This is a genomic window from Actinoplanes awajinensis subsp. mycoplanecinus (assembly GCF_001509495.1).
Lineage (GTDB): Bacteria > Actinomycetota > Actinomycetes > Mycobacteriales > Micromonosporaceae > Actinoplanes > Actinoplanes palleronii.
This window is the reverse complement of record NZ_LLZH01000315.1, coordinates 1-51,149: the sequence shown is the minus strand read 5'-3', so window position 1 is coordinate 51,149 and position 51,149 is coordinate 1. Positions and strand designations below refer to the sequence as shown.

General features: G+C 70.3%; 55 protein-coding genes. 29 read left to right on the top strand and 26 right to left on the bottom strand.

Annotation, left to right across the window (positions count from 1 at the left end; genetic code table 11):
• On the top strand, positions 1–366 hold a 366-nt coding region (locus ADL15_RS41200), incomplete at its 5' end, for an FG-GAP repeat domain-containing protein (protein WP_198171250.1).
• Positions 367–580: 214 nt separating this feature from the next.
• On the opposite strand, the gene ADL15_RS41195 is transcribed toward ADL15_RS41200, so the two are convergent.
• Entirely contained in the window at positions 581–1,213 is a 633-nt protein-coding gene (locus ADL15_RS41195; protein WP_198171249.1) for an aminoglycoside phosphotransferase/choline kinase family protein, read from the bottom strand.
• A 425-nt stretch (positions 1,214–1,638) separates the two neighbouring features.
• On the opposite strand from ADL15_RS41195, the gene ADL15_RS41190 reads away from it, so the two are divergent.
• From ADL15_RS41190 to ADL15_RS41155, 7 genes are all read left to right on the top strand, one after another.
• Entirely contained in the window at positions 1,639–1,878 is a 240-nt protein-coding gene (locus ADL15_RS41190; protein WP_067703870.1) for a hypothetical protein, read from the top strand.
• Between the two features lie 115 nt (positions 1,879–1,993).
• Positions 1,994–2,683, top strand: coding sequence for a hypothetical protein (locus ADL15_RS41185; RefSeq protein ID WP_157441941.1), 690 nt, complete (start codon positions 1,994–1,996; stop codon positions 2,681–2,683).
• Positions 2,684–2,685: 2 nt separating this feature from the next.
• Positions 2,686–4,389: a hypothetical protein gene (locus ADL15_RS41180; protein WP_067703865.1), complete on the top strand. Its 1,704-nt coding sequence runs from the start codon at positions 2,686–2,688 to the stop codon at positions 4,387–4,389.
• A gap of 131 nt (positions 4,390–4,520) precedes the next feature.
• Positions 4,521–5,213: a type 1 glutamine amidotransferase domain-containing protein gene (locus tag ADL15_RS41175; protein WP_067703862.1), complete on the top strand. Its 693-nt coding sequence runs from the start codon at positions 4,521–4,523 to the stop codon at positions 5,211–5,213.
• A gap of 222 nt (positions 5,214–5,435) precedes the next feature.
• Positions 5,436–6,029 (top strand): TetR/AcrR family transcriptional regulator, encoded by a 594-nt coding sequence (locus ADL15_RS41170; RefSeq protein WP_067703859.1) that lies wholly within the window; start codon positions 5,436–5,438, stop codon positions 6,027–6,029.
• A 301-nt stretch (positions 6,030–6,330) separates the two neighbouring features.
• Complete coding sequence (locus tag ADL15_RS41165) at positions 6,331–6,960, top strand: class I SAM-dependent methyltransferase family protein (RefSeq protein WP_067703856.1); 630 nt, start codon at positions 6,331–6,333, stop codon at positions 6,958–6,960.
• Between the two features lie 251 nt (positions 6,961–7,211).
• Positions 7,212–7,937: an SDR family NAD(P)-dependent oxidoreductase gene (locus ADL15_RS41155; protein WP_067703850.1), complete on the top strand. Its 726-nt coding sequence runs from the start codon at positions 7,212–7,214 to the stop codon at positions 7,935–7,937.
• Positions 7,938–8,133: 196 nt separating this feature from the next.
• Here the strand turns inward: ADL15_RS41155 and ADL15_RS41150 are convergent, their stop codons facing one another.
• Positions 8,134–8,853, bottom strand: coding sequence for a calcium-binding protein (locus tag ADL15_RS41150; protein WP_083972414.1), 720 nt, complete (start codon positions 8,851–8,853; stop codon positions 8,134–8,136).
• Positions 8,854–9,059: 206 nt separating this feature from the next.
• Between ADL15_RS41150 and ADL15_RS41145 the strand changes: the two genes are divergently transcribed.
• On the top strand, positions 9,060–9,692 hold the full coding sequence (locus tag ADL15_RS41145) for a DinB family protein (protein ID WP_067703844.1): 633 nt from the start codon (positions 9,060–9,062) through the stop codon (positions 9,690–9,692).
• Between the two features lie 172 nt (positions 9,693–9,864).
• The gene (locus ADL15_RS41140; RefSeq protein ID WP_067703841.1) at positions 9,865–10,740 is read left to right on the top strand and encodes an NAD(P)-dependent oxidoreductase; all 876 of its coding nucleotides are present in this window, start codon (positions 9,865–9,867) and stop codon (positions 10,738–10,740) included.
• Positions 10,741–11,034: 294 nt separating this feature from the next.
• Here ADL15_RS41140 and ADL15_RS41135 read toward each other — a convergent pair whose 3' ends face one another.
• Both ADL15_RS41135 and ADL15_RS54710 read right to left on the bottom strand, forming a co-directional pair.
• Entirely contained in the window at positions 11,035–11,505 is a 471-nt protein-coding gene (locus tag ADL15_RS41135) for a hemerythrin domain-containing protein (protein WP_067703838.1), read from the bottom strand.
• Positions 11,506–11,771: 266 nt separating this feature from the next.
• On the bottom strand, positions 11,772–12,305 hold the full coding sequence (locus ADL15_RS54710; RefSeq protein WP_232344870.1) for a TetR/AcrR family transcriptional regulator C-terminal domain-containing protein: 534 nt from the start codon (positions 12,303–12,305) through the stop codon (positions 11,772–11,774).
• A gap of 102 nt (positions 12,306–12,407) precedes the next feature.
• Between ADL15_RS54710 and ADL15_RS41125 the strand changes: the two genes are divergently transcribed.
• Together ADL15_RS41125 and ADL15_RS57420 are read left to right on the top strand one after the other, a co-directional pair.
• Complete coding sequence (locus ADL15_RS41125) at positions 12,408–13,235, top strand: acyl-CoA-like ligand-binding transcription factor (protein ID WP_198171247.1); 828 nt, start codon at positions 12,408–12,410, stop codon at positions 13,233–13,235.
• The gene (locus ADL15_RS57420) at positions 13,232–14,929 is read left to right on the top strand and encodes an FAD-dependent monooxygenase (RefSeq protein WP_067703832.1); all 1,698 of its coding nucleotides are present in this window, start codon (positions 13,232–13,234) and stop codon (positions 14,927–14,929) included. Before ADL15_RS41125 ends, ADL15_RS57420 begins: the two co-directional genes overlap by 4 nt.
• Positions 14,930–15,621: 692 nt before the next feature.
• Here ADL15_RS57420 and ADL15_RS41115 read toward each other — a convergent pair.
• Positions 15,622–18,138 carry a fibronectin type III domain-containing protein gene (locus ADL15_RS41115; RefSeq protein ID WP_067703829.1) on the bottom strand — a complete coding sequence of 839 codons (2,517 nt, stop codon included), beginning with the start codon at positions 18,136–18,138 and terminating at the stop codon, positions 15,622–15,624.
• A gap of 90 nt (positions 18,139–18,228) precedes the next feature.
• The gene (locus ADL15_RS41110; protein WP_067703826.1) at positions 18,229–19,119 is read right to left on the bottom strand and encodes a phosphatidylinositol mannoside acyltransferase; all 891 of its coding nucleotides are present in this window, start codon (positions 19,117–19,119) and stop codon (positions 18,229–18,231) included.
• Positions 19,120–19,201: 82 nt separating this feature from the next.
• Here ADL15_RS41110 and ADL15_RS41105 point away from each other — a divergent pair, with 82 nt between their 5' ends.
• Positions 19,202–20,155: an ankyrin repeat domain-containing protein gene (locus tag ADL15_RS41105; RefSeq protein ID WP_198171246.1), complete on the top strand. Its 954-nt coding sequence runs from the start codon at positions 19,202–19,204 to the stop codon at positions 20,153–20,155.
• 38 nt (positions 20,156–20,193) lie between these two features.
• Here ADL15_RS41105 and ADL15_RS54705 read toward each other — a convergent pair whose 3' ends face one another.
• Positions 20,194–21,057 (bottom strand): sensor histidine kinase, encoded by an 864-nt coding sequence (locus ADL15_RS54705; RefSeq protein WP_067703823.1) that lies wholly within the window; start codon positions 21,055–21,057, stop codon positions 20,194–20,196.
• Positions 21,003–21,215 carry a hypothetical protein gene (locus tag ADL15_RS54700; RefSeq protein ID WP_067703820.1) on the bottom strand — a complete coding sequence of 71 codons (213 nt, stop codon included), beginning with the start codon at positions 21,213–21,215 and terminating at the stop codon, positions 21,003–21,005. The genes ADL15_RS54705 and ADL15_RS54700 overlap by 55 nt, the downstream gene beginning before the upstream one ends.
• Positions 21,216–21,330: 115 nt before the next feature.
• Between ADL15_RS54700 and ADL15_RS41090 the strand changes: the two genes are divergently transcribed.
• The 3 genes from ADL15_RS41090 to ADL15_RS41080 all read left to right on the top strand — a co-directional run bounded on the left by ADL15_RS41090 (position 21,331) and on the right by ADL15_RS41080 (position 26,640).
• Positions 21,331–22,125, top strand: a complete 795-nt coding sequence (locus ADL15_RS41090) for a histidine kinase dimerization/phosphoacceptor domain-containing protein (RefSeq protein WP_198171245.1) — start codon at positions 21,331–21,333, stop codon at positions 22,123–22,125.
• Positions 22,122–22,772: a response regulator gene (locus ADL15_RS41085; protein WP_067703814.1), complete on the top strand. Its 651-nt coding sequence runs from the start codon at positions 22,122–22,124 to the stop codon at positions 22,770–22,772. Before ADL15_RS41090 ends, ADL15_RS41085 begins: the two co-directional genes overlap by 4 nt.
• Before the next feature lie 259 nt (positions 22,773–23,031).
• Positions 23,032–26,640, top strand: coding sequence for a phosphatidylinositol-specific phospholipase C domain-containing protein (locus tag ADL15_RS41080; protein WP_067703811.1), 3,609 nt, complete (start codon positions 23,032–23,034; stop codon positions 26,638–26,640).
• Between the two features lie 133 nt (positions 26,641–26,773).
• Here the strand turns inward: ADL15_RS41080 and ADL15_RS53615 are convergent, their stop codons facing one another.
• Positions 26,774–26,923: a hypothetical protein gene (locus ADL15_RS53615; protein WP_157441938.1), complete on the bottom strand. Its 150-nt coding sequence runs from the start codon at positions 26,921–26,923 to the stop codon at positions 26,774–26,776.
• 125 nt (positions 26,924–27,048) lie between these two features.
• On the opposite strand from ADL15_RS53615, the gene ADL15_RS41075 reads away from it, so the two are divergent.
• Positions 27,049–27,201 (top strand): hypothetical protein, encoded by a 153-nt coding sequence (locus ADL15_RS41075; protein ID WP_198171244.1) that lies wholly within the window; start codon positions 27,049–27,051, stop codon positions 27,199–27,201.
• 36 nt (positions 27,202–27,237) lie between these two features.
• Positions 27,238–27,471 carry a hypothetical protein gene (locus ADL15_RS41070; RefSeq protein WP_157441937.1) on the top strand — a complete coding sequence of 78 codons (234 nt, stop codon included), beginning with the start codon at positions 27,238–27,240 and terminating at the stop codon, positions 27,469–27,471.
• Between the two features lie 106 nt (positions 27,472–27,577).
• Here the strand turns inward: ADL15_RS41070 and ADL15_RS56700 are convergent, their stop codons facing one another.
• The 4 genes from ADL15_RS56700 to ADL15_RS41050 all read right to left on the bottom strand — a co-directional run bounded on the left by ADL15_RS56700 (position 27,578) and on the right by ADL15_RS41050 (position 29,613).
• Positions 27,578–27,757, bottom strand: coding sequence for a mycothiol transferase (locus tag ADL15_RS56700; RefSeq protein WP_198171243.1), 180 nt, complete (start codon positions 27,755–27,757; stop codon positions 27,578–27,580).
• Between the two features lie 159 nt (positions 27,758–27,916).
• Positions 27,917–28,378 carry a cupin domain-containing protein gene (locus ADL15_RS41060; protein ID WP_067703802.1) on the bottom strand — a complete coding sequence of 154 codons (462 nt, stop codon included), beginning with the start codon at positions 28,376–28,378 and terminating at the stop codon, positions 27,917–27,919.
• A gap of 14 nt (positions 28,379–28,392) precedes the next feature.
• Positions 28,393–29,346, bottom strand: a complete 954-nt coding sequence (locus tag ADL15_RS41055; RefSeq protein WP_083972410.1) for a helix-turn-helix domain-containing protein — start codon at positions 29,344–29,346, stop codon at positions 28,393–28,395.
• A gap of 42 nt (positions 29,347–29,388) precedes the next feature.
• Positions 29,389–29,613: a hypothetical protein gene (locus ADL15_RS41050; RefSeq protein WP_067703797.1), complete on the bottom strand. Its 225-nt coding sequence runs from the start codon at positions 29,611–29,613 to the stop codon at positions 29,389–29,391.
• Positions 29,614–29,901: 288 nt separating this feature from the next.
• On the opposite strand from ADL15_RS41050, the gene ADL15_RS41045 reads away from it, so the two are divergent.
• The gene (locus tag ADL15_RS41045; RefSeq protein WP_067703794.1) at positions 29,902–30,990 is read left to right on the top strand and encodes a DUF4190 domain-containing protein; all 1,089 of its coding nucleotides are present in this window, start codon (positions 29,902–29,904) and stop codon (positions 30,988–30,990) included.
• Between the two features lie 154 nt (positions 30,991–31,144).
• Positions 31,145–31,822, top strand: coding sequence for a DUF1963 domain-containing protein (locus ADL15_RS41040; RefSeq protein ID WP_232344868.1), 678 nt, complete (start codon positions 31,145–31,147; stop codon positions 31,820–31,822).
• 89 nt (positions 31,823–31,911) lie between these two features.
• On the opposite strand, the gene ADL15_RS41035 is transcribed toward ADL15_RS41040, so the two are convergent.
• Complete coding sequence (locus tag ADL15_RS41035; protein ID WP_067703792.1) at positions 31,912–32,247, bottom strand: hypothetical protein; 336 nt, start codon at positions 32,245–32,247, stop codon at positions 31,912–31,914.
• Positions 32,248–32,899: 652 nt separating this feature from the next.
• Complete coding sequence (locus tag ADL15_RS41030) at positions 32,900–33,523, bottom strand: NAD(P)H-binding protein (RefSeq protein ID WP_067703790.1); 624 nt, start codon at positions 33,521–33,523, stop codon at positions 32,900–32,902.
• 105 nt (positions 33,524–33,628) lie between these two features.
• Here ADL15_RS41030 and ADL15_RS52180 point away from each other — a divergent pair, with 105 nt between their 5' ends.
• Positions 33,629–33,976, top strand: a complete 348-nt coding sequence (locus ADL15_RS52180) for a LysR family transcriptional regulator (RefSeq protein ID WP_198171240.1) — start codon at positions 33,629–33,631, stop codon at positions 33,974–33,976.
• Positions 33,897–34,526, top strand: a complete 630-nt coding sequence (locus ADL15_RS41025) for a LysR substrate-binding domain-containing protein (protein WP_198171239.1) — start codon at positions 33,897–33,899, stop codon at positions 34,524–34,526. The genes ADL15_RS52180 and ADL15_RS41025 overlap by 80 nt, the downstream gene beginning before the upstream one ends.
• A gap of 94 nt (positions 34,527–34,620) precedes the next feature.
• Here ADL15_RS41025 and ADL15_RS41020 read toward each other — a convergent pair whose 3' ends face one another.
• Positions 34,621–35,019, bottom strand: coding sequence for a peptidase inhibitor family I36 protein (locus tag ADL15_RS41020; RefSeq protein WP_067703787.1), 399 nt, complete (start codon positions 35,017–35,019; stop codon positions 34,621–34,623).
• A 51-nt stretch (positions 35,020–35,070) separates the two neighbouring features.
• Positions 35,071–35,982: a hypothetical protein gene (locus tag ADL15_RS41015; protein WP_067703784.1), complete on the bottom strand. Its 912-nt coding sequence runs from the start codon at positions 35,980–35,982 to the stop codon at positions 35,071–35,073.
• Positions 35,983–36,191: 209 nt separating this feature from the next.
• Here ADL15_RS41015 and ADL15_RS41010 point away from each other — a divergent pair, with 209 nt between their 5' ends.
• From ADL15_RS41010 to ADL15_RS41000, 3 genes are all read left to right on the top strand, one after another.
• Positions 36,192–36,620, top strand: coding sequence for a hypothetical protein (locus ADL15_RS41010; RefSeq protein WP_067703781.1), 429 nt, complete (start codon positions 36,192–36,194; stop codon positions 36,618–36,620).
• Positions 36,621–37,005: 385 nt separating this feature from the next.
• A complete protein-coding gene (locus tag ADL15_RS41005; protein ID WP_157441936.1) occupies positions 37,006–37,644 on the top strand; it encodes a hypothetical protein in 639 nt (212 codons plus the stop codon).
• A gap of 401 nt (positions 37,645–38,045) precedes the next feature.
• A complete protein-coding gene (locus ADL15_RS41000; protein ID WP_198171238.1) occupies positions 38,046–39,119 on the top strand; it encodes a M35 family metallo-endopeptidase in 1,074 nt (357 codons plus the stop codon).
• A gap of 122 nt (positions 39,120–39,241) precedes the next feature.
• Here the strand turns inward: ADL15_RS41000 and ADL15_RS40995 are convergent, their stop codons facing one another.
• Both ADL15_RS40995 and ADL15_RS40990 read right to left on the bottom strand, forming a co-directional pair.
• Positions 39,242–40,471, bottom strand: a complete 1,230-nt coding sequence (locus ADL15_RS40995) for a lactate racemase domain-containing protein (protein ID WP_067703775.1) — start codon at positions 40,469–40,471, stop codon at positions 39,242–39,244.
• A gap of 89 nt (positions 40,472–40,560) precedes the next feature.
• Complete coding sequence (locus tag ADL15_RS40990; RefSeq protein WP_067703892.1) at positions 40,561–41,616, bottom strand: glycerophosphodiester phosphodiesterase family protein; 1,056 nt, start codon at positions 41,614–41,616, stop codon at positions 40,561–40,563.
• Positions 41,617–41,776: 160 nt separating this feature from the next.
• Between ADL15_RS40990 and ADL15_RS40985 the strand changes: the two genes are divergently transcribed.
• A complete protein-coding gene (locus ADL15_RS40985) occupies positions 41,777–42,514 on the top strand; it encodes a dienelactone hydrolase family protein (RefSeq protein WP_067703884.1) in 738 nt (245 codons plus the stop codon).
• Between the two features lie 245 nt (positions 42,515–42,759).
• Here the strand turns inward: ADL15_RS40985 and ADL15_RS40980 are convergent, their stop codons facing one another.
• The 3 genes from ADL15_RS40980 to ADL15_RS40970 form a co-directional block, all read right to left on the bottom strand.
• Positions 42,760–43,176, bottom strand: coding sequence for a DUF3147 family protein (locus tag ADL15_RS40980; protein WP_067703772.1), 417 nt, complete (start codon positions 43,174–43,176; stop codon positions 42,760–42,762).
• Positions 43,173–43,508, bottom strand: coding sequence for a DUF3147 family protein (locus ADL15_RS40975; RefSeq protein ID WP_067703878.1), 336 nt, complete (start codon positions 43,506–43,508; stop codon positions 43,173–43,175). The genes ADL15_RS40980 and ADL15_RS40975 overlap by 4 nt, the downstream gene beginning before the upstream one ends.
• 146 nt (positions 43,509–43,654) lie before the next feature.
• Positions 43,655–44,719, bottom strand: coding sequence for an ATP-binding protein (locus ADL15_RS40970; protein WP_067703764.1), 1,065 nt, complete (start codon positions 44,717–44,719; stop codon positions 43,655–43,657).
• Positions 44,720–44,846: 127 nt separating this feature from the next.
• On the opposite strand from ADL15_RS40970, the gene ADL15_RS40965 reads away from it, so the two are divergent.
• The 3 genes from ADL15_RS40965 (at position 44,847) to ADL15_RS40955 (ending at position 47,586) form a co-directional block, all read left to right on the top strand.
• Positions 44,847–45,551: a VOC family protein gene (locus ADL15_RS40965; RefSeq protein ID WP_067703876.1), complete on the top strand. Its 705-nt coding sequence runs from the start codon at positions 44,847–44,849 to the stop codon at positions 45,549–45,551.
• Positions 45,552–45,673: 122 nt separating this feature from the next.
• Complete coding sequence (locus ADL15_RS40960; protein ID WP_067703761.1) at positions 45,674–46,888, top strand: serine hydrolase domain-containing protein; 1,215 nt, start codon at positions 45,674–45,676, stop codon at positions 46,886–46,888.
• A 374-nt stretch (positions 46,889–47,262) separates the two neighbouring features.
• Positions 47,263–47,586 carry a plasmid stabilization protein gene (locus ADL15_RS40955; protein ID WP_067703756.1) on the top strand — a complete coding sequence of 108 codons (324 nt, stop codon included), beginning with the start codon at positions 47,263–47,265 and terminating at the stop codon, positions 47,584–47,586.
• Positions 47,587–47,700: 114 nt separating this feature from the next.
• Here ADL15_RS40955 and ADL15_RS40950 read toward each other — a convergent pair whose 3' ends face one another.
• From ADL15_RS40950 to ADL15_RS40935, 4 genes are all read right to left on the bottom strand, one after another.
• Positions 47,701–49,962, bottom strand: a complete 2,262-nt coding sequence (locus ADL15_RS40950; protein ID WP_067703747.1) for a putative bifunctional diguanylate cyclase/phosphodiesterase — start codon at positions 49,960–49,962, stop codon at positions 47,701–47,703.
• A 134-nt stretch (positions 49,963–50,096) separates the two neighbouring features.
• Entirely contained in the window at positions 50,097–50,486 is a 390-nt protein-coding gene (locus ADL15_RS40945) for a histidine kinase (RefSeq protein ID WP_067703744.1), read from the bottom strand.
• 178 nt (positions 50,487–50,664) lie between these two features.
• A complete protein-coding gene (locus tag ADL15_RS40940; protein ID WP_157441935.1) occupies positions 50,665–50,958 on the bottom strand; it encodes a hypothetical protein in 294 nt (97 codons plus the stop codon).
• A 40-nt stretch (positions 50,959–50,998) separates the two neighbouring features.
• Positions 50,999–51,149, bottom strand: a 151-nt coding sequence (locus tag ADL15_RS40935) for an Hsp20 family protein (RefSeq protein WP_157441255.1), incomplete at its 5' end; no start/stop codon positions are given.

The following is a 51,149-nucleotide window of genomic DNA, read 5'->3' as shown; positions in this document are numbered from 1 at the left end:
GGTGAGCGCTACCAGGTGGGCATCGGGTGGAACGACGCCACGGCGATCTGTGCCGCGGATGTCAGCGGTGACGGGCGTGTGGACGTCCTGGCCCGGTTCCCGGACGGCAATCTCTACGTCTACCCGCACATGGGCGGGACTGGCACGAGCACGTTCGGTGAGCGGTATCAGGTCGGGGTGGGCTGGAACGACGCCACCGCGATCAGCGTCGCGGATCTGAACGGTGACGGGCACGTCGACATCCTGGCCCGGTTCCCCGACGGCAACCTCTACGTCTATCCGAACACCGGCAAGACCGGCACCAGCACGTTCGGTGAGCGGTACCAGGTCGGCACCGGCTGGAACGACGCCACCGCCATCACCTGAACCACCGGACAGCGGAATCGGGGAGCCGGCCGGGTCGGCTCCCCGACCCGTGCGTGACCGGGCCAGCTCAGACATGCTGGCGCCGCCCGCCGAGGTGGACAACGAGGACACTCGGCGCTCACTCTGCGGTCGTCCGCAGCTCGTGTCGGGTGGGCCACGGTCGACCGTGGCCCAGACGGCGCCTGCGCCATGAGCACCAGCTACGAGCAGCCGGCTACTCGAGCAGGACCCGACGGATCATTTTGCGGTTCCGCGCGATCCACGAGGCGCTTCGCGCTCGCCACGTGATGCCCCACAGGACGGGATAGCCGTTGTCGGCAATCGCCGCGGTGCTGTCGACGGTCACGCCTGCGGCGACCGCCTCATGGCGTGCGCTGTGGATCGCGACGTCGGCGAGCCGATCGACCAGGTCGTCGCGCGCAGCTCGGGGCAGGCCGTATCCGTCAACGATCGCTCGCGCGTGACGAGCCCTGGTGAGCGGGCCGGGCAGGCCCTGCATGTCGGCGACGTCGTCGTCGACGAGCTGCGCGTTCAGCCATACCGTCTCGGCGAGTTCCCACAGCCGGTCCACCGGGCCGGCGAACTCCCAGTCGATGAACGCGTCGGGTCGCCCGTGTTCACCGACGATGTTCCATGGGCCGGGATCGCAGTGTCCGATCACGATGTCGTCGCCACCGAGGTCACGTAGCCAGTTCCTCTGCCACGCCGCATCGGCGGGCGGCGTGAACGTCGCCGCGGCGTCGTGCAGGCCGCGCAGCAGCATCCCTACCGCGCCCACGGCCTCGTCCGACCAGGCGTGCGGGTGCGGGGACTCTCCCGGAACGAAGCTGTACCCGTCGCCGACCACGCGCGGCGCTCCGGCGAAACCATCCCGCTCGAGATGCGTGAGTAGGGCGAAAACCGCAGGCGTCCAAGGACCCGACGTCTTTCGTACGACTCCATCTCGCAGAAACGCGTCCGCACCGTGCGTGCCGGAGCCCCAGGTACCGAGCTGCTCGCCAGACTCCACCACGTGCCCCTCGTCGCCGTTGGACCTCAAGACAGTGGGAAAGCATCACCGCGAGGAGACCAGGTCGCAAGCCCTTTACGCCGACCCGGCCGCCCATGGACGGGCGGCGGTGCGCCCGGACATGACCGACATCCGACGAAGACATCCGGGCGGGTGGCCGACGGCGGCCATCATGGAGGGCGCTCGACTTGTCGACGGGGGGTTGGCATGGGCGGCCTGCGGCATCATCGTGGTTTCGGCCGGACGCAATGGACGATCGGCATGTGTGTGGTGACGGCCGTCGTGCCGGCCACGGCCTGGCTGGTGCTCGGCGGTCCTGGCGAAACACCATCGGCCGGGACGCCTCGACCGGCAGCGTCGCCGGCAAGACCACCGGCAGCGTCTCCATCCCGGCCACTCGCCGGCCGGTCACCGTCACCAGCCTCGAGCACGCCGGCGACGACGCCCGACGAAACCCTGCCACCGCGCTCGCCTGCCTCCGGTCCGCCGGCCCCGAACCGTAATGGCGCTCCGACCGCGCCGGCCCGGCGGACGATCACGTCCGCGCCCGCCCGGCGGACGACACCGCCGCCACCTTCCCCACCGCCGGCGCCGGAGGTGCCGGTGCCGTCGGAGGGCGTGTTCGACCGTACGAGCCCGTTGCCGGAGGGTGTCCCCCGGCAGGTCGGCTTCTTTTTCGGCGGTGGGTTGGACTGCCCGGGGGAGCGGGCGAAACCGCAGATCGTCCTCGCGGCCGAGCCCGTCATCCCGAGCGAGTTCCTGCTCTGCGTCTACGGTTTCCGTGCCGGGCGGGTGACGCTCACGATCCGGCCGCCGGCCGGGAAAGCCGGCACGGCGACCCTGCGCGGCGGCAACGGCGGCGAGTCGGGATGGGAGTATCGGTATCCGCTGCGCCCCGGCGCCCCGGCCGGTGACTACCGGATCACGGCGCGGCAGGGCAGCCGCACGGCGACCGCAACGATCGCGGTGACGTATCCCGAAACCCCGCGGTTGTGGCTGGACCGACCCGGCGGCTGCCTGAAGCCCGGCGACGACGTGCACATCTACCTCGCCGGCTTCCCGGCCGGGCGCACCGTCATGCTCAACCTGTACCGGATGCACGACTACCAGACGTCGTTCCCCGCCACGACCGATGCCTACGGCTCGGGACACGCGATACTGCGGGTCGACCCCGGGACCGGGTTCAATCAGTGGGGAGTCAGCCACCCCGCGCTGGGCGACACGGTGGGTATGCCGTACGACCCGATCGTCGAGGGCCGGATCTCGGGCAATGTCTTCTGCACCGAGGCCCCGCCGGCGAAGGACTGACCGTGGGTGCGCCGGCCCGGCGAGGACGCAAGGAGACGCCACTCGCCCCGACCATCCCCGCGCAGCGGCGCGCGCTGGCGCAGGCCCTGCGCGACCTGCGCAGCGAGTGCGGGACGCCGTCCTACCGGGACCTCAGCCGGCTGGCACACTGCGCCGCCGGCACGCTGTCCGAGGCGGCCGCCGGCCGCCGGCTGCCCAGCTGGGAGACGACCAGTGCGTACGTCATGGGTTGCCTTGCGTACGCCGAGCGGCGACATGACACCGCCGCGGCCCTGCCGTGCTGGCGCGAGCGATGGCACCGGGCCCGGCTCGACGACGACTCGCCCACGCCCACGCCGGGCGACATCTCCCGGCGGGGTGTGCCGCCACCTGCGGCTCCCGTCCGGCACGCATCCCGCCGGGTACGGCCCGTCGCTGTCACGGTGCTGCTGCTGCTCACGCTCGCCGCGTTGTGCTCCAGCGACCGGCAGCACCCGTCACCGATGACCGGCCTCTACAACGTCGTGCTGGTCGCACCGGGCGGGGATGAGCAGCGGCCGGGTCTGGCCGAGCGGTTGCACCAGGTGCTCGGCGGCAGGTTGCAGGCCTGGGCGCAGGCCGACCCGGCGGTGCAGATCCGATCGGTCCGGTATGCGGGTGATGACGATGACACGTTCACCCGCGTCGCCCGCGAGCACGGGGCCGACGTCGTGCTGCGACCCATGCTGCGGGCGGACCCGCACACCGTGACGCTGTCCGTCGGTGTCCTCGTCACCGGACGGGCACTGGGGGAGACACCGGAATTCGCCGGCCGGCACGATATCGGCCTGACCGAGCCCTTCGACGTGGTGGACCGCAACCCGCGGGTCAGCGAACGCCTCGCCGACTCGGCACTGCACTACGTGGACGCGCTGGTGGCGTTCCTGCGCGGTCTCGGCGACTACGCGCTGGGTGACTTCCCGGCCGCCGAACGGGCACTGCTGAGCGCGGACCGGGAGTTCGCCGCGGCCGGCCCGCACCGGGTCCGGCGCGCGGTGGTCGATCTGATGCTCGGCAACGCCGTGGGCGCCCAGGGTGCCCGCCGTGCCGACGAGGCCGCCGATCATTTCCGGCGGGCGCTGGCCGATGACCCGGCATACCGCCGGACGGAACTGGGCCTGGCCGACGCGCTGCGTGCCGGGGTGCGGTGCGAGCCCGGCGAAGCCGCCGCGGGCCGGCTGCGCGAGGCCGCCGACCACTACCGGCGCTCACTCACGCTGCGGTCGGCCGTGGATCCGGCACAGGCGGCACTGCTGGACCTCAAGGGCCACCTCGGCCTGGGTCTGATCGACCAGTGCCTGAGCGTGATCGGCACCCAGCGGCGCTGGCGGGACGCCGATACTCACTTCACCGAGGCCCTGCGCTACGCCGACGCCGCGGCGCGGGGCGACGGTGGCCGGCATGCCCGCTGGCTCGCCGCGGAGGCCCGGGCCGGCCAGGCGCTGTCTGCGCTCGCCGGCGACCACGCCTACGACACGGCGGCGAGAGGCTACGAGGACGCGCTCACGATGATCGGCCGGATCGACGTGGTCCGACGGCCCTATCTGGAGCGGACGGCGGTCTTCTTGACGAACCTGCGCTTCGCCTACGCACAGCTCGACCGCCCGCAGGACCTGGCCCGCACCGACCGGCGCATCGCCGACCTCGACCGGCGCCTGAGCGACCTGGCGCTGCCACCGGGTCCGTAGGCCGCGCCGGCGACCCGAGGCCGTCCGTATGCCCCGGTCGCGTGACCTAGCCCCGAACTTGCCACTAGTAGACCAGTCGTCTAGTGTTCGGGGTGTGGCCGACACGGGCCGCAGCGACGAAAGGCCCTGACATGAACGTTCTGATCGTTCTGACCTCGCACGACGAACTGGGCACCACCGGCCGCAAGACCGGCTTCTGGCTGGAGGAGCTCGCGGCGCCGTATTACCGGCTGCAGCAGGCCGGTGCCACGATCACCCTCGCCTCGCCGAAGGGTGGCCGCCCGCCGCTGGACCCGAAGAGCAACGAGCCCGACTTCCAGACCGACGACACCCGCCGGTTCGAGGCGGACGCGCAGGCGTCGGCCGCGCTGGACGCCACCGTCGTGCTGAGCACCGTCGACCCGGCCGACTACGACGCGGTGTTCTACCCGGGCGGGCACGGCCCGCTGTGGGACCTCGCCGAGGACGCCGACTCGCGCACCCTCATCGAGACCACGCTGCGCTCGGGCAAGCCGGTCGCGCTGGTCTGCCACGCGCCGGGCGTGCTGCGCCACGTCACCAACCCCGACGGCACGCCGCTGGTGCAGGGGCGCCCGGTGACCGGCTTCACCAACACCGAGGAGCAGGGCGTCGGCCTGACCGAGGTCGTGCCGTTCCTGGTCGAGGACGAGCTGAAGGCCAAGGGCGGCGTCTACTCCCAGGGTCCCGACTGGGGCTCCTACGTGGTGCGCGACGGTCTGCTGATCACCGGACAGAACCCCGCCTCGTCGGCCGAGGCCGCCGACGTGCTGCTCACCCTGCTCGGCGAACCCGCCGGCGCCTGACCCACCCTGAACAGCTGAGTCACCACCTGACGAGCCGTCTATCCAAGATGTTCTTCCCTCGCTCGCGGCATCTGCCGCAAAACCCGCAAAACCGCCGAGGGTACGACCTGAGCACACCTCCACCGGAGCGCAGACGGCCGGTCAGGCGCATCCTCGACGGGCGGTGGGCGTCCCGGGCGCCCACCCAAGCCGACCGGTCTAATCAATGCGTAGGCTGGGGATATGACGGGCAAGAACACCAACCGCGACACGCGCACGGACCTGCTGCTGGCCGCCGAGCGCTCCTTCGCGCACAAGGGCTACGCCGCGGTCGGGATCAACGAGATCCTCTCCAGCGTCGGCGTGCCGAAGGGCTCCTTCTACCACTACTTCAGCTCGAAGGACGCCTTCGGCGAAGCGGTGATCGTGCGGTACTTCGAGCAGTACCTGGCGGAGATGGACGAGATCCTGAACGCCGCGGACCAGCTCTGGGCCGCCCGGATCCTGGCCTATTTCGCGTCCTGGCGGGACTCGCAGAGCTTCGGCGACTGTGAGGGCAAGTGCCTGGCGGTCAAGCTCGGCGCGGAGGTCGCCGACATGTCCGAACCCATGCGCCTGGCCCTGAAGACCGGGACGGCGAAGATCGTCGACCGCCTGGAGCGCGCGATCATCGGCGCCGCCACCGACGGATCCTCACCGTTCACCGGCGACGCCCGATCGACCGCCGACGCGCTGTACCAGCTCTGGCTCGGCACCAGCGTCATGGCCAAGGTCCAGCGCAGCCTGGCCCCGCTGGACACCGCGACGACGGTGACCCGCCAGCTGCTCGGCATCTGACCGGCCGGCGGCCCGCCGGGCGCACTACACGGAGCGTTCCCGGTCCTCCTGGCCGGACGCATCATCGTCGGCGTCAGCGCCGGCGCGGCCACCGTGGCCCTCGCCGCGCTGCCGGTGCTGGTCCCGCGGGGCACCTACGGCCCAATCGGCAGCGGCGTGGCGGCGGCGGTCACCCTGGGCACCGGCTTCCATTCATCTCTGTCGTTGCCGATGGAGAGATCGGGTTGGATCTCTTGATCCGGGTGTCACTAGGATCGGTCACTTCAGCGGACGAACGAGGAAGGCTGGTGAGCGGCGCTTCATGAGTACCGACTGGTCGGAGTGGCACGACGCTTACGCCAGGCCGAACGCCGCTCTGGGCAATCGGCTCGCTGCTGTCCGGGACCAGATCGAGCGGTACATGGACGCCACCACGTCCGACCCGGTGCGCGTGATCAGCGCCTGCGCGGGCGACGGCCGTGACCTGCTCGGCGTTCTGGCCGGGCGCAAGGACGCCGATCGCGTCAGCGCCCTGCTGGTCGAGTACGACGCCAGGCTGGCGGCCCGAGCCGGGGAGGCCGCCGCCGCGCTGCCATCGGCAGTCGAGGTTGTGCAGGCCGATGCGGCCCACAGCGACATCTACGCGCACGCAGTGCCCGCCAACCTGGTGCTTCTCTGTGGCATCTTCGGCAACATCAGCGACGCCGACGTGCGGACAACCATCGAAGCGGTACCCGAGCTCTGTGCGCCAGGAGCTGAGGTGGTGTGGACCCGTCACCGACGCGAGCCCGACCTCACGCCGTCCATCCGGGGCTGGTTCGCGGACTCAGGTTTCGAAGAAGTGGCCTTCGTCGCGCCGGAGGACGAGCTCTGGTCAGTCGGCGTTCATCGGCTCGTCACTACGCCGCGCCCGCTCGAGTTCGGCCGCCACTGGTTCACGTTCCTCCGATGAACCGGCGACAGGTGCGGTATTTCACACCGCTATGAGCACGTCGATCCGTCGTTGAAGCAACCAACCGCGAAGCAGTCCCTCACCCGGACGTCGCGGACGGGACCCGGCTGCTGGCTGGCCCGAGCGTGCCTGATGATCGCGGAAGCGGGCCGGCTCCGGGCGCGGAAGCCGGGGCCGCCGCGCGCGGTCGCCGACAGCGCGGAGATCGCACTCGCCGACTGCATCCGGGTCAGCCGGGTAAGGAGCATCTCGTGAGTCGCATTCTGGTTACCGGTTCCGCCGACGGCCTCGGCCGCTACGCCGCGCAGACGCTGCTGGCAGCCGGACACGACGTCATCGTGCACGCTCGCAACCCGCACCGGGCCGAGAGCCTGAACGCGCTGGTCGAGCGCGGGGCGCAGCTGGTGGTCGGCGACCTCAGTGAGCGGGACGCGGTGCGCCGCGTCGCCGCCGAGCTCGCCGGCGGCACCCCGGTCGACGCGGTCATCCACAACGCCGGCGTGTACACCGGGCCGGCCGTCATGCCGGTCAACGTCGTCGCCCCGTACCTGCTGACCGCCCTGCTGCCCGGCCCGCGCCGGCTCGTCTACCTCAGCAGCGGCTCGCATTTCGGCGGGCGCGCCTCCCTGACCGGGGTCGACTGGCAGGGCGAACGGGCCGGCTCCTACGCCGACAGCAAGCTGTTCGCGACGGCTCTCGCCGCCGCGGTGGCCCGGCTGCGGCCCGACGTGCTCAGCAACGCCGTCGACCCGGGCTGGGTGCCGACGAAGATGGGCGGGCCCGGCGCCCCCGACGATCTCGACCTCGGCCACCTCACACAGGAGTGGCTCGCGGTCAGCGACGATCCACGCGCACTGACCAACGGCGGTTACTGGCACCACCAGCAGCGCCGGCAGCCGCACCCGGCAGTTCACGACCAGGCGTTCCAGGACGACCTGCTGCGGACCTTGGCGCAGGAGACCGGCACCGTGCGGTGAGCGCCAGTACGTCCCCGCCAGCGCGTCGTCAACCGTGACTCGAGGCAACCTCCCGCCTCCGCAGCCGGAAAGCACCCCGGGCCCGCGCCCGGGCGGCACGTCTGCGGGCCGACACGGTCGCCCGGTCGATCGTTGTCACAGCCGTCACACTGCTTGCTCGGCCGTGGGATCGCCGGGCGACCGCCCCGGGACGACCTCAGCAGTTCTGCACGGTCGGCCCGTTCACGCACTGGTCGTCGCCGTTGCCGCCGTCGAGCGTGTTCTCACCCGGCCCGCCGTCCAGCAGGTCGGCGTCGTCGCCGCCGTCGAGCACGTCGTCGCCGGCGTTGCCGAACAGCAGGTCGTCACCCCACTGGCCGCTCAGCTGATCCTGGCCGTCCCCACCGGCCAGCAGGTCGGAGCCCAACCCGCCGGAGATGCGGTCATCGCCCGCGTCGCCGTAGACGACGTCCCGGCCGCCGTTGCCGTGCAGGGTGTCGTTGCCCGGCCCACCGTGGATGATCTCGGTGCGCTCGTCGCCGGAGACCGTGTCGTCGCCGTCACCGGTGTCGACGAAGAACGGGAACGACGGCTCACCCAGCGGGCTTCCGAACACGTCCTTGCCGGCGCCCAGCCGGATGGCAGCCGAGGTCACCCCGGCGTGCGCGCAGCGTACGGCCCGGTGGTCGCTGGAGAAGTACTCACAGCCGGCGCCCGGCACCACCAGCACGAGGTCACTCAACCAGACGTAGGTCTCGCCGATCGCCATCCGGACCGTGTTGGCGTCCTCGCCGACGGCCGTGTACTGCAGCTGCGAGCCGGACACCCGCACCTCGCCGCCACCGGCCGCCGAAGCCGGAACAGCGCCGGCCAGCGCACCCGTCCCCGCCGCGATCACACAGGCCGCGACGAATCCTCCTGCTTTTCTCCATCTCATCAGTCACGCACTCCCCTCGTGAGCCCGGCCCCCGCACCAGGGGGCCAGGACGATGCGTTACCGCACAAGCTACGAGAGGGACTACTGAGAGGCTTTCCGAGATCTGACAGTCCGATACGGCAACCGCAACGGCCGGACGAGCGCACCGACTCCGCAGGCCCGCCGTCGCCGGGTGCGAAGCCGTGAAGGGCTGGGAAGCTACTCCCATGATGATCTTGGTCGACAGTCCCGGCAGCAATCTTCTCTCGGCGGCGCTGGAGCACGCGCGCGCGAGCCTTCGGCAGATCCCCGACGACGGATGGGGGCTGCCGGCCTCCGGTCTGGACTGGACCTGCCGGGAGACGATCGCGCACATCCTGGACGACCTCGGCGCCTATACGATGCAGTTGTCCGGGACACACCGCCGGCCGGGCTGGACCCCGCTGATGGAGTTCTCGCTGACCCCCGGACGACCCCCGTGCATGTTCTGGCCCGAGGAAGAGGGCGGAACACAAGCGGTGCTCGACTGCCTGGACGCTGTCGGAGGTCTTCTGGTCGCGGTGATCGCCAGCGCGCCCGCCGACCGCACCGGCTGGCATCCGTACGGTAACCCGGACCGCTCGGCCCTGGCCGCGATGGGCATCGTCGAACTGGTCCTGCACACCCACGACATCCTGGGCGCGCACCACATCGACTATCGGGCACCGGCCCAGCTCGTGGCCCCGTGCCTGGATCGCATCTTCGCCCACGCCGACCGTTCCGACGACCCCTGGCACGACCTGCTGGCCGCCACCGGCCGTACTCCGCAGAGCCGGGGACACGCCTGGCGCTGGGACTCCACGGCGAAGCCTGTTTCCTGATCCACCTGGCGGCGCCCTGGGCGCACGCCTTCCGGCTCCGGGATGACCTTGCTGGCGCAGGCTGCAGCGCTGGACTGCGGCAGCGTGTTCGACCGGGTGTTCCCGCCGCGGACAGGCCAGGCTTCCGGAATTGGCTGCTTGCCTCGGCGTGGCCCGGTCATACCGTCGAGGAATGACCATGGGATTCATCGGGCTCGGTGTGATGGGCCAGCCGATGGCGCTCAACCTCGCCCGCGCCGGCACCGAGCTGATCGTCTGGAACCGTACCCCGGAGCGGGCCGGGCCACTGCGTGCGGCCGGGGCGCTGGTGGCCGCCGACCCGGCCGAGGTCTTCGCCAAAGCCGAGACCGTCATCGTGATGCTGGCCGACGACATCGTCATAGACGGCGTGCTCCAGCGTGGAACGGACGCCTTCGCGCGGCTGGTGGCCGGCCGGACGCTGGTGCACATGGGCACGACCGCGCCGGTGTACTCGGCCGGGCTCGCCGCTGAGGTGACGGCAGCCGGCGGAGCGTACGTCGAGGCTCCGGTCTCCGGGTCGCGCGGCCCCGCGGAGGCCGGCGACCTGGTGGTGATGATCGCAGGCGGCAACCCGGGTATCGAGGCGCTGCTACGGCCGATGTGCAAGGAGATCGTGCGCTGCGGCTCGGTACCCGGCGCGCTGCTGATGAAGCTGGCCGTCAACACGTTCCTGATCAGCATGGTGACCGGGCTCGCCGAGGCGTTCCACTTCGCTGACCGGCACGGCCTCGATCAGGGGACGCTGCTCGCCGTTCTGGACGCCGGGCCGATGGCGAGCGCCGTGTCCGGGGTCAAGGGGCGCAAGCTGCGCGACCGTGATTTCGTGGTGCAGGCGGCGGTCCGGGACGTGTGGTACAACAACCGGCTGATCATCGAGGCCGCCGAACGGGCCGGTAGCGCGTCACCCCTGCTGGCGGTCTGCCGGGAACTGCTCGCGGAGACGGACCGGGCCGGTTACGGCGGCGAGGACATGGCCGCGGTGGTGCGGGCGTTGGAAGCCCGGGCAGCCGCCGGTCCCCGCCGGTGATCGCGTTTCACCCGATGACCCCATCAGGTGCCGCCCACGACCAGCACGATGCCGGTCATGGGCCCATGTCGAAGATGATCGCGCCCGGTCCGTGGTGGAGGTCGGATCCCCGAGCTGAACGCCTCGGCCATCAAGGTCATGCGGTCCGGCTGTGTGGCGGGACCGCGAGCTTCCCAGAAGCGACGACCTGCTTCCAGCAGCTCGCGTGAAACCTCACGCTGTTGCCAACGACGCCACGCGATGTGCCGTAATCGCTGATGTGGGGGTGGCCCGCCGGTGCGGGGCCGCGATTGCCTAGAGCGGACCCAGGACTTCCTCGGGCGGCACGTCCAGCGAGAGTGTTTCGAGCACGCTGAGCAGCTGACGCTCCTCGTACCGGAAATGGCTCTCCATGATGGCCGCGACGCCCTCGAGGTGACGGTCCACCTCGGTGACCGGTGCGGCCCGATCCACCGCGGCCCGCAGTCCGCCGAGCAGGTGCGCGATCATCGAATGGTCCTGGGTGAGGTTGCGGAGCACGGGCGCCAACTGCGGGTGGGCCGCCTTGATCGCCGGGAACAGGAGGTCATCCTCACCCCGGTGGTGCCCATCAAGTGCAGCGCAGAACCCGTGGCAGAACAGCATCAGATCACGCGTTGCCGCGTCCGCGGATCGGCCTTCGGCAACCGCAGTGCGGGTGAGTTCAAGCGCTTTGCGCAGGCGCACGTGCACCTGGCGAAGCTCATGGCTCCAGGCGACGAGCCTGGTCGTCTCGCGCTCAGTCACGCGAAGACGAAGGATGCGACGTCAACATCGTCGGTCTCCCTCGGTTGGGCGCCTCCATGCCTGACACGGTCTGCCACCGGCACGCGACGCCCAGATCGTAACGCAACGAGATCAGCCGACCGAAAGGCGCCGGGGTGGCGTCCAAGCTCCCCAACATCCACATCAGTGAGATCCCGCTGGTCGTCTGCTTGCCGGTCGGGTAGGACGTGGTGATCGTGCAGATGTGCAGGATCTCGATCGCTTCGACCGCGAGACGGGCTTGAGGGTCAGTGTGGGCCGGCGGCCAGCGCGGTGATGGCGTCGAACTGCATGGCCAGGCCGATGTCGAACTGCTGGTCCCAGTCCCGGGCGGCTTGATAGCGATCGAGCTCTGCGGTGATCGGCGCGTCCACGGTGACAGCTGGTCGCCACTCGCGGCTGGCGTGCGCGCCGATGCGCCCCTGCTGCTCCACCACCAGGTAGCCGATGACGTAGCTGCCCCAGGTGCGGTGCGCGTCCAGGAGCGCGGAGCCGTGGAGCCCGGCTTGCCGCAGCGCGGCGTACTGCGCCTCCTGGGTCGCCGCGGCCCGCTCGTGGCGGCTCGGCCGTGACAAGAGCACCGGCAACAGGTGTGGGTGCGCGTTGACCATGTCCCGATACTGGCGGCTGAGCTCGGCCAGATCCGCTCGCCAGTCGCTGGTCGGCGCCGGGGGCTCGGGCGCGATCGCGGCGACCACCTCGTCCAGCAGTGCGGTCCTGTTGGGAAAGTGGTGGTAGAGCGCCATGGCCTCCACGCCGAGGGCACGGCCGAGCTTGCGCATCGACACCTCGGCCTGCTGGCATGGTCAGACGGCGGTGACTTCGGCAGCGGCGAGCGGTGGTTGCAGCTGTTCCCGACCGATGGGCCAAGCGGCGTACGGGCGATGACGCTGGCCTACCACCTCCCGGAGTACATGCCCGGAGCGCTGCCGTTCGCGTTCAACGGTGGCGGCGTGTTCTACCTGTTCGACATGCGCGAGCCCGCCGACGCCGACGGCGAGTACCCGGTGGTTGCCGCGCACGCGGGCAGCCTCGGCTGGGCAACCCATCAGGAGTGCTGCCCGCCGGAGTGCTGGCCGGTAGCCGACGGCTTGGTGCAGGCATGCCGAGGGCGGACCAGCATCGAGGATCTCGCGGACGGCGACTGCCACACCCCGTCAGCCGGATTCATCCCCGCCCTGCGACTGGCCGCCCTGCGCGGCTGGGACCAGGTGCGCGTCGAGGACATCGCCGCCGAGGCGGGCGTCTCCGTTCGCACGTTCAGCAACTACTTCGCCACCAAGGAAGAAGCGCTGCTGGCCACCGGCCACCAGCGGGCCGAGCGGATCATCGAGGCGCTGGCCGCTCGCCCGGTCGGCGAGCCGCTGTGGGCGGCGCTGACGGATGCTGTCGTGGACGGCTTCGCCGGGGACGAGAGCGACATGCGTCAGGTGGTGCGGCTCCAGAGCGCCCCGCTGCTCACCGACGAGCACCTCAAGACGTACGCGGTGATCGAATCCGGCGTCGCTGCGGCCGTCGCGTCCCGGATCGGCGCGGACGCCGACCGCGACCTCTATCCCCGGCTGGTTGCCGGCGCCGTGCTGAGCGCGATCCGGGTGACGATGGAGCACTGGCGGCAGAACGGGGCAACCCAGCCCTTGCCGGCCGTGCTGCGGGACGCTCTCGGCCAGGTCGCCGCCGGCCTGCCCGTTCCGGCCGAGCTGCGCCGATGAGCCCGGTCGACGTGGTGATCGTCGGTGGCGGCCCCACCGGCCTGCTGCTCGCCGGCGAGTTGCGGCTCGGCGGCGTCGAGGTGATCGTGCTGGAACGGCTGGCTGCCCCGACTGGCCTCTCCAAGGCGCCCGGCATCGCCGGTCGCGGCGCCCAGACCCTGGACTACCGCGGCCTGCTCGACCGTTTCGACGGCGCGGCCCGGGGCTGGGCCCGGTTCACCCACTTCGGCGGCATCCCGCTGGATCTCACGCCGCTGCTGGAGTCGGTGTCGTCCGAGCACCTCCCGCCTCTCCTGGTGGCGCCGCAGGCGCAGGTCGAGCGGGTGCTGCGGGAGTGGGCCGTCGAGCTCGGCGCGCAGCTGCGCCGCGGTCATCAGATGACCGAGGTGGCCCCGTCCGCGGAGCAGGTCACCCTCCAGGTCGACGGACCGGACGGCGGCTACCGGCTGGATGCCCGCTATGTGGTCGGCTGTGACGGTGCCCGCAGCCTGGTCCGCCGGGCGGCCGGCATCGGTTTCACCGGTACCGAGGCCACCCAGATCTCCCGCTTCGGCGACGTCACGCTGACCGACCCGGACGCGGTGCCGCCCGGCATGCGGCGTACCCCGACCGGCCTGTTCACCGCGTTCCCGCTCGGCAATGGCGTCCACCGGGTGGTCGTCTCCGAATGGCGGACCGGCGGGGACCGGGACGCCCCGGTGACCCTCGACGACTTGCGCGGCGCCACTCGCCGGGTGCTCGGCGCCGAGGTGGGGATGAGCGAGTCACGCTGGCTGTCCCGGTTCACCGACGCGGCCCGCCAAGCCGACCGGTACCGTGCCGGGCGGATCCTGCTCGCCGGGGACGCGGCACACATCCAGCTGCCCGCCGGCGGCCCGGGCATGACGACCGGCATCCAGGACGCCGCCAACCTCGGCTGGAAACTCGCCGCGCAGGTCCGCGGCGACGCCCCGGCCGGGCTGCTGGACACCTACCACAGTCCCCGCCGTCGCCGCCGAGACGCTGACCGGTCTGCTGGTCCGCCCCGATGGCTACGTCGCCTGGGCGCACGAGAACGGCGGCGACGGCCTCACGCACGCGCTGACCACCTGGTTCGGACCGGGACTGGCGGGTCGCTGAGCGACCACTCGTCGGAGAGGCCATCTCCCTCCACAGAGGGATCGATCTCCCTCTGCAGGGGGTTCGAAACGTGTCGCGTGTCGTCGAACGTAGAGCTCGACGATGGTGATGCGGTCGGGATCCGCATACCTGGGTGGCATCGATCTTCCGGGGAGAGCGCATGGCAGAGCGCGTTTCAAGAAGCGGCGATTTGTCCTGGCGGCGGCAATGGTCCGCATGGCTCAGCGCGGGCGCGGGCACGGAGACTGCCGGTGCGCGATCAACGGTCTGGGCTGCGCGGGCGGCCACCGCATTCACCGCGGTGTTCGGCATCGGCGTCGGCATCGGCGCGTTCGCCGGCCACTACGATTTTGCCGGCTTTCCGCGTGCGGCGTGGCCCGCCGCGGCGGTGTTGCTGCTCGCGAGCGCCGTGGTGCTTACCCGCAGCCGATGGGCGGCATGGGCGATGGCGGCCGTGCTGCTCGCCGGCAGCTGCTGGCTGCTGCTCAACCTCATCGAACTCGCTCTCACCGCCACGGTCACCGACCGCCACGGCGATCCTGCCTGGCCCGCGTTCCTGGAACGCCTCGGACTGACGGCCGCCGGCGCGCTCGTGGTCGCGGCCACCGTGCGGCGCCGCACCGGTGGCGTCCGGCCGCCCGCGCACGCCGCCCCGGTACGGATCCGCTGGATCGCCTACGCCGGCTGTGTGGCGTGGCTGCCGTACGGGGGCGTGCACCTGATGTCGGTAGTCGGGGTGCCCGGTCTCGAGCCCCACGATGACCGCCCGAGTCCCAGCATGGCCGTCGCGCTCTGCGTCGGCCTCGGCCTGGCGGTGTTCCTGCTGCTCGGTCTGGTCCGTCCGTGGGGCATGGTGTTCCCCCGCTGGACGATCCTGCTGGCCGGTCGGCGCGTCCCCCGTTTCCTGCCGATCGTCCCGGTCTGGCTGATCGCCCCCACGTTGGCGCTCTACGGACTGGGCTCCGGGGTCTACGTCATGCTGCTGGCGGGCGGTGTGCTGCAGTGGCATGGCCGCACCGGCTTCGATGCGCTGAGCTACATCGGCGTGGCCCAGCCGATATCGTTCGGCGGCTACGGGCTGGCGCTCGCCGTCTGTGCGGTCTCGTACCAGCTCAGGACTCGACCGGTCCCGGCGATACTCCCGCCGACGCTGGAAGCGGACTCATCGGAGCCGAACAGCCGTACTGCACATTGATCACATCAGCGGGTCGTTCACGTGGCGTGGGCGGACAGCGCGGGCCCGGGCCGGCTCGCGCTGTCCGCCGCACTACTGGCCCGGTGGCTGCCCGGGACTTCCCGCGGTGTTCGGCGGCAGGACGACGCAGTTGGACCAGCCCGACTTCTGTTCGCCGTTGTACGCCCGCACGCAGTACTCGTAGTTCCAGTACCCGGGGAACAGGTACGCGATGCCGTGCGTGGTGGTGCCGCTGTCCTCGTACGATGTGGTGTTGTTGTTGATGTTGCGGATCCGGACCTCATAGCCGCCGGCCCCGGCGGCCGCGGTCCACGCCAGCTGGACGGTGGTCGGATCGGTCGCGGTGACCGTCAGCCCGGTGGGGTCCGCCGGTTTCCCGGCGCCGACGACGATGGCGTGGCCGGTGGACGGGAAACCACCGCCGGCGGCGTTCCAGCTCTGGATCGCGACGATGTAGCGGTGTCCCGAGATGAGCCCGCCGATGTGCGCCCGCTGCCCCTTGATCCCGACGGCGTTGAGCCACGCGCCCGGGGTGTCCTGGTCGTAGGTGAGCACGCTGTACCGCTCGATGCTTGACGTGTAGTTGCCGGTCGGCGGGTCCCAGGCGATGTCGAGGCCGTCGAGCGCGGCGAGGGTGAGGATGTTCGACGCGCCGGCCGCGGTCTGCGGGTGCACGGTCGTGCCGACCACACCTGACCAGCCGGAAGCCTGGTCGCCGTAGTTCGCCCGGACCTGGGCCTCCCACTGCTGGCCGTCGAGGACCCAGCCGTTGTCGTAGCGGGCAGCCGACGCGGGCATCTCGCTCCAGGCGGACTGGCCGACGAGCCGGGAACGCACCGTGTAGCCGGACGCGCCGAAGACCGGATTCCAGGTGACAGTGAACCCGCCCGGGCTGGCGACGGCGCTGACCTGGGCCGGTGTCGACAGGGCGCGGCCCGGCGCGGTGGCGGGCACCGCGGGCACGTTCGCGCCGAGGCCGTAACCGTCGTGCAGGGTCTGCTCGAACGCGTGCGCGATCTGGTACTCGCCGAGTGCGTTGGGGTGCAGGCCGTCGTATCCGGCGGGGCAACCGCCGACCTCGCAGCGGTAGTCGCCGCGCCAGTCGACGAGCCGGACCGGTGACTGGGCGGTGCTCCAGCCCGGGATCGCGGTGGCGAGCATCCGGTTGTAGGTGTCGGTGTTCACCGGCAGGTCGTCCCGGCCGTTGATCTTGGTGCGTTGCGGCACGTTGGCCAGCGCGAACTTGAGGTTCGGCTTGGCGGCGCGGGCGTTGTCGACCAGCGACTTCATGCTGGCCAGGGTGCCGTCCGGGCCGCTGACGAACCAGCCGAGGTCGTTGAAGCCGAGGCCGACGAGCAGCAGGTCCGGTTGCCAGGCCGCGACCTGCTCCCTGATCAGCTGTTTGTCCTGGTTCGCCTGCCGGCCCCAGACCGCGAAGTGGTTGCTGTCAAAAGGCACAACCCCATTGGCGTACGATCCGGAAGTCCGCGGCCTGCTGCCCGCCTCGGTCTCGCCCTGCAGCAGCGGCGGGCGCGGTGGCGCGGCCTCGTCGGGCGGCTGCGTCCCGGAGTACGGGCCGACGAAGTCGACGGCGATGTGCTGGCTCTGGAACCACTGCCACAGCCGGTACCGCCAGGTGTAGTCGCCCTCGCGGCCGTGGCTCATCGAGTCGCCGACCACCATCACCTTGACGGTGCCCACGCCGGCACTCTCGAACAGCGCACGATAGGCGGCGCTCATCTTGTCCGAGATGTACTGCGACAGTTCGCCGAGCCGATCGCCCAGCCAGGTGAACCCGTCACCGATGGCTCGCTTGATCCAGGGGCCGGCCTTCTTGGCCAGCTCGTACGTGGCGTCCCGCAGTTTCTCGAACAGCGGTCGCATCTTGGTCTTCGCGAAGTCGTTGAGGCCGCTCTCCCACGCCACCGCACCGGCCGCGGCGACCACCGCGAACGCGAGCGCCTGCGCCCACTGCTCCGGCTCGGCCTGCTTGTGGTCCACGAAGATGACGATCGCCTGGTAGACCATCACGCCGGTGAAGGCGCCCAGGCCGGCGCAGACCGGGCCGGCGACAGCCGAGCCCACGTTGAAGGCGGCGTAGCAGGAGATCCGGATCGACAGCTGACTCAGGTAGCCGACGGCCGAGGCGACCAGCTTCATCCACCAGCTCGCCTCGGTGTGTGCCTCGTCCATCGGCAGCACGATCGAGATGCTGTTGCCGACGCTCGAGATCGACAGTTCCGCGTCGGAGGTGCTCCACGGCTCCCGGTCGGCCGCGGACAGGCCCATGTCGAGGGGGTGGGCGTCGAACGACACCTTGATCGCGTCGGTGAGCACCGGCGCCGCGGTGGTGAGCTCGTCCATCCAGGTCAGCAGCAGACCGCTGTCGACGCGGGCGATGTCGTCGTTCTCCAGGGTGACCGTGACGCTGTCCTCGGTCTCGGTGACCGTCACACCCTCGACGGATGCAGGCCCGTGCCATCGGGCCGGTTCCGCCGCGATCGCCCGGGCCGGGATGCCGGCGACGACCAGCACCAGGGCACACAGGGCCGCAACGATGTGGCCCGGCAGCCGCCACGTCTTCTCCACCGCAACTCCTCAGTAGACAGTCGATTGATGATCGACTATGAAGGTCACGGCCGGGCTTCCCCGGAATGAACAATGGGCGTGCCGCTCGGCTCAGCCCTGCTGGGCGGGGGCGGGCCAGGCCGGTTGCAGCACGTGCCAGTCGTGGGGATGCCGGCGAACGGCGCCGGTGAAGACGTCGGCCAGTTCCTGCGTCATCGCCGCGACCCGGGCCCGGGTGGTGCCGTCACGGCCGGGGACGATCTCCGGGTTGATCCGGACCCGTAACTGCGGACCGTCGTACCAGAGTGTTGCGGGCATCAGGGCGGCGCCGGTGCGCAGGGCCAGCTGCGCGGGTCCGGCCGGGAAGGTCGTCGGGGCGTCGCAGAACCGTACGCCGATGCCGGCCGCGGACATGTCCCGGTCGGCGACCAGGCACACCACCTCGCCGGCCCGGAGCCGCTGGGTGATCGTGGTGATCGCCCGCCGGGTCTCGTCGGCGGGGAGCACCTCGATGCCGAGCGCCGCACGGTGGCTCACGAACCGCTGGTAGAGCCGTTCCGGGCGCAGGCGTTCCGCGACGGTGGTGAACCGGTGCCCGTTCAGCACCAGCGCGGCGCCGGCCAGGTCCCAGTTGCCGCTGTGCGGCAGCGCCAGCACCACGCCGCGGCCGGCGTCGCGGGCGGCGGCCACCCGGTCCAGCGATTCGAAGACCACGGTGTCGCGGATCCGGTCCGGGCTCCATCCGGCCAGCCCGAAGAACTCCCGCCAGTACCGCAGATAGGAGTGCACGCCCCGGTCGGCCGTGGCGGTCACTGCGGGGCTGTCCGCCGGCTGGCCGAGCACCTGGGCCAGGTTGACCCGCAGCTGATGCACCCCGCCCACGCCGGACCAGCGCATCACGGTGGCGACGGCGTCGAAGCCGATTGCGGCGACCGGGCCCGGCAACCGCGGCGTGACCCACCACGCAACACCGTAGAGCCGTCCGGAAAGGTCCTCTCCCACGCCGGGATGATAACGGTCCCGGGCCTGCGGTAACCCGTCTGCCGTCCCATACTTGATCCGGTCCGAGGGGCAGGGGGCGCAGGTGACGGACATCGGCTGGTCGCGGATGGGCTACGGGTCGTGGTCGGACCTCGCCGCGGTGCGGGAACGGCTCGCGGCCGGTGCTGACCCGAACATTCTGGTACGCGGGCACGGGCGGCCGCTGCACCACGCAGCACGGGAGGGCTCGGCCGAGGTGGTGACGGAGCTGGCCCGGCTCGTTGACGACGTGGATGCCGTCGACGGCGGGCGCACCGCGCTCTGGCTCGCGGTTCACGCCGGAAAGCCCGCCAACGCCCGCGCGCTGGTGGCCGCCGGCGCGGACCCCGAGCGGCCGATGATGGCCGGATGGTCACCGGCGCGGCTGAGCCGTGCCGGAGCGACGCCCGAACTGTTCGACACGAGCGCGACGTTGACGGAGGCGGAGGCCGCCGCCGTCACGGAGGCGCGCCGGCTGATCGACGCGCTCGCCGACATCCGCGGCGACGGTATGAGCCTGTGCTGCGTCGCCGGCATCGACGCCACCGAAGCGACACGACGGCTGGACGCCACGGTCCTCGAGGACGACATCGTTCTCGAGGACATGTGGGGCGCCCACGACGACGATGCGATCCGGACGCTCGGCGTCACCGACGTCCCCGGCGGCTGCGTCGTCAGCCAGCCGTGGGCGTACGGCGCGTCGATGCCGGTGGTCGCGCGCCTGCTGTCGGCCGGCACGGTGTCCTACGGCATGTACGCCAATCCGAAGAGCGGCAATCAGGGTGCGGCGATGCACGACGGCGACATGACCGGATGGGACCTGCACCCGGGTGGCGGCTGGTCCGAGGCCGACGCCCCGGCCGCGGACGTCCTGCGCGATTTCCTGTACCAGCACCACGCCGTCGAGTACTGCTGCGCCTACGCCGGGGTCCGTCCCGCCGACGCCCGCCCGTTCACCGAACCCGACCGGTGGGTGCGTCTGCCCGCGCGCGACTGGTGGGTATTCGCGGGGAATTAGTCGGCCAGGACCTGCGGTCTGATCATGATCGGCCGCCGTCACCCGCGGTTCTCGACGGTCGTTCCCAGTGGCAGATCGGCGGTGACCTGCCAGCCGCCGTCGGGTTCGCGCCCGGCGGTGAACCGGCCGCCGAGCAACTGCACCCGCTCGCGCATGCCGACCAGCCCGAAGCCGCCGCCGTAGCGCTGCGGCTGCGCACCGGGCCGCCCGTCGTCGCGGACCGTGACCCGGACCAGGCCGTCCGCGGCCCGGACGGTCACGGCGATCTCGCGCGCCCCGGCGGCGTGCCGGCGCGCGTTGGTCACCGACTCCTGCACCAGCCGCAGCACCGACGTTCCGACCGCGGCGGGGATCGGCTCGGTTTCCTCGATCGTCAGCCGTACCGGCGAGCCGCCGGGCGCGGCCGTCGCGACGGCACGCAGATCGGCGTTCAGGTCCATGGTCGGGGCCGGGGCGCCGCCCGGTTCGCCGTCGTGCAGCACCGTCACCAGCTGGCGCATGGCGGCCAGCGCGTCGGTACCGGCCCGCTCGGCCAGCGGCAGTAACCGGTCCGGCGCGGCGGTGCCGGGCACGACCTGGGCCGCTTGGGCCTGCACGACGATCCCGCCGATGTGGTGCGCGACCACGTCGTGCAGTTCCCGCGCCAGCTCGACGCGTTCCTGCCGGCGCGCCGCGGCGACCGCGGCGCGGCTGGCCCGGGCGGCCGCGGCGCTGCGGGAGCGCAGGAAAAGACCCAGGGCCACCGGGGTGACGCTGAAGATCAGGATCCCGGCCACGTCCCACAGCGACGGGGCCGGCCGCCAGCCCCGCAGCGCCACCGCGGCGCCCTCGGCGGCGTTGAGCAGGATCACCACGGCGGTGGCGGTGCGAGCCGGCGCGGCCCGTACCACCGCGGCGCCCACGACGCGCACACGATGAGCGGCACGGCGCACGGCAGCACCCACCACCCGTCGTAGGACGGGTCGTAGGCGTCGAGCGGCAGGTCGAGCACCAGAGGCACGGACAGCACCAGGGCGACCAGCCAGCCCGGGCGGATCTGCCGCGTCAGTCTTCGTGCCATGGGTCCTCCTCGCCGGCCGACCGGTAGGGTAGCCGCCGACCTGTGTGGGCGATCTCGCGCGGGAGCGTTCCCATCCGGGTGTGCGGCGGTGGGCCGGGTCACTGAGACTGACCGGGTGACCGTTCGATCGTGGATGCGCCGGCAGGGGCCGGTGGCCGTACTGCTGGCGACCCTGCTGGCCTGGGACCTGCTCTCGATCCCGGGTGCCGTCCCGGGCCTGACATGGATGCTCGTCGGTGCACTGGTCACCTGCGGGTTTGCTCTGGTGGCCGACGACCGGCCGGCGCGGGCCGCGGTCGGCGCCGCCGTCGTCCTGGTCGTCGCCGCGGCGGTGTTGTCGTCGGCCGGCTTCCGGGTGGGGCCGTTGACCTCCGCCGAGTACGCCGCCGTAGCGATCCTCATCGTCGCCGTGGTGCGCCGGCTGGACCCGCGCACCGCCGCCGCCCCGGCCGGGGTGCTGCTGCTCGGCGTGGTGCTGGCGCACCTGCTGAGGACCCGCGAGCTCGCCGCCTGGCCCAAGCTGTGGTGGTACGACACGGCCGAGGCCGCGGTGCTCGTCCTGGTGGCCGCGGCCTTCGGCGGCTATCTGCGGCACCGTGACCGGGAGCAGGCGCGCGCGACCGCGCGGGCCGAGGCGGCGGCCCGGCAGCGGGAGCGGCTGCTGCTGGCCCGGGAACTGCACGACGTGGTGGCGCATCACGTCGGCGCGTTGGTGTCACACGCCCAGGCGGCCCGGGCAGCGGGTGCGGGCGATCCCGGGGCCGGCCGCCGGGCGATGCCGGTCCTCGAGACGACCGGCCGGCAGGCGCTGGACGCGATGCGCCGGCTGGTCACCACACTGCGTGACGCCGACGACGCGGATGACATGATCATCGTGGAACCGGCCACGCAGGACGTCAGGAGCAAGTGACCGTGCGCGTAGTCATCGCCGAGGACCAGGAGCTGATCCGCGCCGGGTTCCGGACGATCCTCGAGGCCCAGCCGGACATCACCGTGGTGGCCGACGTGGCCGACGGCATCGACGCGGTCGAGACTGCCCGGCGGCTGCGGCCCGATGTGTGCCTGTTCGACATCCGGATGCCCGGCCTGGACGGTCTGGAGGCCACCCGGCGGCTGGCCGGCCCCGGCGTGACCGACCCGATCCCGGTGGTCGTGATCACCATGTTCGACCTCGACGAGTACGTCCACGCGGCGCTCCAGCACGGCGCGAGCGGTTTCCTGCTCAAGGACTGCGGTCCGGCGCTGCTGGTCGAGGCGGTCCGCGCCGCCGCGCGTGGCGACTCCCTGGTGGCGCCGCAGGTCACCGTGCGCCTGCTGCGCCACTTCCGGGCGAACGCGCCGGTCCGTGCGCCGATGCCGACCGTACCGCTGACCGGTCGGGAGGCCGACGTGGTCCGCGCCGTGGCCGCCGGCCGGACCAACCAGGAGATCTCCGGTGACCTGTTCGTGGCGATGTCCACGGTCAAGACACACCTGGCGGCGGCGCAGGCGAAGCTCGGCTTGCGGAACCGGGTCGAGGTCGCCTCCTGGGCCTGGCGCGCCGGTCTGGCCGACTGACCGCCGGACCCGCGACCCGCACGGCGGGGGAGCGACCGTGAGCTTGTCCACAGTAGACGCGGTTCCGGCCTAAAGAAGGAGGACGGGCCACGGGGTGTCTCCATACGGTGTCCTGGCGTTCCGGGGAATTCCTTCCGACGCCATCACCTCAGCAAGGAGACCCTTGACGTCAGCCCCTGCCCTGACTCGTCCTCGATCCGGTGTGACGCCGGCAAGAGGTGTCCTGATCAGGGCTTTCCTGGCCGTCCTTCTGTCGCTGGTGAGCGCCGCTGTGGCCGTCGCGGCCACCGACTCACCGGCGCTTGCCAATGACTACTACAACAGCCTGCACGAAGCGAGAGCCAGCAACGACAGCTGGATGGGCGAGCTGCCCGGTGACCGGAGCCTTGCCGGGATGTCGGTCCCCGGCACGCACGATTCCCTCGCGCTGTGCGGTTTCTACACCGAGGGGACCGGGTGCGAGGCCATCAGCACCGGCATCACCAAGACGCAGCAGGACTTCGGTTTCGGCTCCAAAACGCTGAGCAAGCAGCTCCAGTACGGCATCCGGTCCCTCGACATCCGGGTCCGGGTGAACAAGGAGGGCGACAAGCGGAGCTTCACCATCCATCACGGGGTCTACTACCAGCACGCCAATTTCACCGACGTGCTCACGACGTTGCGGGACTTCCTGGCCGCACATTCCCGGGAGACCGTGCTCCTGCACCTCAAGGCGGAGTGTGAGAACGCGGCTCCCAAGGACTGTTATGACGCTCCGGGCAATGACAACGACGAGGCGCGCCGCGCGGTCTTCCGCGAGTACCTGGACGGCACGGCGGACGGCACCAAGTGGTCGGACCTGTTCTGGGACAAGTCGATCACCGGGACGAGTCAGGCCGACGTCCCGCTGCTCAGTGCCGTCCGCGGCAAGGTCGTACTGCTGGGTTTCCGCGGCCCCCAGGGCGGCATCTACCCGGGCTACGGGCTGTCGCAGGTGTATCCGGCCGGGGGCCGGAACGAGGAGTTCGTCCAGGACGACTACGAACTGGCGACCAACGACGACATCGCGCGCAAGTGGGAAAAGGTCCGTGCCCACCTGCGCCGGGCGAACGGGACCTTCGACCTGAGCCGGGGCGGTGAGAAGGAGTACGGCTTCCACAAGGACAAGATGTACATCAACTATTTGAGTGGCTCCGGAGGCGTCCGGCCCTGGGTCGCCGCTGGGGGAGAGGTGGGCTGGACCGGCGTCAACGCCTTCCTCATCCAGTGCCTGAAGAACTCCGACACCGACGACGGCAAGCGATGCCCGGAGTTCTTCCCCGGCCGGGACAGCACCACGTTCGAGGGCACCGAGACGCTCACCCGGATGGGTGCCGTGATGCTGGACTTCCCCAGCGGGGAGATCGTCAATCGGATCGTCGACGCGAATGTGAAAGGCGCCGACCCGACGCCGACCACGCCACCGACGCCGGCGAACCCGTACCCGTCGGATGCGCGCACGATCCAGGTCAACGCGGGCGGCACCTCGTTCGCGGCGACACAGCCGAGGAACTCGGTGGCGACCTACACCTGGACCGACGGCGGCGCGCCGCAGGAGTGGCTGACCAGCGCCAACCCGGCCGGCACGGCGCTGAACCGCAAGACGGAGAACATGACCGTCGCCGCGTACGGCGGCACCACCGACACGATCACCGTCAACCCGGTGCCCACCGGCCAGGTCATCGAGGGCTTCGGCGGTGCGATGACGGATTCCGCCGCGGCGCTGATCGGTACCGACCGCACCGCGTTGGACACGCTGTTCGGCACCGGGGAAGGGCAGGCCGGGCTGACGATGGCCCGGTCCCCGATGGGATCCAGCGACCTGATGGCCGATCCGAACGACTTCCACACGTACGAGGACACGCGCGGCAGCTTCAGCGTGACCGCCCAGCCGAGCGGCGTCCGGCAGATCAACAGCCTGGTCGCGGCGAAGCAGGCTGCCGGCGGCAACCTGAAGATCATTGGTACGCCGTGGAGCGCGCCGGGCTGGGCCAAGCGCGGCGGCAGCCTGCGGCCGAGTGAGTGCGGAACCCAGGCGAATCAGCTCGACAGCAAGCAGATCCCCGCGTACGCCGAGTATTTCAAGAAGTACGTCGCCGCCTACACCGACCGGGGGATCAAGCCCTGGATGGTGTCGATGCAGAACGAGCCGCAGAACTGCAAGACCCAGATGCCGACGACGTTGATGACGGCCGGCGACCAGGTCGCCCTGTCGAAGGCGTTGCGGGCCCAGCTGCCGCAGGACGTGCAGATCATGGGCTGGGACCACAACTGGAACGACCCGGACTACGTCGACGCGCTCGCGACCGGCGGCAGCGTCGACGCGATCGGCTACCACTGCTACGTCGGCAACCACTACGGCGCGCAGACCAGCAAGAAGCCGACGTACATGACGGAGTGCTCGGGCTGGACCGACCGGCCCGACAAGGCCGCCGAGGACCTCGGCTGGACGGTTGCCAACCACTTGATGGGCCCGCTGCTCAACGGCTCCAAGGGGGCGACCTACTGGAGCCTGGCCCAGAACGCCGACGGCAGCCCGTTCCTGGGCGGCGGCGACTCGTGCAAGACCTGCCGCGGCCTGCTGAGCTACACCGGCGGCGGCACGTTCGCGCCGAGCCAGGAGTTCTACTACTACGCGCAGTTCGCCAGGTTCGTCCGGCCGGGCTTCCAGCGCACCGACTCCTCGAGCTCCGGTGACGTGTCCACGGTCGCCTTCAAGTCGGGCACCAAGAACGTGCTGGTCGTGCTGGTCTCGGGCACCCGGGTCGACGGCGGAGCGGCCGCCGACGGCGAGCTGGAGTACGACCTGCGTAATCAGATCCTGCACTTCAAGGGCGAGACCGCGGCACAGAAGACCTCCTGGCTCGTGGGCGCGGACGGCTACCGCCGCTGGGTGCCGGACATCGCCACGTACGACTGCCTGAAGGCCGCGGGCAAGAGCGGCCCGGTCGAGGCGCCGGGCAGCACGCTGGACAAATACATCAACCTCAAGGACGTCTGGGCGGTCTGCGGGGCGTACACGATGGGCACCAACAGCGAGCTCGAGGTCGGCACCTACCTGAAGTCGGGTGGCGGAGCGCGGCTGACGCTCACCAACGACGGGCTGCGCACCGTCGACACGCTGAACAAGGCCCGCTGGGCGCCGTCCGGGGCGGGTGATCGGCTGATCCTGCAGGAGGACAACAACCTGGTGTTGTACAAGGGATCGCAGGTGCTCTGGGCCAGCAACACGATGGGGTCCGGTGCGGTTTGGCTGTCGGTGCGCGATGACGGGACCTTCGCGCTGTTCGACAAGAGCAACCAGAAGGTGTGGATGAGCACCATCGGCACCCGCGACTACCGTCGCGCCCTGGTGACCTACGACGGTGACACCGCGGCGCAGAAGACCTCGTGGCTGGTCGGCAACGACGGCAAACGCCGCTGGGTTCCCGACCTGGCCACCTTCCAGTGCCTGCACGACACCGGCTCGGGCAACTCGGTGGCCTTGAGCAGCGACGTGCTGAGCACGCTGCCCGACCTCAGCAACGTCTGGGCGGCCTGCGGCACCGACCGGATCGGCGCCGGCAGCAGCGTCGAGGAGAACGCCTACCTGAAGGCGGGCGACTATCGGCTGACCGTGACCTCCGGTGCGCTGACCCTGACGAAGAGCGGCACCAAGGTCTGGTCTCCCGGCAAGGGCGGCGCCCAGCTGACCCTGCAGACCGACGGCAACCTCGTCATGATCGATAAGAACGGCGCGCCGACCTGGGCCACCGGCACCTTCGGCAAGTCCGCGGGTTGGCTGGTCCTGGGCACCGACGGCTCCCTGCGCCTGTACGACGCGGCCGGCAAACAGGTCTGGACCCGCTGACCTGACGCAGGACCGAGGGGGCACGCTGGTGGGTTCCCTGCCGGCGGCTTGACAGAAAAAACCCATTCGAAGGTACGACGGCAACGGCGCCGCTGCGGTTGGAGCTGCAGCGGCGCCGTTCGTTGTCGAGGGGTCAGTGGATGACCGGGGTGTCGGACGGGTCGCCGCCGTACGGGTGCAGGCCCACGATCTGGTTGCCGGTGGCGACGCTCTTGAGGTTTCCAGAACCCGTTTCCGGTGCGGTACAACGCCAGATCGGTACGGCCGTCACCGTCGAAGTCACCGGCCGTGGTGTGGTTGCGGCCCGCCGTCCACCAGGTGGTCTGCTTGCGAGCGCCTCTCGAGACACCTGTGCTCGGCTGTGAATGCGGCGATTGGGGATGCTGGCCGCTCACGACCAGCATCACCGTGACCGATGACCAGGTGAGCTGGGACGCGTTCGAACAACCGCACCGCAAGGCGCGCGATTACTCGGGATTCGGCCCCTGGCGGTTCGGCCGTCACCAATACGACGAAGCGCTGGCCGTCCTGGTGGCGGTGACCAGCCCGGACGCCGCGTGAACAGTCCGCGTGGCAGCATTTGCTTACCCTGGCGACATGGAACATCAACGATCAGGTGAGGCAGCCGAGCAGACCGCCACGTTGCTCAGACTCTCGTTGCAACTGCGCGACGCCGCAGCGGAGGCCGATCGGCAGGATGTCATCGCCAAGGTCGATGAACTGATGAGCCTGATCGCCGGCGAGCGGATCTCGGCCGGCGCCGGGACCGAGAAGGCGAGCCCTGGGGTGCCCGAAGCGGTGCAACGCATCCTGAACGGACTCGGTTTTTGAACCACCTATAGAGCGGAGATCTGACGGGCGCGGCACGGGCCCGGCTGAGGCCGCATCTGCCGAAGGCCGGTAGCCGGGTCAGCCGCGTCCGTGATCTCCGCTGGAGTTAGCCGCCGGTGGTGCCGTCGAGCATTTCGCGCAGGATGTCCAGGTGGCCGCTGTGGCGGGCGGTCTCCTCGGTGAGGTGCAGCAGGATCCAGCGCAGGTCGACGTGCAGGCCGTTGCGGATGGTTCCGACGGCCTGTGTGGCCAGGTCGTTGCCGGCGTCATCGCGCGAAGCGTCCATGGTCACCGCCACCGATGTCGAGGCATTTCGCGACGGGCCGGACCTGCGCCACTCAGCTCCTGGTCCGGTGGGCCGCCCGGCATGGTCGGTCGTGGTGGCGTGAACTTTGCGAGCCGTATTACCTCAGGGCGGCCGTAACGGCGTACCAAAAAAGGGTCTTTATGAGGCGTATTCGTTCGAGATCTCGGTGGCGTAGTTCTTCCACAGCGGTTTCATGGTCTCGGCGTTGACCGGCTGCCCGGAATCGATCATGGCCTTGAAGTCGCGGAAATACTGCACGTACAGGTCCGGTGTGAACGTGTTCAGCATGACCGCGTTCTCGTCGCCGATGTTGGCGAACGTGTGCGGAGCCCCGGTCGGCACGATGACCCAGGTGCCCGGCCCGGCGTCGTAGTGGTCGTCGCCGACGGTGAACCGGAACGTTCCCGCCAGCACATAGAAGCCCTCGTCGTGCTGGGCATGGCGGTGCTGCAACGGGCTCGGGGTGCCCGGCGGAATGGTGACCTCGGCGAACCCCAGCCGGTGGTCGGTGTGCTCGCCGTTCTCCAGGATCCGGATCTGGTGCGCCCCGCTGCCGAGGATCTCGCCCTCACCCGGGCGGACGATGTTCACCTTCGCCACGACTTCTCTCCTTGCTATCGCCTGCCTTGATCACCACCATCCTGTTCCGGGCCGGCCGTGCGCGTCTTGGTCGTCAGCGCACGGTTGTTGGTCACCAGTGCGCGGGCGGTGTAGCCGAACGTCGTCTTGAAGAGCTTGCTGAAATGGGTGGCGTCGGAGAACCCCCACCGGGCGGCCACGGCGGTGACCGTACGTCCGCCTCCGGTCAGCTCGGCCCGGCAGCGCTCGAGGCGGCGACGCCGGATCAGGGCCGCGACGGTGAGCGGCTGGTCCTCGAACAGCTTGTGCAGCCGGCGCACCGAGAGGTGATGGGCGGCCGCGATGCCCAGCGGGGACAGATCGGGATCGGCCAGCCGGGCCTCGATGTAGCCGGCGATCCGGTTCCGCAGCCACTCGTCCGGGGCCGGTTGCTCGTCGCCCAGCCGGGCCTCCAGCGCGACCGTGATCAGTTCGATGACGGCCGCCGCCGACCGCAGCGCCTCCGCCTCGCGGAACCCGGTCGCCGACCGCACTGATTGGCGAGCCAGCACGGAGACGAGAGCGCCCGGACCGTGGCTGCCGTCGATGCGTTTGCCGATCAGCCGGTCGATCTGCGCGGGCCGGATCCGCAGCTCCCGGCGCGGCACCAGGATGGTGACGTGTGCCCCGGCGGTGCTCTCGAACCGCAGCGTACGCGTGGGATCGAGCAGCACCAGGTCGGCCGGCCCGAGCTCGGCGTCGCCGCGGCCCTGCTCGATCCGCGTCCGGCCCCGGGTCATCACCTTGACCGCCAGGTTCTCGCCGTCGGAGGCGTCGCGCTCGCGTCCGGTACAGGCGCTCTCGGGCGTGTCGAGGGAGACCAGCCGCAGCGGCCCGAGGTCGTGGGTGGTGATCCGGCCCCGGAAGCCGGCCCCGGCCAGCTTGTTGACCAGCGGCGGAAACCCGCTGGCGGCCAGCTCGTCCTGGAACGTCTCAAGGTTGCCGATCACCCGGTCAACGGTAGCGGCGACCCTTCCGGCAGGGCTGGACACCTACCGGCTCGGCGACCCGGCGTTCTGCATCTGGTGCAACACGGCCTCGATCAGGGTGCGCTTGAACCCGATCGTGATCAGCGCCATCGGTGCCGAGCCGTGCCGGTGGAGTTCGAGCCGGTAGAAGTTGTACACCAGCGACTGGCCGGACATCTCCCTCAACCCGGTCACCTCGTCCCACGTCACCGCGTCCGCCTGCAGGCCGAACAGGTTCGTCGCGTACACGCCGTTCGACCCTTGGCGGTTCGGTCGTCGCCAATACGACGATGCTCGCCGTTCACGCGGTGTTATCGGGGAAGGCGCCAGTGGCGCGGATCATGGCAAAACGTCATTCATGCATGAGCGGTGATCAATGGGATGCGGTGTGGCGAACGCGTTCTCCGGAACGTGCTCTGGGGCGTAATGCCGCAGGCAACGCGTGGGCGGGCTCACGGCGGACGGACCTCGTGCTTGCTCCCGCGTGCCGTATCGTCCGGTCGCTAATCAGAACAGCAGTTGAGGAGACACCGCGCGATGTACCAGGGAGCCACCGGGCTGGAACCGGGCGAAGGGCCAGCCACGCCGGTGGGCCGTCCTCCGGTCGAGTGGGACCCGGACCTGACCGGCGGTCCGCGAGACGATCTCAGCGGGCTGGCAGTCGCCTCCTTGATCTTCGGCCTGATCGGCGGCTTCATCTTCAGCCCGCTGCTGGGCGCCGCCGCGCTGGTGAAGATCAAGCAAACCGGTCAGCGCGGCAAGGGCCTCGCCGTCGCGGGACTGGTGCTCAGCGGTGTCTGGGCGGTCGTTCTCGCCGTCGTCGTCGGTGTCAACTGGTACGTGACGCACCGCGCCGAGGACATGGTGGCGCTGCGGATCGGCCAGTGCCTGGACTTTCCGGCGCAGGGGCGCGACGACCCGTTCGTGCCCGGGCAGATCGCGACGCTCCCTTGCACCGGGCCACACCGTGCCGAGATGGCCGGCTGGGTCGGTTTCGGGGACGGGAGAGGCAACGTCGGCGAGTATCCGGGGGCTGCGGCGCTCGTTCAACGCGCCCAGGAGGGTTGCCTCTCGGTGACTCGCAACTACGTCCTCGACCCGTTGTCGTTGCCGGCCGATGTGCATGCCCGCTGGTACGTGCCGCGGGACTCGGAGTGGTCGCGGGGGAGCCACAGCATCACCTGCTTCCTCGCGGCGGACCAGGCGCCGATCAGCCGATCACTCCGCGAGGACGCCGCGATCGTGAACACCGACCAGCTCCACTTCCTGCTGGCGATCCGGGACTGCGTTCAGCTCACGGCGCGCGTTGATGCGCTGCTGACGGCCGGCCCGCCGGCCGAGCTGCGGAGCGCGGTGGCGCAGACTGTCGACGCGTGCTCGGCCATGGGAGTGAAGGTGGACACGCAACCATGGCCGAGTGAGGCCGAGCCGGCAATGCTCCAACTCGTCGCCGACCTCGACGCGGCGCTGCCGCTGTGGCAGTCCGCCGCCGGCGCGACCAGCGACAACGATCTGCGCCATCGGGTCGAGCAGGCCCAGCAGCGCCACGTTCCCACCCACATGCTGGCGGTACGTCGCGCCTTGAAGCTGTCGACCACGCAGGGCGAGCCACTGCCCGAACAATGATGGCGGGCCGGATCGTTCTGACGGTTGCGGTGGCCCCGCCCGGGCGGGACGGATTCAGGCGGTCGCCGCAATACTGCTGGTGAACGACTGAACCTCGAAGATCGCGGCGGAAGTGGATGTTCCGAGAGGCCGGGCCATGCCTCAAGATCAGGGGATGGCCGAAATGGTGGACCTTGAGGTCCGGCCTCTTCGCCTTTATTCTGCCCGCGTGGTGACGATCATGACCTATGCCGGTGCGACCGCCGCGGATGCGATAGTGACCCGAACGGGCGGCGTGCCGCGCGTTCCCTCGAACTTCGAGTGGCCTCGGTGTCACGGGTGCGCTGGGCCGATGCAGTTCTTGGCACAAGTGAGTCTCGCCGACGTCGAGGCTGGAACCACTGGTCTGCTGTCCATCTTCATGTGCCAGAACGATCCTGGCTTGTGTGCCGAGTGGGACGCCGACGCCGGTGGCAATCGTGCGTTCGCGTTCGGTGCCGATGCCATTTACCTACCCGTCCCGCCCAGCGAGGGCGTCACGCTCTTGGACGAGACCTGCGGGGTCCGGTTCGAGACACTCGATGTCGAGAATTATCTGGAGGCGCCGGGCCGATGGCACGAGCGAACGGGGCGACCGGTGGGAGACGTCCTCGGCCAGGTAGGGGGTAACGCTGCCTGGCTGCAGAACGACGAGACACCCGTATGCAGCGGCTGCGCCCGGTCGATGGAGTTTGTGGTCCAGCTTGAGGAGGGTCACGATCACCGAACCTCGGCGAACTTTGGCGGCGGAGGTTGCGGATACGGGTTTCGATGCGGCCCGTGCGGGACTGCTGCGTTCCTCTGGCAGCGCTGAGCCACCTCGGCCAGCGACCTGCAGCCGGGTTCCGGGTTCCCGCCGCGCCCCACATGCCGCTCCGCGGCAGATCCGGATGGTGCTCAGCGCTACGCCTGGTCGAGGAGATGACGCGAGGGGCTGTAGTCGATCTTGGTGTCGGCATAGACGCCGAGTGTGTTGTCCTTCAGGCATCGTAGGCCGACGCTGACCCAGCGCACCTCGCCGTCGTTGAAGAGCGCGAAGCCGACGGCGACAGCGAACTCCTCATTACCGCAAGGGCACGCGCACGAGTCGTGGTCTTCCTCGCTCCAGTAGTCAGCGCTGTCACCGATGAATGCGATGGTGCCGCAGCCCAGGCACCTCCGCCGGGTCGCTTCCTCTTCGTCGATGTCCACGCGGAAAGCACGGCCGTCGCATTTGGCGCCGACGCGATGGTCGCGCATCCGTTCACAATCGTCGCGCTGGTCGCTGCCGTCGCGGCGGCGAGCTGGTCGGTGCCCGGTATGTACGCGCGGCATGGCGAGATCTGAGGTTGGCGGGCTCGTCGTGGATGCGCGCCGCATGAGGTTCGCTCGGCGATGCAGGCGCCGGTCCGCTGGTCTCACCGAGTCAGGTGCCGGGATCAGGAGGCGCCCCATTCACCCCGGCCGACCTCGAGGGCCTCATGGCCCGGATCGAGCGGAGCCTGGGTGCTGCTGGCTTCCTGCAATGGCGACGAGCTCAATGAGGGATGTGAGATGAGCGAGCTCTACTGGCTGATCCGCCGGTCCGACCTCGCCGAACGTCGCTTGACCGGATCATGGCCACCCTGAGCCTCGCCGGCTGACGAGGCATCCCAGCGTTGCCGGCGGCGCCGGGTCGCCGATGACCGGCAACGTCGCGGCCACCTCGCCGTCGCCGCATCCGGCGTCGGGCAGCGGCGCTGCCCGGGGAACGCGGCCGGCCGGAGCCGGCGGATGCCGGTGACGGGGCGGCGAGGTGCCGACTCGGTGCGTGCTTGTTCCTGATTTCCGGGATGGCCGCTAGGCGTGTCCGTTCGGCACCGCGGAATGGAGCTGTCCGCGCATTGCGGGGGAGGGTGCGGAATCGCGGAATTCAGCGGGCCGGACGCACGAGCCACACCCCGGATTCCAGGGTGTCGCCAAGGGCCGCGTCGAGCATGAGGCGAGCGACAGTGGGGCGGGGTCCACTGGTGGGCCAGAACGTCCGGGCGGCCCGAGCCAGGGGCACGAGAGTCAGCCCCGGCTTGTCGTTCTTGCCGAGCAGTGGTCCCACGTGCACCACCGTGCCGCCGGCCTCGACCACAGCCGCGTCGGCGACCTCCTTGGCGGTGTGCTCGAGGCCAAGGCCGGTCTTGAGGAAGCGTCGGGTGAACGCGCTGGTGGTCGCCGCGGACGGGCCCGTTCCCGCTGCTCCGAGCCAGACGATCCGGGCCGGAGCCGCGGCGATGACGGCGTTGGCGCCCGCGGTCGGGGTCGAAGCCTCTGCTCGGGCGGAGGGGCCGAGGCCGGAGACGAGAACGTCGCCGGATGCGATCGCGGCGGCGATGCTCGCGGCGTCGTGGACATCGCCGCGTACGACCGTGAGACGGTTGCCGGCGGGCAGATGCGCGGTCGCGGGGTTACGCACGATGGCTCGCACCTCGAGGCCGCGGTCCAGTGCCTGCGCGACGAGATGGCGTCCGGTACCGCCGGTGGCGCCCAGAACGACGAGGGTCATGAAGAGCCTTCCTGAATGGTCGTGCCGAGTGGCTTTCGACGGTATTTCAGGAATGGATCATGATGCCAATGCATATTAGATAAGTACGGTATTACGCTGGCGCATGTGGATCTCAATCTGCTGAAAGGGCTGGACGCCCTTCTCGAGCATCGCAGTGTCCAGGACGCCGCCGCTCAATTGGGCCTCACCCAGCCGGCGGTCAGCCGGATCCTCGCGCGGCTGCGCACCGCGACCGGTGACGCCATCCTGGTGCGCGCCGGCCGGGAGATGGTGCCCACCGGGCGTGCCCTGGAGCTGCGCGATGAGGTACGTGATCTGGTCGCCCGGGCGGAGTCGGTGCTGGCCCCCCGCCGCCGGCCTCGATCTTGCGACGTTGTCGCGCGAGTTCACCGTCCGTTGCCACGACGCGTTCCTGTCGGCGGTCGCGCCGATCCTCGTACGGACGGCGGGTGATCTGGCGCCTGGCGTGCTGCTGCGTCTCGCCGGGGAGGGTCCCTCGGACGACCGTGATCTCAGCCGCGGCGCGGTCGACCTGAGCGTCGGATGCCCACCGGCGACAGCGGGCACCTCGTCCATCGCCTCCCAGGTCATCGGCACCGACGAGATGGTCCTGATCGTGCCGCGGGGACACGCCGCCGACGTCGCGGCTCCCAGCGTCGAGCAGATCGCACAATCGGCACATGTGGTGGTGTCCCAGCAGCCGCTGCGGGCCGGCCCGGTGGACGAGATCCTCGACCGGCTCGGTTTGCGGCGCCAGGTCATCGCCGTCGTGCCGACGGTGTCGGCAGCCCTCGCGGTGACGGCGGCATCCGCGGTGGTCACCGTTCTTCCCCGACGACTCAGGGATCCCCTTCCTCCGGGGCTCCGTGCCCGCCCGCTGCCGTTCCGGCTGACGACCCCACCGGTGACGGTGAACTGGCACCGCCGGCAGACCGCGGACCCGGCGCACGCGTGGCTGCGCAAGGTCGTGGCCGGCGTGCTCACGGATGTCCTGGCGGCGTGAGCGGCTCGGATCGCGCTCCACGACCCGGGCCGGCCCGGTGCGCCGGTTGGCGGACCGCCCCGAGGCCGGTCCGCCCACCGCGGTCAAGCAACGGTCAGCAGTTGTAGTACCAGCCGTGCGAGACGCCCTTGTCGCTGGACGCGGGCTTGCTCGCGAAGTACGTGCCGGCTTGCAGGCAGATGGTCATCGCGCCGGTCCGGTTGTAGTTGTTGTACACCCGCACGAAGGTCGGGCCGGACAGGATGCCGTGGTTGTACCAGGACGAGTCGTGCTTGAAGACCTTGGCCGAGCGGTTGCTGAACCAGTTGTCACCCCAGTCGTTGTCGTTGCCGGGGGTGCCCCAGACGCCGTTCTGGAAGTTGACGTCGTTGTAGACGCAGAACGACTCGGACGGGCACTGCTGGGGGGCAGCGGCCTGGGCGGGCGACGCGGCGACCGCGATGGTCGCGGCGGCGCCGGCGAAGCTGAGTGCGGCGGCCAGGAGGCGTTTCATCGTTGGTGCTCCTCGGTGGTGTCGGTGTGCACCCGGGTCGGTCCCGGGAATTCAGGAGTCCTCGCCGGCGAGCAGGCGGCGCGCGTACGGCAGCGCGGCCTGTTCCCGGCGGGACAGATCGGTGAGCGGGACACTCAGGTCGGCGAGGACCCGGCGCTGGGCGGCCGGAGTGAGCCGTCGTGCGGTGGCCGACAGGCTGGCCTGCCGGTTGCATCGGGCGGAGGTCACGGCGGCGGCCCGGGATCGCTCGGCCTGCTGATCGGGGGGCAGCGTCGCGCTGGTCTCGGCAACGCGGGCGGTGAGCTCGGCCGGGTCGGCGACGGCCCAGTGCCGTTTCGTCATGCAGGTCCGCCATCGGGCCTGGGCGGCGGTGAAGGCCGGGTCGGTGGTGACGCGGGCCTGGACGAGCGGGTTGATGTTGTCCTTGGAGATCCGTGCGCGTACGTAGGCGTCGAGGTCGCCGTAGAGCCGCCGTAGCACCTCGCTGCGACAGCCGGCCCGGCTCTGCCGCACGGTGCCGCTGGGCAGGGTCACCTCCACCGCCGGGCCGGTCGTCGGATCGCCGTACAGGGCGGTGGCGAACGCCTCGCGGCGAGCCGGATCGAGTCCCTCGACGTAGCGGTTGAGGCGGGTCCGAGGCGGGGGCGGCACCGCGGCCGTGCTCGGGCCGGCCGCCGCGGCGGCACGTTTCTCGTCGTCCTCCGGCCACGCGGAGTCGAGGGACGTCGGGGGCCGGGGAGCGGCCAGCTCGTTCCGCAGCTCCGCGGGATCCAGGGGATAGTCGAAGCCGGCACGTCGCATGCAGCGGCCGATCAGGACCGTTTCGGCCAGCCGCAGGACGGCGGCGTCATCGGCGCCGCGCGCCGACGACCGTACGTCGGCCGGAAGCTCGGCCTGCGGGGTCCCGCAGGCCGCCGCCAGCAGGACGATGAACAGAAACAACCGGGTGGGCGGAACGACCATGCCGACCACGATGGAAGGCCGCAAACTGCCCGGACAAGGCCGTTCTGTCCCCTGAAGACAGATAGAAGCCCAGGTCAGACAGATAGCCGGAGTGGTTCCCGGCGGCCTGTTCGCAGAGTGTCGTACCCACGTCGTAACGTGACCGGCATGGACTCGATCTCTCAACTTTCCACTCGGTGCGGGGACTTCGGGATGGTGAGGGTTCGCTGATGACGGTGCCGGCTGGAGAGGTTGTCAAGGTCACCGTCCGTGGGCTGACCATGGACTGCTGGAAGTGTCATCGGCCGACCACCGCGATCGTCGGTATGCACCTGGCTTCCGCTGTCGAGGGTGACCTGGTCACCTGCTCGGACGAGCAGGCTCTCGCGGTCGCGGCGCAGCTGCTGCGCGCCACCGGCAAGGTCGGGCTCGCCCAGCCGATCAAGACTCGTACCAGCCGGACTGCCGGGGGCACGGGGCTGACCAACGGCTGCCAGCACTGTGACGCCCTGCAGGGCAACTTCTTCATTTACCACCAGGAGCTCATGGAGGTGCTGTCCACCAACGGTGTCGAGGGTCTGGAGCACCTCGCCGACGCCGACCTGCCCACCGAACGGTGGCATCAGCTGCATCGGCGCTGGGCTACCGGCGAACGGTGATCCGGCGCGGGTGTGGCGGCCCGGCAAGGCCGTAGCGACGAACGGCGATCCGGCTGCGTGGATCATCGCGGTGCCGGACCGCCGTTACGCATCGGCGCGAGCCTGGCGCCGCCTGGCGGGGGATGCCCGACTGCGGCCTCCTGAAGCTGGTCAGCAACCCGACCGTGGGTGGCCTGGCGGGCGGCAATCCCAGAGGCGAGGATGGACCCCGAACCATGCATCCTCGGGAGCGACGATGTCCGGCCAGGAGCCCTCGACGACGGCCCGGGGCCCGTTGAGGCCCAGGCGGGTCATGCGGCTTGTCGCGCTGTTGTTGGCAGCTACCCTCGCGCTCTGTCTGGCAGCTCTGTTGCTGTCCTCCGGTGATTCCTCGGATCCAAGGTCCGTGGGCGAGCCTCCGCCCGAACCCTCGGTCTTCGAAGAAGTCGAATCGAAGTTGAACTCACTTGTCACGGCGCGTGCCACCTGGCAGGTCCCGCGGAGTCTTGTCGTCGATCAGCCGGAGCGTATCGGTCTGATGGTCGGCGAGGGTCCCTCGTTGGCGGCCCGGATCGATGATCTGATCCGGGAATCGGTTCCGCGGGCGGCGGGTGAGGTCAAGGTCGGCCCGGACGTTCGGGTGAGTCTCCTCGCCGATCGGGGTGACGCGGACATCGAACCCTCGGAGTCGGTCAACCAATCAACCGGAGAAGAGGTGGCGCTGCTGTGGACCTGGATCGTCCGGGCTAAGCATCCGGCAGACACCATGCAGTTCACCGCGCATTTCGAGGTGCCGTCGGACAAGCACACCTTTCCGGTCGACCTGCCGTTGGTGATGCGGGTGGAGCGGACCGTCGGCTACACGGTGCGCCAGGTCTTCGTGAACTGGCAGACGCTCTCAGCGATAGCAGTGGCTGCGGCCGGCGTAGTCGCGTGGCTTACGAAACGCCGTTGGTCGACGGGACTCACACTGAATCGTGAGAGACCGAGCCGTCGTCGGCTCAAATCCTTCCGAGCTGGACAGCGGCGTGGCGGCAACCGTTGACTTCGGGTCGGGCGAGAGGCGCTGATCACGGACCTTTCCTGAAGCCAGTCGTAGACCACGACGAAGCGTACGTGATCCTCAAGAACGCCCCCTCTCGGCCTCCGTTCCCGCGTGCCGCCACTTGTCGTCGACCATGACATTGAGAATCATCGTTGACCGCCTAGGTTCGATCACGGACCGTCGCGATCCCCTGGATCAACTTGCCCTCCGTCGTGCCCGGGTGCCAAATCCCGACGTCGGTGCCGTGCCGAGATATGACCCATCTGGGATGAATAAGGTTCATTGAGGAGCGGAGGTGATCATATAGATTGAAAATCATTGATGTTTGTGCATCGACCCTCGTGCCCCCCATTCCCCCTGGACATCACACATGAGGGTCGATGGCCGAGAAAGGAAACCACGTGCGTATCTCTCGACGTCCGCTCTGGGCGGCGTGCCTCGCTGTCGGGATCGCCATCCCGGCAGTCGCCGCTGCCGGGGCGAGCGCGGCGGCAGCCGCCAGCACCGTAGGTCTCACCACGACCGTCCAGATCGGTGAGGTGACCAGCAGCGCTCTCACCGTGCGTGTCGCGGTGCGGAACACCTCGTCGTCGGCGGTCGACGTGCTCTCCCGGGACCTGCCGCAGGCACGCGAGACCACAGCGGTCCTCGCCGTGACCAGGGACGGCGTGCCGGTGCCCTATCGCGGCAAGCTGGTGAAGCTCGGGGTTCCGACCGCGGCCGACTACACCCACATCCCCGCCGGTGGCACCTACGCGGCAACCGTCGACCTGGCGGCCGACTACGACCTGTCCACGCCGGGAACGTTCACCGTCGCGCTGGCGTCGAGCCAGGTGCGGGCGCCGCAGCGCACGCTCCGGGTCGACACCGGTCGCGCCACCGTCCGCACCAGCGTCGGCATCCGCAGTGCCGCCAAGGTGGCCGGCGTCGCGCCGACGACCACGGAGCAGGTGAAGCTCGGTGCCGCCGCCGCGGTCACCATCACCTACCGCAGCTGCACCACGAGCGAGAAGACCGCGCTGAGCCTGGCCGTCACCAACGCCGCGACGTACTCGCAGAAGTCCCAGACCTGGCTGGCGGCGAACCCGTCCGGTGGCGGCGCCTACACCACCTGGTTCGGCACCTACAGCTCGTCGCGGTTCTCCCGGGTGACCTCGGCGTACAGCAAGATCACCACCGAGCTGACCACCAAGGCCCTGACGCTCGACTGCACCAGCAACGAGGACTACTACGCGTACGTCTACCCGGACCAGCCCTACATCATCTACCTCTGCAACGCGTTCTGGACCGCGCCGGCCACGGGTACCGACTCGAAGGCCGGAACGCTGATCCACGAGTCGAGTCACTTCACCGTCAACGGTGGCACCGACGACCACGCGTACGGCCAGACCGCGGCGAAGCAGCTCGCCATCTCGAGCCCGGCCAACGCCGTCGACAACGCCGACAACTACGAGTACTTCGCCGAGAGCCGCTGACCCACGAGCAGGTCGTTTGACCGGCAGCCCGTTCCAGCCCCCTTCGCGCGCCGTGGCGACATCCACGGCGCGCGAGGCTGGAGCGGGCTGCGCGGCACGACTCGCGCACGGGCCTCGACCGCTCACCGCAGGCGGAACAGCACCTCCCCGGCCTGGGACACCACGAGGGTTTCCGGGTCGGCGGCCAGGGCCGGCAGATCGACCGCTGCCGGGTCCAGGTAGTCGAGGTTCGCCGCCCGCACCACCGGCTCCGCGATCCCGGTGGCGAGCGTGACGGTGACGCGCGACTGCTCGCCGTGCTCCGGATCCCAGGTCCCGGCACCGCGAAGATGAGTCGAATGGGCCAGCACCCCCCAATGCTGGCCGGCGAACCGGTCCCACTGCTTCACGAAGTAGTCCCGGCAGTGGTAGCCGAGCTGCTCGATCTCCGGGTGCATCTCGGAGATCCGGGTGATGTGCGGCGCGTAGATGATCACTTGCCCGCCGTCGGCGACGATCGGTTCCACCTTGTAGAAGCCTTTCGCGCCGGTCCACATGTCGTCGTACTTGTCCGGGATGATCGACAGCACCCGCCGCACCGGCGCGTCGAGGTAGGACACGTGGGTCTGCGCGGAGACGTCGGCGGCCGCGGCCCAGGCCTGCTCCGGGGCGCCGAACGCGGCCGTGTGCAGTGCGCCGCTGCCGGACTGCACCACCAGGCACAGTGCCAGCCGGCGGGCCGGGATCATCGCGGCGGCCTCGTCGATCAACGCCCGGACCGGGGTGATCCCGCGGGTGCCGATGATCGCGGCGCTGCTGATCAGCGCGCCCAGCCAGTGCGAGAAGTCGATGATCTCCTGCCCGGCGACGCCGGGGAAGAAGTACTTATTGCCGCCGGAGAAGCCGACCACCTCGTGCGGGAAGACCGGGCCGATCACCAGGCAGACGTCGTGCTCGACGACCGCCCGGTTCAGCGTCACGTCGATCGGCTGGCGCATCCGGCCCTCGGACAGCTCCGCGACCCGCTCCGCGGTGATGCCGCCCAGCGAGACCAGCCGGTCCGGGTCCCACCACTCGTGGTTGCGGACCTCGAACCCCGGATAGGGGCCGCCGAGGTGTTTCGCGAGCTGGGCCTCGGACATCGGCGCGTGGGTGCCGAGCGCGATCAGCACCGTGACCGCGGCCGCCCGCCCCTCCAGGGCCTCGTGCACGGCGCCCAGCAGGAGCGGGAGCGGACAGCTGCGCGTGGCATCCGGGACGATCACGCACACCCGCCGGCCGTCCAGATCCTCGTCCGCGAGCCGGTCCAGCACGAACGTGCGCACCTGCGCGTCGGTGAGAACCTGCCCGGCACCGCCGATGATGTTTTCCATCCCCGCACCGTGCCCCGGCGAGCGCCCCTACCGCAACGACGCCGGGCCACAGATGGCAACTGCTTGCCACGCGGCGACAACCATCCGGGTCACTGGGGCTGGTATGCCCTGGGTAGCCGCATGCCGCGCTCGGCCATGATCTCGCGGACCCGGTTGGGGTAGTTGGTGATGATGCCGTCGACGCCCAGATCCATGAGCGCCTCGACAGTGGCCGGGTCGTCGCACGTCCACGGGACGACCCGCAGGCCTCGCGCGTGCGCGTCATTGATCATGGTCGCGTCCGGGTAGAACCGGAAGCCCTCGTCGCCGATCTTGCCGTTCTGCGGGAAGCCGTAGACCGGCGACAGCACCCGCAGACCCGGCACGGTGGCCGCCGCGCGGACGATGTCGCCGCCGTAGTCATCTGCGTCGATGCCACCCAGCCACGGTGACGCACCCGGCATACCGACCTGGAGGAAGTCGTAGTTGGTCAACGCGACCAGCGGCCAGCGCGGTGCCAAGCGGTGCATGGCGTGCAGCGCGCCCCAGTCGAAGGACTGGATGGTGACCTGTCGCTCGATGCCGGACGCGCGGATCTCCTCGAAGACCCGGCGGACGAACAGGGCCCGTGGCGCGGTCTGCTCGGGGGCGCCTGCCTCGACCTTGGTCTCGATGTTGAGCGTGACCCGGTTGGCGCGGTAGCTCTTGACCAGGTCGAGCACGTCACGCAGTTCGACCATCCGGAATCCCTTGATCTGCTCCTGTTCGGGGAAACCGGGGAGCTGCTGCCAGCCGCAGTCCAGGGTCTTGATCTGCGTGAGCGTCAGGTCCTTGATGTACTTGCCCACATACGGGTACCTCGGGTCGTCCGGTACCGCCGGCCCGGTGTCGCGGCACTTCTGGGCGCTGATCTGGCGGTCGTGGTTGACGACGACCTTCAGATCCCTGGTCACCTGGGTGTCGAGTTCCAGTGTGCTGACCCCGAGGCGCATCGCCTTGCCGAACGCCTCGAGCGACTCCTCGGTCGTCATGCCGATGCCGCCGCGATGGGCCTGCAGGTCGAAGTGCGCTCGCCGCGACGCGACCTCGCCCGCCTGGGCGGCGCCCGGCACGGCGGTCGCGGCCAGGAGCAGCACGGTGGTCATCAGGGATCGGCGTACGGGCATCGCGGCCTCCATCGCAGTATGTCGATGCACTCCTTCACGGTAAGCGGTGCACTCAGCGCCGACATGAGCCGGCGATGAACAGTCGGTCCCCCGGGTGCGCTGTTCTGCCAGCTGCAGAACACCGGCCGGGCCGGACTCGACCATCACTACATTGAGTCGCATCATGACGATGACGACGCGTGCGGTCGCCTACCCGGCGGACGGTGTGACGATGATCGGGCACCTCGCGCTCCCGGCCGGCATCGGCCGCCGGCCCGCGGTGCTGCTCGGACCCGAGGGCGTGGGGCCCAGCGACGTCGAGCACCGCCGGGCCGATGCCCTCGCCGAGCTGGGATATGTCGCGCTCGCCTTCGACCTGCACGGCGGACGCTATCTGAGCGACCCCGACGAGATGCTGGCCCGGTGCCTGCCACTGCTCGCCGATCCCGGCCGCATGCGGGGGATCGGCCACGCGGCACTCGACGTGGTGCGCGCCGAACCGCGGACCGACCCCGACCGGATCGCCGCCATCGGCTACGGCACCGGGGGCGCGATCGGGCTGGAACTCGGGCGCGACGGCGTCAACCTGCGCGCGATCGGGACAGTCAACGCACTGACCACGGGCCGACCGGGCGAGGCAGCGCGTATTCGCTGCCCCGTGTGGGCCGGGGTCGGGTCGGAAGACCCGATCATGCCGCCCGCGCAACGGGACGCGTTCACCGCCGAGATGCAGGCCGCGGGCGTCGACTGGCGCCTCACCGTCTACGGCGGCGCCTTGCACGCCTTCCACCACCCGCCGGTCGACCACCCCACGGTCCCCGGCGTCGGTTTTCACCCCCAGCACGCCCGGCGAGCCTGGCGCGACGTCCTCGCCCTGCTCGCCGAATGCCTGCCCGTGCCGGCGGAGCTGAGGGCTTGACCCCGGCCAGAACCTGGCGCCAGGCCCGGGCCGGGCACCGACATGCAGGTCTCCCGCTGGTGCTCTTTCCTACGTCGTTCGCTTTGGCCGCTGTCATCGTCCCGGCCGCGTCGGCATCATGATGACCGCTTCGCCGGCCGAAGCAGCGCCGGCGAAGACCAAGACCGCGATGTCGTCGGCCCCCGGATGCGCAGCCCCGGTTCCCCCGCTGAGGGCGTCGGCGCTCGGGGGCCTGCGTGGCTCGGTCAGTTTTCTCTGGTGCGGTGCAGGACCGCGGTGATCAGATAGGCCGTACCGGAGATGGACAACCATGCCAGTGTCGCGGTGACCAGGGTGAGCCATACCGGCCAGTGCCGGGCCGTGGTGGCGACGACCAGAGCGAAGCCGATCAGGCCGGCGGCGCCGAGAGCGGCGCCGCGGGCGTCCTCGCGGGCCTGGTGGGCGCCTTCGTCCTTGGCGACCAGCGTGAGGCTGGCCAGCAGGATGGCGGGGAAGGCGAGGAACAGGCCGCCGACCTTCGGGCCCCACACCTCGGAGCTGATCCCCGCGAGCGCCGAGACTCCGGCGCCGAAGGCGAACCGGACGAACCACTCTCGCGCCGGGGTTTTGGCCACCTCGGCCGGGCTGGCTTCCGGCGGTCGAGCCGCCTCGGTGTGAGTCATGACAGCACCACCGCATAACCCGCCGCCGCGACCGTCGCCCAGATCAGCAAGGCGCCGGCGGACCCCTGCCAGGCACCGAACCGGCGTACCAGTGGTGCCGTCGCGACGCAATACACCACGAACGCGACCGCGCCGACCGCCATACCCGAGCCGATCGCGGTGAGATCCTTCGTGCCGCTGAACACCAGTGTCACGGCGAGGCTGCCGAGCGCCACCGACGGCGCCGCGGAGAAGACGCCCGCGAACCGCTCCGGCTTGAGGATTTTCGACAAGGCCGCGAACACGAGAACTAGCAGCCCGCCGGACAGCGCTTTGAGCGCGACCTCGGCCACGGTCGTACCCATTGCTCACCCACCCTCTTAGGTGAACAGAACCTTTCTCCAAGATGACTGTGGGTCAAACGCGCCCGAAACCATCGGTTGCCGAACGGGCGGACGCCGTCTGCACGTCGGCGTTTCCGGAGCTGCGCAGCGGGTGTTCAATCGAATGGCAGGTCGACCCAGACGCGCTTGCCCACCTCGGTGTGGTGGCGGTGCACGCCCCAGCTGTCGGCGATGGCTTCGATCAGGCGCATGCCCCGCCCATGGGGTTGATCGGCCCGGCGCGGACGGACGGCCGGCCTGCGCGGATCGTTGTCGGCCGCCACCATGCGCAGGTGGTCACCGTTGTTGGCCAGTTGCGCCTCACGCAGTCCTCCACCGTGGCGCACGGCGTTGCTGATCAGCTCGGTGAACACCAGATCCACGTCGTCGTACAGGTCGCGCCGGGGTTGGCGGGTCAGCAGTTCCGGCAGGGTGCGCCTGGCCCAGTTGCGGCCCTCGACGCTGACACTGGCGTTGCGCGGGTGCGGCGGTTGCCAGGTGGCGCTGCGTTCCATCGCCGGTGGGGGTAAAGCCGGCTCCGCGGTGACCGTCGCGGTCCACGAGGCCAGCAGCGCTTCTGCCGCGGATCGGGCGAGCCGCTCGGCAGCTTGCACATCGTGTTCGGTGAAAGCCTCGTGGGTGTCCAGCTCGCGGAGCAACGTCATGGCGCCGAGCACGACCCCGGTCGAGGTGCGCAAGGGTACGACGATGGAACTGGCGACCGGCAGGCGTGCGAACCGGGCTCGCTGCTCGGGGCTGGCCACCACGGCGTGGGTCATCGTCGGTGGCACGTGCGGCAGATACCGGGTGACTCCCGTGGCGGTGACCCGTCCAGCGCCGTACGAGTCACTGGTGCGCAGGGGAATCTCTGCCGCCCAGTGCCGGATCACCGGTTCACGTTCGGCGTCGTGGTGGCGTAGCGCGACCATTTCCAGCAGCTCGCCGTCACCCGGCTGTGCCGTCACCAGCTCTGGCAGGGGTGCGGTGTCGCCGGCTCGCAGCGCCTGCACCACGGTGTCGCGGACGTGCACCGCGCACCAGTCGGCAACCGCGGGCACCAGTTCATCGCCCAAAGCGTCGGCGGTGGCGAACCAGTCGGAAGCCTGCCGCAGGCGCGCCGCGGCGGTCCAGCCGCCGGCGTCCGTCTGTGGCGCCCGCCCTTTAGGGTCGTGGGGGTGCACTTCCGCCTCCTTCGCCCACCGGCCCGGGCTTGCACCCAAGCACCGGTCGCCGATGGGACCACCATGTTGGCATGCTCGGTTCCGGGTCGCACCGATGCCGGCGGCCGGCTCGGGTATGTTGCCGCTCATGCAGGCACAGGTGTCAGCGGCAGTGCCGGTGTGTTACGTCCGTGACATCGAAACGAGCCGGCGCTTCTACTCGCTGTTCGGCTACACCGAGACACGCGCGGGAGGCGATGGTGACAGTCGATGGTCGTACCTGCAGTGCGGTGAGCACACCCTGTTGCTCGCCTGTGTCCAGCCGCCGCTGATCCGGGTCGAGCTGCCTCTGTTGATCTACCTCTACGTCGAGGACCTGGCGGTGGTGAACGCCGGGCTGGACGGCGCCGGTGTCGGCTACGAGCTCGTCGGATATCCCGACCATGCACCCGGCGGCGAGGTCCGTACGAAAGACCCGGACGGCAATGTCGTCCTGGTCGGGCAGCGAACCGCCGTCAGCCCGGAAAGCCGGTCGGTGCCGACCGGGTCGGCGGCACGCTTCTCGCTGATCCGGCAGGCGGCCGAGGCCATCAGCCGCCGTGGCGGCGCGCCGGCGAGTTGCCAGATCGGGATGCCGGACGGCCGGTCGTGTCCGGAGCCGGCCGAGCTCAAGCTGGCCGACCCGTGGGGCGAGACGGTGTGGGGGTGCAGTAGTCACGCCGACGAGGCGTTGTTCAACGCCCGTAGCGCGTTCATCGCGAACGAGGACGCCTACGGACTGGGGCCGTGGCTACGCCGTCGGCAGCATCACGCGCGCGGCGACGCCGACCCGGCACCGCCTGAGCGAAGCTGACCGCGTCGTGTATCGCGGACATATCGAGAACCGCATACGCCACGGCAACGCCGCAGCGGCTTGAGTGGAGTCACGGAACACGGACCGCCACGGTTCGTGACCCGACCCACGAGAGGACCGTGATGGATTCTGTACGGGGCATCGACCGCCGGCGGCTGTTGCGATGGAGCGGCGTGGCGGCCGCCGGCGCGGTGGCGGCGGGGGCCGCACCGGCGAACGCCGCAGCGGGCACGTCCTACCGCATCCCGCCGGACACCCGGCCCGGCGGCGCCTACGACCGGTACGTGGCGGAGCTGGCCGCCGAGGGCCGATTCTCCGGCGTCGTGCTGCTGTCCCATCGGGGCCGGACGGTGCTCTCGCGCAGCTACGGCATGGCCGACCGGGAGAACGCGATCCCGAACCGGGAGGACACCGCGTTCACGCTCAGTTCGGCGGGCAAGCCGTTCAACGCGATCGCCGTCCTGCAGCTCGCGCAGCAGGGCCTGGTCGACCTGCGGCAGCCGATCGGCCGGTACCTCGAGGACTTCGACCAGGACGTTGCCGGCAAGGTGACCATCGACCACCTGCTCTCCGGCACGTCGGGGATGGACACCCCGGACGAGGACGTCCAGCGCGTCTTCCAGAGCCGGGAGGAGGTCCACGCCTACCAGGAGCAGTGGGCCCGGCAGGCGAGGCTGGTCGGCACTCCCGGCCTGCCCAACACGACCCACGTGGGTGCCGAGACCGCTATCCCCGCGCTGATCGTGGAGGCCGTGAGCGGCCGGCGGTACTGGGACTACGTCGAGGAGCACATCTTCCGGCGCTGCGGCATGACCGGCTCGGGCTTCTTCACCCGGCCGCGGTGGCTCACCGACCCGCGCCTCGCGCACCCGTACATGACGGTGGCCGGCGGCCGGCAGGTCGACGCGGTGCGGCACCTCGACCAGGGCAGCTCGCTGGATTACCTGGCCGGACGGAACCCGGGTCGCGCGTTCATCGACGCCATCGGCGACGGCGGCTTCGCCACCGCGCCCGACCTGGTCCGCTTCGCGCGCGCCCTACGTGACGGCACGCTGCTGGACCGCCCGTGGGCCGACGTGCTGCTGGCACCGCGAGTCGCGCTGGGCGGGGCGTCGTTCGGCACGTACGGCCCGTCGGCCGACATCTCCGGCGGCCAGTGGGCGATCCAGCGGGCCGGCGGCAACCCCGGTGTCGGCGCGAACTGGAGCATCTACCCCGACAGCGACTGGGTCGGCGTCATCCTCACCAACGGCGACACGGCACCGCTTCCGGAGATGATCGCGCGGGAGACCCAGGCCATCACCGGAGCGGCGCCCGGCGACGGCGGTGGCGGCTGAGGCGCTTGATCGTATTTCCTGCTGCCGGCCGGAACCTGCCCTACCGCGGGCCGAGGGCCTGCGGAAGGCGTCAGGTGAGTCGGCGAGTTCAGCCGCATCCAGCTGGGCTTCGCCGCACATCACCACGACCGGTGGCCCCGGATCGCCGGCGGGATGTTCGCCGCGGTCGCTTTCGCTGATCTTGTGAGGCACGGCTGGCGCAGGTACCGGAGTCGATCTCCGGGAGATGGACGACGTCAGGGTCGGTGCGGGCGCGAAGGACGACCCGGCCGTGATTGCCGAGCAGGTGAACCGGTATCGGCCTCCGGAAGCGTTTTGCCGCCGGGAAGCCGGGAATCCCAGACCTGACAGCACACGTGAGCGAGGAGGTAGTCATGCCTGCGGGATCGAGCCCGAAGCGGGAACGACAGTACGAGCACATCAAGGACAGCGCCGAGAAGCGCGGCGTGCCGGCCGAGCGGGCCACCGAGATCGCCGCGCGCACGGTGAACAAGGAGCGGGCTCGCGCCGGCGAGTCGCGGACCGCGAGCCGGTCCTCGATCGAGGACGTGTCCTCCGGCCACCGAGGCGGGAAGCGGTCGCACACCGGCGCGCAGGGGCCCACCAAGGCGCAGCTCTACAACGAGGCCAAGAAGCGCAACATCCAGGGCCGGTCGTCGATGAGCAAGGCCGAGCTGGAACACGCCCTCGCGCGCTGACGATGTCACTCGACAGTGCACGGCCGGGGCCGATGCCGGCCGGCCGGACGCTCGACACCGGCCGGGTGAGCGTGCCGTGACCCGCGGTGGCCGCGACCACCAGATGGATACGCGTCAACCGACTCGCCATGAGCTGCCGCCATCCCCGTTGTCCGCATACGTGAGCAAGCTCGATCCCTTCGGCCGGAAGTCCACCTCGGCCGTCGGACGGCCGAAGTGGTATCCCTGCAGCAGCCGGTAGCCGAGGTGGTAGAGCACCTCGGCCTGTTCCGCGGTCTCCACGCCTTCCGCCACCGCCGTCAGGCCCAGGCCCGCACAGATGTGGATCAGCGCCTCGGCGATCACCCGGTGCTCGCCCGCGCCGGTGATGTCGTCGACGAACGACTTGTCGACCTTGAGGATGTCGACCGGTACGGTCCGCAGCAGTCCCAGCGAGGAATGACCGGTGCCGAAGTCGTCCAGTGCGATGCGCACCCCGAGAGCCCGCAGCTCGTGCAGGGCCTCCACCGCCCGGCCGCCCTGGAAGACAGCTGTCTCGGTGACTTCGACGGTCAGGCACGCCGGCGGCAGACCGGTCGCCGCGAGGGTGTCCGCGACCGTCTGCGGGAACCCCGACCGGGCGAGTTGGCGAGCCGACACGTTGACGCTCACCCGATCCGGCGCCGCCGATCCCCACTCGCGACGCCAGCGGACCATCTGCTCGCACGCGGTCCGCAGCACCCACGCGCCGAGCTCCACGACGAGCCCGTTGCGTTCGGCGACCGGGATGAAATAGGCCGGGCTGATCGGGCCGCGTTCGGGATGCTCCCACCGCACCAGCGCCTCCACCGCGATCACTCGGCCTTCGGGTACGGCGACGATCGGCTGGTAGACGACCCGGAACTGGCCGGCGTCCAAGGCGGTGCGGATCTCGGCACCGAGGCGCGCCTGCTCGCCGGCGCGCTCGTCGAGCGCCGGCGACCAGTGCCGGAACGGCTCGCCGGTGTCCTTGGCCGCGTACATGGCGGTCTCCGCCCGGCGCAGCACCTCTGTCGGGCCGGCCGCGCCGGTGCTGTCGCCGATACCGATGCCGGCCCCGACGAGCAGTTCGTTGCCGCCGGCGTGGATCGGCTCGCGCAGGGTGTCGGCGAGTGCGCCGGCGACCTGTTCGGCGGTGCTGGTGCTGTCGCCGGGCAGCAGCAGCGCGAACTCGTCACCGCCCAGGCGCGCTGTCAGCGCCTCCGCGGGAGCGGCGCCCCGAATCCGGGCAGCCAGGTGGCCGAGGACATCGTCGCCGACCTCGCGGCCCAGTTCGTCGTTGACGTTCTTGAAGCCGGTCAGGCCGAGGAAGATCACCTGCGGCGAACCGTGGGCTGATGCCCGGCTCAGGGCGTTCTCGAAGTGCCGCCGATTGGCCAGGGCGGTCAGGTCGTCGTAGAGGGCCAGGCGTTCCAGTTGGGCGTTCTTGGCGTGAACCTTGCGCACCAGCCCTTTGGTCCGCAGGAACGCGAGCACGCACAGGGTGATGCCGACGGTGGCGATGGCGAACCGATCGATCAGATCGGCGCCGGCGGCCGGCACGAACAACATGCCCGGCGCCAGCAGGGAGCACACCGCTGCCAGCACGACCGGGCCCCGGCTGATACCGGTACCGGAGGTCGGTCGCGCCGCGGCTTCCGCGGTCATGCTGGGATGCAGGGCGGCGGCGGCCCAGAGGACGTAGGACAGCAACCAGCCCGCGGACAATTCGTAGCCGTCGCTGTCGGAGTGCAGCGACAGTACGGAGAACGCGGCGTCGGCGGCGAACAGCAGCAACGCTGCGGCACCCAGCATCCGGGTGCTCGGCGAGCGTGCACCGGCCCCGATGAACATCCTGGTCAGCAGCGCCAGCAGCAACACGTCCGCAGCGGGGTAGGCGATGCTGGTGATCTTCTCCAGCAGTGCCGGGGACGTGGTGAGGGCGGTCGGGTGCAGGACGAAGATCCAGAACACCAGGCCCAGGCAGGCAGCGACCATACCGGCGTCGGTGAGGCTTTCCCCGTCACTGCGGGTGCGACCACGGACGAACAACACCAGCCCGAGGATCAGTGGGGGATAGGAGGCGAGGTAGAAGGCATCGGCCAGCGAGGGGTACGGCTCCTGGTGCAGAACGAAGACGTAGTACCCCCACACCAGGTCGCCGACCGCCGAGGCCATCTGCCCGGCGGCGAACAGGTACCACATGGCAGGGCGTCGGGGCCGATACCGGCGCACGCCGACAAGGATCATCAGCGCGGAGCAGAGCCCGACGGCGTTGTAGAGCAAGTTCGCGGCGAGACCGTCGCGGGCAAGAAGGTAGAAGGCGGCGGTCGCTACCGTTCCCGCCACACTCCACCAGAACCACAGCTTGTGCCGCACAGCAAGCACATCGGCGGCTGGTCGCCCGGCTTGAGCCCGCCCGCGAACCAGAGGGTGTGACCTTCGTCGTCGCTTCCTCGAGAAGCACGAGGCAGCGAGACGGTGTGACCCGGGCTCAGGAGTCACGGGGCGGGTCAGGTCAGCAGAATCCGCGCGGTGACGCCCTCGCCGGGCATGCTGGCCAGGTGCAACGCCCCACCCTGCGCCTCGACGATGCGGCGGCTGATGGCCAGGCCCGGCCCGAGTCCGGGCATCTGATCCCGGACCTGCGCGCCACGCACCAGCGGGTGACCGGCGAGCCGGGGGTCCTGGGAGGCATCCGTGACCACCATGGTGTCGTTGGTCGCGGCCACCACGTCGCACAGCGACATCGACTGCGGCACGTCCACCACGGTCCGGATGCCCAGGGTCGCGGTGAACTGCGCAGAACCCCCGCCGACCAGCTTGAGGGCGGCCATCGGCGCCTGGCAGGCATCGGCGACGAGTTCGAGGAGCTCGGGCACCTCGGTCAGCGCCCCATTCATCTGACGTAGTGGTGTCCTTTCTTTCGCGCCTGGCGCCCCGGCTCGACCGGCACGGCCGGCTCGGCCGGCAGCCGACCGGCGGATCTGCGAGATGTTCTCCACGCCCGCCCGCGGCGGCGCCAGGCCTTGCCGCCTGGCGTCGCCGCCGGTGGAGCGAGCCGCGTCGGGGGCCGCAGGGTCAGGGCGGTGATCGCCGGTCGGGTGCTGCGTCGGCGGGTGCCGGGTCGGTCCCGGCTGGTGTGGCCGGCCGGTGGCAGGGTGGGTTCGACGGTGGCTCCGGTTCGCCGGTGGGCGGCGCCGGCGGCGCCGGGGGTCCGGGCGGGTCGTTGAAGCTCGCGTCGATGAGGGCATCGAACTCGTCGCGGACCAGGTCAGGGTCACTGGTGACGAGCTCGGTGAAAGCCTCGTCGAACCCGTGGTCCCATTCCGGGGACAGCGCGGTCCTGGCCCGCGCCACGAACATGCTGGTCATGCTGCTCATCACCTGCCGTTCTCGAGACCCGGTGGCGGGGTCAGCCCGTGATCACCTTTTGCTCGCCGCTCTGGCGTGCCACCACGTTGACTTTGCGGGGCTTGGCCTTCTCGGCGATCGGGATGCGCAGGACCAGTACGCCGTTGTCGTAGGCGGCGTCGATGCGGTCGGTGTCGAGGGCGTCGCCGAGG

Coding starts and splice junctions, on each gene's coding strand:
- ADL15_RS54700 (WP_067703820.1), bottom strand. CDS start 21,215: ATGGCACGAAGACTGACGCGGCAGATCCGCCCGGGCTGGCTGGTCGCC.
- ADL15_RS41170 (WP_067703859.1), top strand. CDS start 5,436: ATGACGGGCAAGAACACCAACCGCGACACGCGCACGGACCTGCTGCTG.
- ADL15_RS40960 (WP_067703761.1), top strand. CDS start 45,674: ATGGATTCTGTACGGGGCATCGACCGCCGGCGGCTGTTGCGATGGAGC.
- ADL15_RS40995 (WP_067703775.1), bottom strand. CDS start 40,471: ATGGAAAACATCATCGGCGGTGCCGGGCAGGTTCTCACCGACGCGCAG.
- ADL15_RS40940 (WP_157441935.1), bottom strand. CDS start 50,958: ATGACCAGCATGTTCGTGGCGCGGGCCAGGACCGCGCTGTCCCCGGAA.
- ADL15_RS41125 (WP_198171247.1), top strand. CDS start 12,408: ATGACGCTGGCCTACCACCTCCCGGAGTACATGCCCGGAGCGCTGCCG.
- ADL15_RS54710 (WP_232344870.1), bottom strand. CDS start 12,305: ATGCGCAAGCTCGGCCGTGCCCTCGGCGTGGAGGCCATGGCGCTCTAC.
- ADL15_RS57420 (WP_067703832.1), top strand. CDS start 13,232: ATGAGCCCGGTCGACGTGGTGATCGTCGGTGGCGGCCCCACCGGCCTG.
- ADL15_RS41040 (WP_232344868.1), top strand. CDS start 31,145: ATGGCCGAAATGGTGGACCTTGAGGTCCGGCCTCTTCGCCTTTATTCT.
- ADL15_RS41020 (WP_067703787.1), bottom strand. CDS start 35,019: ATGAAACGCCTCCTGGCCGCCGCACTCAGCTTCGCCGGCGCCGCCGCG.
- ADL15_RS40990 (WP_067703892.1), bottom strand. CDS start 41,616: ATGCCCGTACGCCGATCCCTGATGACCACCGTGCTGCTCCTGGCCGCG.
- ADL15_RS40965 (WP_067703876.1), top strand. CDS start 44,847: ATGCAGGCACAGGTGTCAGCGGCAGTGCCGGTGTGTTACGTCCGTGAC.
- ADL15_RS56700 (WP_198171243.1), bottom strand. CDS start 27,757: ATGGACGCTTCGCGCGATGACGCCGGCAACGACCTGGCCACACAGGCC.
- ADL15_RS41010 (WP_067703781.1), top strand. CDS start 36,192: ATGACGGTGCCGGCTGGAGAGGTTGTCAAGGTCACCGTCCGTGGGCTG.
- ADL15_RS41140 (WP_067703841.1), top strand. CDS start 9,865: ATGACCATGGGATTCATCGGGCTCGGTGTGATGGGCCAGCCGATGGCG.
- ADL15_RS41030 (WP_067703790.1), bottom strand. CDS start 33,523: ATGACCCTCGTCGTTCTGGGCGCCACCGGCGGTACCGGACGCCATCTC.
- ADL15_RS41150 (WP_083972414.1), bottom strand. CDS start 8,853: ATGAGATGGAGAAAAGCAGGAGGATTCGTCGCGGCCTGTGTGATCGCG.
- ADL15_RS41165 (WP_067703856.1), top strand. CDS start 6,331: ATGAGTACCGACTGGTCGGAGTGGCACGACGCTTACGCCAGGCCGAAC.
- ADL15_RS40945 (WP_067703744.1), bottom strand. CDS start 50,486: ATGAATGGGGCGCTGACCGAGGTGCCCGAGCTCCTCGAACTCGTCGCC.
- ADL15_RS41070 (WP_157441937.1), top strand. CDS start 27,238: ATGGAACATCAACGATCAGGTGAGGCAGCCGAGCAGACCGCCACGTTG.
- ADL15_RS41145 (WP_067703844.1), top strand. CDS start 9,060: ATGATGATCTTGGTCGACAGTCCCGGCAGCAATCTTCTCTCGGCGGCG.
- ADL15_RS40955 (WP_067703756.1), top strand. CDS start 47,263: ATGCCTGCGGGATCGAGCCCGAAGCGGGAACGACAGTACGAGCACATC.
- ADL15_RS41175 (WP_067703862.1), top strand. CDS start 4,521: ATGAACGTTCTGATCGTTCTGACCTCGCACGACGAACTGGGCACCACC.
- ADL15_RS41015 (WP_067703784.1), bottom strand. CDS start 35,982: ATGGTCGTTCCGCCCACCCGGTTGTTTCTGTTCATCGTCCTGCTGGCG.
- ADL15_RS40980 (WP_067703772.1), bottom strand. CDS start 43,176: ATGACTCACACCGAGGCGGCTCGACCGCCGGAAGCCAGCCCGGCCGAG.
- ADL15_RS41045 (WP_067703794.1), top strand. CDS start 29,902: ATGTACCAGGGAGCCACCGGGCTGGAACCGGGCGAAGGGCCAGCCACG.
- ADL15_RS41035 (WP_067703792.1), bottom strand. CDS start 32,247: ATGCGCGACCATCGCGTCGGCGCCAAATGCGACGGCCGTGCTTTCCGC.